Annotated in this window: 38 protein-coding genes and 1 pseudogene; 20 read left to right on the top strand and 19 right to left on the bottom strand. The window is 40.0% G+C overall.

The window, feature by feature from the left end; genetic code table 11:
* Positions 1-184: 184 nt before the first annotated feature.
* The 4 genes from ctpC to ACM0OR_RS19155 form a co-directional block, all read right to left on the bottom strand.
* Positions 185-1,486 (bottom strand): carboxyl-terminal processing protease CtpC, encoded by a 1,302-nt coding sequence (gene ctpC / locus ACM0OR_RS19170; protein ID WP_414578062.1) that lies wholly within the window; start codon positions 1,484-1,486, stop codon positions 185-187.
* 307 nt (positions 1,487-1,793) lie between these two features.
* On the bottom strand, positions 1,794-3,020 hold the full coding sequence (gene ispG, locus ACM0OR_RS19165; RefSeq protein ID WP_190703668.1) for a (E)-4-hydroxy-3-methylbut-2-enyl-diphosphate synthase: 1,227 nt from the start codon (positions 3,018-3,020) through the stop codon (positions 1,794-1,796).
* Positions 3,021-3,584: 564 nt separating this feature from the next.
* The gene (locus ACM0OR_RS19160) at positions 3,585-4,343 is read right to left on the bottom strand and encodes a sugar transferase (protein WP_190703765.1); all 759 of its coding nucleotides are present in this window, start codon (positions 4,341-4,343) and stop codon (positions 3,585-3,587) included.
* Between the two features lie 94 nt (positions 4,344-4,437).
* The gene (locus ACM0OR_RS19155) at positions 4,438-5,598 is read right to left on the bottom strand and encodes a glycosyltransferase (protein ID WP_414578060.1); all 1,161 of its coding nucleotides are present in this window, start codon (positions 5,596-5,598) and stop codon (positions 4,438-4,440) included.
* 210 nt (positions 5,599-5,808) lie between these two features.
* On the opposite strand from ACM0OR_RS19155, the gene ACM0OR_RS19150 reads away from it, so the two are divergent.
* Entirely contained in the window at positions 5,809-6,747 is a 939-nt protein-coding gene (locus tag ACM0OR_RS19150; protein ID WP_323267325.1) for an NAD-dependent epimerase/dehydratase family protein, read from the top strand.
* 197 nt (positions 6,748-6,944) lie between these two features.
* Here the strand turns inward: ACM0OR_RS19150 and ACM0OR_RS19145 are convergent, their stop codons facing one another.
* A complete protein-coding gene (locus ACM0OR_RS19145) occupies positions 6,945-7,196 on the bottom strand; it encodes a hypothetical protein (protein ID WP_323267326.1) in 252 nt (83 codons plus the stop codon).
* A gap of 29 nt (positions 7,197-7,225) precedes the next feature.
* Between ACM0OR_RS19145 and rfbB the strand changes: the two genes are divergently transcribed.
* From rfbB to ACM0OR_RS19130, 3 genes are all read left to right on the top strand, one after another.
* Positions 7,226-8,290 (top strand): dTDP-glucose 4,6-dehydratase, encoded by a 1,065-nt coding sequence (gene rfbB / locus ACM0OR_RS19140; RefSeq protein ID WP_323267327.1) that lies wholly within the window; start codon positions 7,226-7,228, stop codon positions 8,288-8,290.
* 130 nt (positions 8,291-8,420) lie between these two features.
* Complete coding sequence (gene rfbA / locus ACM0OR_RS19135) at positions 8,421-9,371, top strand: glucose-1-phosphate thymidylyltransferase RfbA (RefSeq protein ID WP_414578058.1); 951 nt, start codon at positions 8,421-8,423, stop codon at positions 9,369-9,371.
* 293 nt (positions 9,372-9,664) lie between these two features.
* Positions 9,665-10,063 (top strand): hypothetical protein, encoded by a 399-nt coding sequence (locus ACM0OR_RS19130; protein WP_414578057.1) that lies wholly within the window; start codon positions 9,665-9,667, stop codon positions 10,061-10,063.
* A gap of 26 nt (positions 10,064-10,089) precedes the next feature.
* Here ACM0OR_RS19130 and pgsA read toward each other — a convergent pair whose 3' ends face one another.
* Entirely contained in the window at positions 10,090-10,623 is a 534-nt protein-coding gene (pgsA, locus tag ACM0OR_RS19125) for a CDP-diacylglycerol--glycerol-3-phosphate 3-phosphatidyltransferase (RefSeq protein WP_414578056.1), read from the bottom strand.
* Positions 10,624-10,643: 20 nt separating this feature from the next.
* Positions 10,644-11,207: a Uma2 family endonuclease gene (locus ACM0OR_RS19120; protein WP_414578054.1), complete on the bottom strand. Its 564-nt coding sequence runs from the start codon at positions 11,205-11,207 to the stop codon at positions 10,644-10,646.
* A gap of 202 nt (positions 11,208-11,409) precedes the next feature.
* Between ACM0OR_RS19120 and ACM0OR_RS19115 the strand changes: the two genes are divergently transcribed.
* The 9 genes from ACM0OR_RS19115 (at position 11,410) to ACM0OR_RS19075 (ending at position 21,248) form a co-directional block, all read left to right on the top strand.
* Entirely contained in the window at positions 11,410-12,822 is a 1,413-nt protein-coding gene (locus ACM0OR_RS19115) for an aspartate ammonia-lyase (RefSeq protein ID WP_414578053.1), read from the top strand.
* Between the two features lie 113 nt (positions 12,823-12,935).
* On the top strand, positions 12,936-13,907 hold the full coding sequence (locus ACM0OR_RS19110) for a DUF362 domain-containing protein (RefSeq protein ID WP_414578051.1): 972 nt from the start codon (positions 12,936-12,938) through the stop codon (positions 13,905-13,907).
* Positions 13,908-14,814: 907 nt separating this feature from the next.
* Positions 14,815-15,000 carry a hypothetical protein gene (locus ACM0OR_RS19105; protein ID WP_190703695.1) on the top strand — a complete coding sequence of 62 codons (186 nt, stop codon included), beginning with the start codon at positions 14,815-14,817 and terminating at the stop codon, positions 14,998-15,000.
* 402 nt (positions 15,001-15,402) lie between these two features.
* Positions 15,403-15,915: an inorganic diphosphatase gene (locus ACM0OR_RS19100; RefSeq protein ID WP_190703697.1), complete on the top strand. Its 513-nt coding sequence runs from the start codon at positions 15,403-15,405 to the stop codon at positions 15,913-15,915.
* 236 nt (positions 15,916-16,151) lie between these two features.
* Positions 16,152-16,535: an aspartate 1-decarboxylase gene (gene panD, locus ACM0OR_RS19095; protein WP_190703700.1), complete on the top strand. Its 384-nt coding sequence runs from the start codon at positions 16,152-16,154 to the stop codon at positions 16,533-16,535.
* An 11-nt stretch (positions 16,536-16,546) separates the two neighbouring features.
* Entirely contained in the window at positions 16,547-17,446 is a 900-nt protein-coding gene (locus ACM0OR_RS19090) for an MBL fold metallo-hydrolase (protein ID WP_414578049.1), read from the top strand.
* 512 nt (positions 17,447-17,958) lie between these two features.
* Positions 17,959-18,285, top strand: a complete 327-nt coding sequence (locus ACM0OR_RS19085) for a hypothetical protein (protein WP_414578048.1) — start codon at positions 17,959-17,961, stop codon at positions 18,283-18,285.
* Positions 18,286-18,515: 230 nt separating this feature from the next.
* Entirely contained in the window at positions 18,516-19,997 is a 1,482-nt protein-coding gene (locus tag ACM0OR_RS19080; RefSeq protein WP_414578047.1) for a sensor histidine kinase, read from the top strand.
* A 240-nt stretch (positions 19,998-20,237) separates the two neighbouring features.
* A complete protein-coding gene (locus ACM0OR_RS19075) occupies positions 20,238-21,248 on the top strand; it encodes a DUF1350 family protein (RefSeq protein WP_414578046.1) in 1,011 nt (336 codons plus the stop codon).
* Between the two features lie 159 nt (positions 21,249-21,407).
* Here ACM0OR_RS19075 and ACM0OR_RS19070 read toward each other — a convergent pair whose 3' ends face one another.
* Entirely contained in the window at positions 21,408-24,005 is a 2,598-nt protein-coding gene (locus tag ACM0OR_RS19070) for a CHAT domain-containing protein (RefSeq protein WP_414578045.1), read from the bottom strand.
* A 440-nt stretch (positions 24,006-24,445) separates the two neighbouring features.
* Between ACM0OR_RS19070 and ACM0OR_RS19065 the strand changes: the two genes are divergently transcribed.
* Complete coding sequence (locus ACM0OR_RS19065) at positions 24,446-24,814, top strand: PH domain-containing protein (RefSeq protein WP_414578044.1); 369 nt, start codon at positions 24,446-24,448, stop codon at positions 24,812-24,814.
* A 99-nt stretch (positions 24,815-24,913) separates the two neighbouring features.
* A complete protein-coding gene (locus ACM0OR_RS19060) occupies positions 24,914-26,575 on the top strand; it encodes a hypothetical protein (protein ID WP_414578042.1) in 1,662 nt (553 codons plus the stop codon).
* Positions 26,576-26,629: 54 nt separating this feature from the next.
* Here the strand turns inward: ACM0OR_RS19060 and ACM0OR_RS19055 are convergent, their stop codons facing one another.
* Positions 26,630-27,715: a RuBisCO accumulation factor 1 gene (locus ACM0OR_RS19055; RefSeq protein ID WP_414578040.1), complete on the bottom strand. Its 1,086-nt coding sequence runs from the start codon at positions 27,713-27,715 to the stop codon at positions 26,630-26,632.
* Positions 27,716-27,954: 239 nt separating this feature from the next.
* On the opposite strand from ACM0OR_RS19055, the gene ACM0OR_RS19050 reads away from it, so the two are divergent.
* The gene (locus ACM0OR_RS19050; protein ID WP_414578039.1) at positions 27,955-28,911 is read left to right on the top strand and encodes a response regulator; all 957 of its coding nucleotides are present in this window, start codon (positions 27,955-27,957) and stop codon (positions 28,909-28,911) included.
* A 1-nt stretch (position 28,912) separates the two neighbouring features.
* Here ACM0OR_RS19050 and ACM0OR_RS19045 read toward each other — a convergent pair whose 3' ends face one another.
* Complete coding sequence (locus ACM0OR_RS19045; RefSeq protein WP_414578037.1) at positions 28,913-30,322, bottom strand: amidase; 1,410 nt, start codon at positions 30,320-30,322, stop codon at positions 28,913-28,915.
* 371 nt (positions 30,323-30,693) lie between these two features.
* On the opposite strand from ACM0OR_RS19045, the gene ACM0OR_RS19040 reads away from it, so the two are divergent.
* A complete protein-coding gene (locus tag ACM0OR_RS19040) occupies positions 30,694-32,172 on the top strand; it encodes a hypothetical protein (RefSeq protein ID WP_414578035.1) in 1,479 nt (492 codons plus the stop codon).
* A 28-nt stretch (positions 32,173-32,200) separates the two neighbouring features.
* On the opposite strand, the gene ACM0OR_RS19035 is transcribed toward ACM0OR_RS19040, so the two are convergent.
* Both ACM0OR_RS19035 and ubiE read right to left on the bottom strand, forming a co-directional pair.
* Positions 32,201-33,436: a DUF445 domain-containing protein gene (locus tag ACM0OR_RS19035; RefSeq protein ID WP_414578033.1), complete on the bottom strand. Its 1,236-nt coding sequence runs from the start codon at positions 33,434-33,436 to the stop codon at positions 32,201-32,203.
* Between the two features lie 123 nt (positions 33,437-33,559).
* The gene (ubiE, locus tag ACM0OR_RS19030) at positions 33,560-34,249 is read right to left on the bottom strand and encodes a bifunctional demethylmenaquinone methyltransferase/2-methoxy-6-polyprenyl-1,4-benzoquinol methylase UbiE (RefSeq protein WP_414578031.1); all 690 of its coding nucleotides are present in this window, start codon (positions 34,247-34,249) and stop codon (positions 33,560-33,562) included.
* Positions 34,250-34,341: 92 nt separating this feature from the next.
* Between ubiE and ACM0OR_RS19025 the strand changes: the two genes are divergently transcribed.
* Positions 34,342-35,052: a Crp/Fnr family transcriptional regulator gene (locus tag ACM0OR_RS19025; RefSeq protein WP_414578029.1), complete on the top strand. Its 711-nt coding sequence runs from the start codon at positions 34,342-34,344 to the stop codon at positions 35,050-35,052.
* A 105-nt stretch (positions 35,053-35,157) separates the two neighbouring features.
* On the opposite strand, the gene ACM0OR_RS19020 is transcribed toward ACM0OR_RS19025, so the two are convergent.
* The 7 genes from ACM0OR_RS19020 to ACM0OR_RS18990 all read right to left on the bottom strand — a co-directional run bounded on the left by ACM0OR_RS19020 (position 35,158) and on the right by ACM0OR_RS18990 (position 40,961).
* Positions 35,158-35,661, bottom strand: coding sequence for a hypothetical protein (locus ACM0OR_RS19020; protein ID WP_414578028.1), 504 nt, complete (start codon positions 35,659-35,661; stop codon positions 35,158-35,160).
* Between the two features lie 24 nt (positions 35,662-35,685).
* A complete protein-coding gene (locus ACM0OR_RS19015) occupies positions 35,686-36,030 on the bottom strand; it encodes a cupin domain-containing protein (protein ID WP_414578026.1) in 345 nt (114 codons plus the stop codon).
* 30 nt (positions 36,031-36,060) lie between these two features.
* Positions 36,061-36,837: a class I SAM-dependent methyltransferase gene (locus ACM0OR_RS19010; RefSeq protein ID WP_414578025.1), complete on the bottom strand. Its 777-nt coding sequence runs from the start codon at positions 36,835-36,837 to the stop codon at positions 36,061-36,063.
* A 382-nt stretch (positions 36,838-37,219) separates the two neighbouring features.
* Positions 37,220-38,035 carry an EndoU domain-containing protein gene (locus ACM0OR_RS19005; protein WP_414578024.1) on the bottom strand — a complete coding sequence of 272 codons (816 nt, stop codon included), beginning with the start codon at positions 38,033-38,035 and terminating at the stop codon, positions 37,220-37,222.
* A gap of 103 nt (positions 38,036-38,138) precedes the next feature.
* Positions 38,139-39,134 carry a ketol-acid reductoisomerase gene (gene ilvC / locus ACM0OR_RS19000; protein ID WP_190703744.1) on the bottom strand — a complete coding sequence of 332 codons (996 nt, stop codon included), beginning with the start codon at positions 39,132-39,134 and terminating at the stop codon, positions 38,139-38,141.
* 368 nt (positions 39,135-39,502) lie between these two features.
* Positions 39,503-40,369, bottom strand: a complete 867-nt coding sequence (locus ACM0OR_RS18995) for an aldo/keto reductase (protein ID WP_414578022.1) — start codon at positions 40,367-40,369, stop codon at positions 39,503-39,505.
* A 247-nt stretch (positions 40,370-40,616) separates the two neighbouring features.
* On the bottom strand, positions 40,617-40,961 hold the full coding sequence (locus ACM0OR_RS18990) for a hypothetical protein (protein WP_190703748.1): 345 nt from the start codon (positions 40,959-40,961) through the stop codon (positions 40,617-40,619).
* 296 nt (positions 40,962-41,257) lie between these two features.
* On the opposite strand from ACM0OR_RS18990, the gene metH reads away from it, so the two are divergent.
* Both metH and ACM0OR_RS18980 read left to right on the top strand, forming a co-directional pair.
* Positions 41,258-44,794, top strand: coding sequence for a methionine synthase (metH, locus tag ACM0OR_RS18985; RefSeq protein WP_414578020.1), 3,537 nt, complete (start codon positions 41,258-41,260; stop codon positions 44,792-44,794).
* Positions 44,795-44,896: 102 nt separating this feature from the next.
* A pseudogene (locus tag ACM0OR_RS18980) lies at positions 44,897-45,419 on the top strand (alpha/beta hydrolase); the annotation flags it as partial.
* Positions 45,420-45,469 lie beyond the last annotated feature (50 nt).

The following is a 45,469-nucleotide window of genomic DNA, read 5'->3' as shown; positions in this document are numbered from 1 at the left end:
GAGTTATGAGTTATGAGTTATGAGTTATGAGTTATGAGTTATGAGTTATGAGTTATGAGTTAAGTAAATATTTAGTAATATTATATACAGTTCATTGTGAACCAGTTTCCTTCTTTAAGGGACTGGAAAACATATCCCAACATTAACACTCACTACTCATTACTCACTACTCACTACTCACTACTCATAACTGAGTATTTTGAGTTTTTTCTGCCGTTGGTGTAGTTTTGCCAGCAATTTGTTTACCCAATACTTCCAAGGCTTTAGCGAATTGAGGATCTGCTAATGTGCCGATTTTGTCTCGTTCTCGCAGCCACAAGTCTTGACGCTGGGCATCTGTCAATTCGACTTTCACATCTGGGTCAATGCCATGTTTATTAATATCTTTACCACTGGCGGTATGATATTTGGCAATGGTGACTGCTAGACCTGAACCATCTTCTAAGGGACGTACAGATTGTACCAAGCCTTTACCAAAGGTTTGTGTACCAACTAAAACAGCACGCTGATTGTCCTGCAATGCACCAGAGAGAATTTCACTGGCACTGGCTGAACCTTTATCAACTATGACCACTAAAGGTTTATTCGTCAAAGCCCTACCTCTGGCTACTTCTCGCTCTTGTTCGCCTTGGCGGCCAATGGTAGAAACAATTGTGCCTTTATCTAGCCACATCCGTGCAATTTCTACACTAGAGAATAGCAAACCTCCAGGATTACCACGTAAATCCAAGATATAGCCATTTACCCGTTGTTTTTCTAAATCTCTAATGGCTTGCTGCATTTCTTTGCCAGCGTTGGCACTGAACTGATTCAGACGAATGTAGCCAACTTTACCAATAGTTGTTTGCTTTTGAGAATAGCGCACCGGATGAATTTCAATCCGCGCCCGTTTGATTTCAAATTGTTTTTGTTGACCGTTACGATCAATCGTTAAGGTGACTTGTGTGCCTGGTTCGCCTCGAATTAGAGATACTGCCTGGTTGGTATCCATACCTTTGGTACTTTTGCCATCTATCTTGAGAATGATATCCTTAGAAAGAATACCTACTTTAAAAGCAGGTGTATCCTCAATTGGCGCAATTACAACCAGCTGCTTAGTTTTTTCATCCTGACTGATGGTGATCCCAATACCGGTGAGTTCCCCAGAGGTATCCACCTGCATATTTTTAAATTCTTGTGGGGTCATAAACCGGGTATAGGGGTCTTCTAGCTTTTTCAGCATTTCCCGGATGGACTTATAAGCTTCCTCTTGACTACTATAGGACTTGCTGAGGTACTCCTTGCGTACAGCTAGCCAATCGACCTGATTAAAAGTTCCGTCTACATATTGGCGTTGGACTATTTGCCACACCTCATCTACCAATTCCTTGGGACCTGCTTTAAATAAAGCCTGACCACGCGAGTGGATGCCAAGGCTAGTAACTGCGATCGTGGAGAGTGTTACCGCCGTAGCACCCAAAACAAGCCTACTTTTTGTAATCACCATAATGACAGCTGCGTCAGAGGGAAAAATTTATAGTCAGTACGCTCAATCTAACACAGGGTAAACTGTAACGAGCGAGTATGTATTCCTAACTTCATCAAAATACTTTTTAATCCGGGGATCTAGGCGATCGCCATTTACAGAAATTTTATCAAGAAAGAAGAAGTGGGAGTATATGGGTGTAGGGATTTAATGATGATTTTTGCCTTGGTTTTATCATGTAGGGTGCGTCAGTGGGATAAGACCAGGAAATACCAAGAAATTATTTGTACTGACGCACCCTAGTAACTACTGATAACTGTTAACTGATTTAAGGCTCTACCCAACGATCATCTGCTTTGATCAGGTTAATCAATTCTTCTACACCTTTGTCTTCTGTGACTTTTTTAATTTCTTCTCGTCCACGATACAAAGAAATGTAGCCAGGGGTTTTACCTACATAACCATAGTCAGCATCAGCCATTTCTCCTGGGCCATTGACAATGCAACCCATCACAGCAATGTCTAAGCCAGTTAAGTGTTTAGTGGCTTCCCGGACTTTGTGTAGAACTTCTTCGAGATTAAACAAAGTGCGTCCACACGAAGGACAAGCCACATACTCCACCATTGTTTTCCGCAAACCCAAAGCTTGCAGAATGCTGTAGCAAACGGGAATTTCTTTTTCTGGTGCTTCTGTTAGGGACACGCGAATTGTATCACCAATGCCATCGGCAAGTAATGTGGCAATACCTGCTGTAGATTTAATTCGTCCGTATTCGCCATCACCCGCTTCTGTCACACCTAAATGCAAGGGGTAGTCCATACCTAAATCATCCATGCGCTTGGCCATTAAACGATAGGCGGCTACCATCACAGGAACTCGTGAGGCTTTCATGGAAATGACTATATTACGGAAATCTAACGATTCACAAATACGAATAAACTCTAGAGCAGATTCCACCATCCCTTCTGGAGTATCGCCGTAGGTAAAGAGCATTCTTTCAGCCAATGAACCGTGATTTACGCCGATTCGCATGGCTTTACCTTGGTCTCGGAGGGAAATTACTAGAGGTGCTAGAGTCTCGCGGATTTTTTCACCAATTTCATTAAATTCAGATTGAGTATATTCAGTCCTTTTAGTGTTGGGTTTTTCAAACACATATAACCCTGGATTAATCCGTACTTTCTCGATGTGTTTGGCAACCTCCAGGGCAATTTTCATCCCATTGTGATGCACATCAGCAACAATTGGGACATCTTGGTAAGTTTTAATGAGTTTTTGTTTAATTTCTGCCAATGCTACAGCGTGAGCAATACTTGGGACTGTAACACGGACAATTTCACAGCCGATTTCGTGCAAACGACGGATAGCCGCTACAGAACCATCAATATCAAGGGTATCTTCGTTAATCATCGACTGGACTACCACAGGATAGCCGCCGCCGATGGTGACATTACCCACCTTGACCGGACGAGTTTTACGACGCTTGATTGTAGTATCAAAGGTGGTTTGATTAGTTGTATGATTGGATGTTGCGAGATTCGGCAGAGTTTGCATAACCTTATTAGGTGAATTTGCTGTAGCTAAAATATTAGATTAAAAGGTCTCTGTTTCTCAGAGTGCCATAGTGAGAGCTTTTTTGAGCGGTGCGATCGGAAAAAAGAATATAAAAAATCTGATGTAGTTAAAATAAGTATTACTAGGGAAGATTTTGAACTTTTCATATTACCTAGTACCGTAAGGCAAAATTCAAAACTTGTACTAAGCTTGTCGTAAAGCCTGCGGCACAGCTTTTCCTAACGGAGAGGCTGCGCTAATGCTTAAGGCGTAGCCTCTCCGTTAGGAGAAGAATGTTGACATCTGGCGAAAATAATGTAGAGACGTAGCATTGCTACGTCTCTACATGGTTTGTGAATAACGCATATTTCATTTTTTGATCTACCTTAGTCTTGATAGACATCTCCAAAAATGACTTAGGCACAATTCATGTATCCGAAGGCTTCCCGTAGGGTATTGTGCCTACCAAGGATTCTGGACAACGCATAATTAAACTTGGTAGATGTTTAATAATTAGCTAAGGGGCGATAAATGCCCCTAATCATAAAACAGCAAGTTTTTGTTTCAGTATGCTCCGTTATTTTTTGGGACAACAACCACATCAACTGTTTTCAGTATTATCCATAAATCCAGCCAAAAAGTTCTAGCTTTGACGTAATGTAAATCTATTTGAACTCTGCGTGGATAGGGGATATCATTACGTCCAGATACTTGCCATAATCCGGTAATGCCTGGCCTGATTGTTAAAACTTGATCGATGTGGATACCGTATTTTGGTAGTTCTTCTGCGACTAAAGGACGCGGCCCCACCACACTCATGTCCCCCTTTAAAACGTTCCAGAATTGGGGAAATTCATCTAGACTAGTAATTCGCAAGAATCGGCCGATTGTGGTAATTCTGGGGTCTTTTTTTAACTTAAAACTGCTTTCAAATTCTTGCCGCAGATGGGGCGATGTTTCCATCATTTGGACGAGTACTTCGTCCGCATTGCTTACCATCGTGCGGAATTTAATACAATTAAAAGGCTTGTAATTTTTTCCTATTCTTTCCTGGACATAAAAAATCGGGCCTTCCGAACTGAAAGAAATCAGTAAGGCCAAGATTAAGTAAACAGGAGAAAACAGAAATAAAACTGACAAAGAAAACACGATATCGAACAGTCTTTTGGCAAACTCTCCGTTTAAAGTTGGAAAAGACAAACCTTGAGGTTTTCTTCTAGGTGTCTTTGTTTTTTGACCTCGCTTGAGTGCAGAACGCGTAGACGAGCTAGCATCTGGACTTAAGCGTCGCTTACCGGAGAGGAGTGAGCTCTGGGCAGTCATCATACTCCTTAATAATCCACACCACACATAGTCCCAATCTTAAAGCTAAAAGGAGGTGCTTCTGGGGTGAAATTGCCAAAAGCATCTAAAACAATTACAAAAAATTCTGGTTGTCACTCTCCAGAATGCCTTTTTTGTTATGCTGATGTAAAAAATCTAGGTAGCATCGAGCAAAAACTTGCGGTGAAAACTGGGCTGCGTGCGATCGCATATACTCAGGGTTAAGGTCATATTGATAAATTTCAAATTTTTCTACTGCCTCCACTAATGCTTCTGCTGTTTGTCTCTTAAATAGTATGCCCGTTCCTGTGTCTTTATATGAACGCACATCTTTTACCGTTTCTAACGCACCTCCTGCACCATAAGCAATCACTGGAGTACCGCAAGCTTGCGCCTCTACTAAGGCAATACCAAAATCTTCACAAGCAGCATAAACAAATGCCTTAGCCCTAGACATATAGTTTTTTACCACTTCATCAGGTTGCCACCCCAGTATTTGGATATTCGAGTTTGCTAGCTCGCGAATTTGTGTCATTTCCGAACCTGTCCCAATGATTACCAATGGTCGTTGCAATTGATTGAACGCTTGAACAATTAGAGATACTTGTTTATAACTCACTAACCGGGAAACGGTGAGATAAAAATCTTCTTTTTGCGGCAAAAATGGAAACGCCTCCACATTCACAGGCGGATAAATGACTGTGGCTTCTCGTCGATAGCACCGCCAAATACGCCGAGCAGTATGGTGAGAGTTGGCAATAAAATAGTCAACCCGATTTGCGCTCAATACATCCCATTGGCGCAACTGATGCAATAAGTAGCGAGTTACCCATCCAGCTACACCACTACCCAACTTACTGTGGTGTAGGTAATCAAATGTTAAGTCCCAAGCATAGCGCATCGGGGTATGGCAGTAGCAAATATGCAACTGGTCGCCAGTGGTTAAAATGCCTTTGGCAACAGCATGGGATGAAGAAAGAATTACATCATACTGGCGTAAATCCAGTTGTTCAATTGCCAGTGGCAAAAACGGCAGGTATTTTTGAATTCCATTTTTGGCAAAGGGAAAATGCTGGAGAAAGGTACTACCAATCTGACGTTGATACAAATAACTTTCAGGATTGCTGGATTCAAAGTCAATGAGAGCATATAAATCAGCATCAATGTGATGGAGAATTTCCTGAACGACTAATTCTGAACCACCGGTGGCTTTTGGTGTTAGCCACTCATGAACAAGAGCATATTTCAAGGGCACAGCTAACTTTAAAATGTAAAAAATACGTCAAGCAAGAGTGTGAGGTTAACTGCACAGTTTCCTTTGGCGATGGAGGAATGGGAAATGCCCCAGATGGCAATTAAGGACAGAATTTTGCTAGTAGATGTTCCAGAGGGATGCAGCAACCTGATAACCTCAAGGGATTGGGCATTGCACAGTCCCTACAAAAGACATAGGAGTGGGTAAATTATGCGAATTTTGATCATGGGTGGTACTAGGTTCATTGGTGTTTACCTAACTCAAATTCTTGTGGAACAAGGACATGAGGTAGTGCTGTTTAATCGTGGTAATCGCCCACTACCCAGTTTGCAGGGAGTAGGACAAATTATAGGCGATCGCACTGATCCTACACAGCTGAAGGAAAAATTATTACCAGAAAATTTTGATGTAATTTTTGATAATAATGGTCGAGAACTGACTGATACGCAACCACTAGCAGAGATTTTTGCAGGTCGGGTGCAGCATTTTGTCTATATGAGTTCTGCGGGGGTGTATCTCAAATCTGACCAATTACCCCATGTAGAAGGAGATACAGTAGACCCGAAAAGCCGTCATCGGGGTAAGCATGAAACCGAAGCCTACTTGCAGCAACAGGGATTACCCTTTACTTCGATTCGCCCTACTTATATTTACGGGCCTCGGAACTATAACGATTTAGAAAGTTGGTTCTTTGATCGAATTGTACGCGATCGCCCAATTCCTATTCCTGGTACTGGGGTACATATTACTCAACTAGGTCATGTCAAGGATTTGGCGATGGCCATGTCCCAGGTGATTGGCAACAAACAGGCGATCGCTCAAGTGTATAATATTTCAGGCGATCGCTTCGTCACTTTTGATGGTTTAGCCCGTGCTTGCGCTCAAGCTGCTGGTAAATCACCCGATGACATCAAACTTGTGCATTACGACCCGAAAAAATTTGATTTTGGTAAACGTAAAGCTTTCCCAATGCGGGTACAGCATTTCTTTGCTTCCGTGCATAAAGCACAAACAGAACTGAATTGGCAACCTCAATATGATTTAATTTCCGGTCTAACAGACTCTTTTGCAAATGATTATTTAGCCACTGGACGAGATAAAGCCGAAGTAGACTTTTCCACTGATGAGGAAATTTTACAAGCTTGTTAAGGAGTGCTGAGTTATGAGTCTTGAGTTATGAGTGCTGAAGGCGGAGTAAACAATTTTTGAATTTTGTTAGCGCAGCGTAAAGCCTTCGGCATAGCTTCGCTTAGAGCGAGTCCGCGTTCACGCAGCGTCTGTCTACGACACGCTCCGCGAACGTAGAGAGCGTCATTTTGAATTTTGAATTGATTAGTCCCTATTGCCTAAACCTGATTTGGGTCAATACCTAACTGTTGTAACTTAGCAGCTAATCTTTCTGCTCGTTGGCTTTCTTGTTCTACTGGAGTCGGAATCCAATTACCCTCTGCATCATACCAGCGTAGCCACAAGCGTTCAATTCCTTGGTAATTACCTTGCCAAAGTCCTAATCCAAGTTGCAGACTAGGCATCCAAATTTGGGGTGTACTCAAGTTAATTTTGCTATAACGGTCTGCAACCAATTTGTTATAACTCAAAATATATTAAATCTGATTTATTAAGCAATATGCAAACAATATTAGTAACAGGAGGTGCAGGCTTTATCGGTGCTAATTTTATCCTTTTAGCGAGACAATCACAATGGGCAAATATAGTTAATTTAGATAAACTAACTTATGCAGGTAATTTAGGTAATTTAGCTAAATTACAAAGCGATAAAAACTATCATTTTGTACAAGGAGATATTGGTAATTTAGAGTTAGTTAGTTATATTTTGAAAACATATAAACCAGATGCAATTATTAATTTTGCAGCAGAAAGTCATGTAGATCGTTCGATTTTTAGCCCACAAGAATTTATTCATACTAATGTATTGGGTACGTTCCAATTACTAGAAGCAAGTAAATTTTACTGGCAGAAATTATCTTCTAATAAACAAAAACAATTTCGTTTTTTACATATATCTACAGATGAAGTATATGGTTCACTAAATTTACAAGATCCAGCATTTAGAGAAGATAGTCCTTATACACCTAATAGCCCTTATGCAGCATCTAAGGCTGCATCTGACCATTTTGTAAGAGCTTATCATCACACCTATGGGTTGCCAACTTTAACAACCAATTGCTCAAACAATTATGGCCCACTGCAATTTCCTGAAAAACTTATTCCTTTAACTATTATTAATTCGCTAGATGGTAAACCGTTACCTCTATATGGAGATGGTCAAAATATTCGCGATTGGCTATATGTCATTGACCACTGTCAAGCTATATATCTAGTTTTACAACAGGGAAAAGTTGGGGAAACATATAATATTGGTGGTCTGAATGAACAAAATAATTTAACTGTTGTAGAAAAAATTTGTGCAATTCTTGATGAACTAGTTCATCAAGATAATTTCTCTTATTCTTCTTTAATTACTTTTGTTAAAGACCGTCCTGGACATGACCGTAGGTATGCAATTGACTGCCATAAAATCAGTCATGAATTAGGCTGGAAACCTGAAGAAAATTTTGATAGTGGTTTACTAAAAACTGTGCGATGGTATTTGAGTAATTCATCTTGGGTAAATCAAGTACGTTCAGAAAATCATCAAAATTGGTTACGAAAAAATTATGATAATAGGTAATATCGTCACTCAATATGGTTCGGTTAAGGTTAGTTTAGAAATACAGAACTCCGGTTTATTTAAGAAATCGGAGTTATGGATTTGTGCATAAATAATTTAATACATAAAAACTATTTTATCAGGATAAAAAATGAAAGGTATTATTTTGGCTGGTGGTTTTGCCACACGCCTTTATCCTATAACTCACGTTGTCAGTAAACAGCTTTTACCTATTTATGATAAGCCAATGATTTACTATCCTTTATCTGTTTTAATGTTGGCAGGTATTCGGGAAATTTTAATTATTACTACTCCTACTGATTTAGAAGTATTTCAAAGATTATTAAAAGATGGAAGTCAGTGGGGTTTACAGTTTAGTTATATTGTCCAAGCAAAGCCAGAGGGTTTGGCACAAGCCTTTATTTTAGGCAAAGATTTCATATTTGATGAGCCAGTATGTTTAATTTTAGGGGACAATATTTTTTATGGTGATAGATTAACAGAAATTTTAGTAAAAGCTGCCACTCTCAAAGTAGGTGGATTAATCTTTGGCTATCAAGTTAAAAATCCTCAACAATATGGAGTGATTGAATTTGATGCTAATGGTAGGGCAATCAATATTGAAGAAAAACCTTTAATTCCCAAATCCAATTATGCTGTACCTGGTATCTATTTCTATGATGCACAAGTAGTAGAAATTGCTGCTAATTTAAAGCCTTCTGTTCGCAATGAGTTAGAAATTACTGATATTAATTTAGCGTATTTACAACGGAGTCAACTGCAAGTAGAATTATTAGGCAGAGGATATGCTTGGTTAGACACAGGAACTCATGAATCTTTATATCAAGCAACTAACTTTATTCAAACCCTTGAAGAAAGACAAGGTTTAAAAATAGCCTGTATTGAAGAAATCGCCTATCTCAAGGGATATATAGATTTATCTCAACTGCTTCAGTTAGCTGCACCTATGGCTAAGAGCAGCTATGGTGATTATTTAATAAAAATTGTTGAAAATGAACAAAATGCAAATTCCAGTAAACATATGAAACTGATCACAAAAAAAATGTTTAGAAATAGTGGATATAGCAGAATATTTCCTTGAAGCTAATCATTTCTATGATACTAAAAATGTGTTGTTACGCTACCAAATTTAGCGATAGCCAGGCACACTAGTGAGTGTCTATATCTAACGCTCCTCAGTTAGCGATCGCCTGGACAATTTCAGAAACCCCCATACTTGCTGCTTAAACACTCATAAATACTTATTTAACAAATATTAAATATTAATATTACTCAATAAAATATATGAATATTAATTAAATAACTCAATATAATGATACTCAGTATATAAAAAGATGTGACATATTTAACTATATAGTTATTTTAGGCTTTGCGATGCTTCACGTTTCACCCAAAAGAAATAAAAATCACCTACTGGATTTTTTAGGTGTACTGAGAAAAAAAGCAGTCAATAAAGAATCCCTACTACTGCTAACAACTGTATTCATTTCTTTTGTGCCATCAATAGCTCAAGCTAGCTGTTTAATCTGGACTTCTTGGCAACCGACTAGGTTAACCCAACAGCAATGCCTTAACAGAGCCGAATTAGCCCTGAGAAATACGGGATTTACTAAAGGTTTTGCAGCATTGGAATCGGGAGTCTATGGAGAAACCGGACAATATAGCGGTACAATCCGATGTATTAGTTCCAAAGGTCTTGCATTCTTTATTGTTGCTGGCCCATCAGCTAGAACAGCACAAAATCTACTAACACGTTTAGAAAACAACTATTAATATACAAAAAACTTAACTTGGGGATTTCAGTTCTTCTCTGGTGGTTGGTTGCTTGTGGTACTTTGTGGCCATAAATAAATCCCGCCAGAGATTAACGTCAAAGTTACAGAAATCCAAAAGGCGATGAGAGATGGGATTTGCCACTCTACTGATAAGGGTGCGATGAGTAAGGCGATCGCAATAATCTGACTGACCGTTTTGAGTTTACCCCAAACATTTGCCCCGGTAATAGTCGTTTGATTAACTCGCCAACCTGCGATCGCTAATTCCCGCGCTAAGATCAAAAACACTCCCCAAGCTGGGATTCTTCCCAACTCCACTAAAACCAGCAACGGTGCTAATACCAAAAATTTATCGACTAAGGGATCAAGAAATTTACCCAAATCACTAATTTGGTTCAATTTTCTTGCTAAATAGCCATCTAACCAATCTGTGAGTGCAGCGACTAAAAAAATTGCCAAACATATCCATCTAGCTTGCTCTGTAGGGTTGTACAAGCCATAAATTAGAAATGGGACACCCAGAAGGCGAGAAAAAGTTATCCAGTTGGGTAAAGTCATGATTTTGGTTGAGAAATTTTCTATAATTTCAACCAACCAAATAATTGCCCTAATGTCAAATGTAAATCACTAACTAAATCGGGGACTGGTAATATATCTTGTTCGTTTTCTAAATATATTGGTTGCTGATGAGGAGGATAAACTAAAATGCCGGATTCCTCTGGATCAATTAACCAACCTAAGCTAGTACCATGATTTAAGCAATATAAAATATTTTTGGTGACTTTGGTTGTACTTTGTTCAGGAGATAAAATTTCAATAGTCCAGTCTGGATATGTATTAAACGCATTAGCAATATTGCCCTTTTCATCTACAGGAATCCTTTGCCAAGCAAATACTGCGACATCGGAAACAGTGGAACGTCCACCAAATGTACAGCGTAATTCTGGAAAAGCTAGCGCAATTTTTTCAGGTTTAACTACACCATTAATTGTAGTTACCAATTCACCTTGTAGTCTACTGTGTTTACCTTGGGGCATAGGTTTTTGGATAATTTCACCATCAATATATTCACTCGCTGGTTTCGTTTCTGGTAATTGTAAAAATTCTTCTAAAGATATACGGCGAGTTGGTGTTTTAATCATAATATTTTTCCTGCTCGTATTTAATACCAAGTTTAGCTTAAATCAGTTTAGTTGACAGACTTAAGAGATGGTCACTAGTCATTAATCAACAGTCAATAGTCATTAGTTTGCCATGCTTTGTTAGTCATTTTTGATGGAACAATCAAGTTTTTTGTGTATTTGCATGGCATGATCTGTATTTTGAGATCATCCCAACAATAATATGACTGACAATACAGATTTTCGTATCGAACGCGATTCAATGGGCGAGCGCCAAATTCCGAGTGATGCTTATTACGGTATTCAAACTCTGCGAGCTATCGAAAACTTCCCGATTAGCGGCATTAAACCATTATCTACTTACGTAGATGCTTGTTTATTCATTAAAAAAGCTACAGCAATTGTTAACGGTGAACTAGGCTGCATTCCCCAAGATATTAGCCAAGTCATTGTAGAAGCAGCTGATGAAATCCTCGCGGGCAAATTTCGTGATCAGTTTGTGGTAGATGTTTATCAAGCCGGTGCAGGGACTTCGCACCACATGAATGTCAATGAAGTCTTATCAAACCGGGCTTTAGAAATTCTTGGTGAAGAGAAAGGCAATTACAAAAGAGTTAGTCCTAACGATCATGTCAACTATGGACAGTCTACTAACGATGTGATTCCGACAGCCATCAGGATTGGGGGCTTGTTAGCACTGGAGAGGACATTACACCCTGCTTTAGAAAAAGCGATCGCCACTTTAGAAAACAAAGCTGTAGAATTCCAGGATATCGTTAAATCTGGCAGAACTCACTTACAAGACGCTGTACCTGTGCGTTTGGGTGAAAATTTTCGGGCTTGGGCGCAAATCCTTTCAGAACACCAAAACCGCCTTTATACCGCCTCTGGGGATTTAATGGTGCTGGGTTTGGGTGGTAGTGCGGCTGGAACTGGATTAAATACCCATCCCCAATATCGTGTCCGTGTGGTAGAAGTTCTCTCAGAATTACTCAACTTTCCTCTGCAACCTGCACCCCATCTCATGGCTGCAATGCAAAGTATGGGGGCATTTGTCAATGTTTCTGGCGCATTACGTAACTTAGCCCAAGATTTAGCCAAAATTTCCCACGACTTGCGCCTGATGGATTCCGGCCCAAAAACTGGTTTGAAAGAAATACAATTACCGCCAGTGCAACCTGGTTCATCGATTATGCCAGGGAAATATAACCCCGTGATGGCAGAGATGACATCGATGGTATGTTTTCAAGTGATGGGTTACGACAATGCGATCGCGATCGCCGCCCAAGCTGGACAATTAGAATTGAACGTGATGATGCCGTTAATAGCCTATAACCTGATTCACAGTACAGAAATTCTCGGTAATACTATCGCCGCCCTCACGGAACGTTGTATAGAGGGAATTACCGCTAATAAAGAACGTTGTTTAGCCTACGCTGAAGGTAGTCTAGCTTTAGTTACTGCACTTAACACCCATATCGGTTATCTAAACGCCGCCACCGTCGCCAAAGAATCCCTAGAAACAGGCAAATCCCTACGACAGATTGTTTTAGAAAAAGGTCTAATGAGTGAAGCAGAATTAGCTGCTGTGTTAAATCTAGAACAGATGAGCAGTATTTTAGTGAGTGGAGAGTAAGGGACTGGGGACTGGGATTTTTACTCAGCACTCAGCACTCAGCACTCATAACTCATAACTCAGCACCGGCTAAACGCCGCGCTACCGCTAACAGCACTCAGCACTCATAACTTATGCAGAATTCAAAGCCATCTGTTAGCCTTATCCGGGCTACTTCTTACGAAAAAGATACTTTAAGAGAATCTTTAGTCACCTTACTAGAACCTCTGGGGGGAATGGCGGCCTTTGTTAAACCAGGGCAACGTGTCTTACTCAAACCGAATTTGCTCACAGGTGCGCGTCCTCAAAAAGAGTGTACTACTCGCGCTGAACTAGTTTATGCCGTTGCTCAGATGGTTATTGCCGTAGGTGGCAAACCATTCTTAGGGGATAGTCCAGCATTTGGTAGTGCCAAAGGTGTAGCTATAGCCAATGGTTATCAGCCAATCATTCAAGAATTAAATCTGCCTATCATTGAATTTCACGGACAGCGTTACCAAACCGTGAGCGAAAATTTTAATCACCTACTAATCAGTAAAGAAGCGATAGAAGCAGATGTGGTGATTAATCTACCGAAAGTCAAATCCCATACCCAGTTAACCTTAACGTTGGGAGTCAAAAACCTCTTTGGTTGCGTTCCCGGCAAAATGAAAGCATGGTGGCACATGGAAGCAGGTAAAGATGCGAACCGATTTGGGGAAATGTTAGTCGAAACTGCCAAGGCAATTAATCCAGACTTAACTATTTTAGATGGGATCATTGGACATGAAGGTAATGGACCTAGTGGCGGCGAACCCCGTTCCTTGGGAATATTAGCCGCAGCATCCAATGTCTTTGCCCTAGATAGGGCAATGGTAGAAATTCTCGATGTTCCACCCCATGAAGTCCCCACTGTTGCAGCTTCTCAAAGGCTAGGAGTTTGCCCTGAACTGGCTGACATTAATTTTCCCAACTTACATCCAGACTTACTCAAAATTACAGATTGGCAACTTCCAGATCAATTAATGCCAATTGATTTTGCAATGCCCAGGGTCATCAAGTCTACGTTTAAACATTTTTATATTCGCTTTATTAAAGAACCAATGAGTGCCTATGGTAGACAGTAGTTTATCTTGAGCATTCACCCAAAAGTAAGTGCAAACTCTGCTACAACAATCTTCAAATTAGGAGGGTAGTCTAGAAATTACCCTCCGATTGCTTAACTAGACCGCCCTATAGTGGCGGTTTTTCCCAATTAGTCTTAGTCACCAGCGATGCAATGCCATGTTCTAAGCTTGTCGTTCTCTACGTTGGGATGCTGCCCTTAACCTTCAAAGAAGTATCCCCAGCCCCCAATCTAAAAGCAAAAAGTATTTTTACTCTACCTATATATAGATTGACAAAGTTCAAGTAATATTACCCAAATGGATAAATTTAGATTATGGGAAAGATTGATAGTGTGATTACCGAATAGTCACTAGCAAATGCTGATAATTTATCTGTATTTCTTCGGGATGATTTTCTGCTAAAAAAAATCTGCTAGCCTACTTATCCTTACTTTTTCATGTATTTAGTTGTGACATTTTTTAATAGTAAAAAAAAACTTCCATGTCTCAGCAAGATTTCGGATTTTCATAGTTATTGTGAACAAGCTAAATCGCTAGAAATAGCTTAGGCAAAGGATTTAAATATGATAGAATCTTATTAAGATAAAATCAATTCAGATAGATCATTAAGTTGCTCAAAAATAAAAATAACAAGCAATTGTCCTGTGGACTTAATCTATGCTTAACCTAAAAATAATAATTTACTGCCATAAACTGTAACATATTATGCACTCGGTCAAGTTAGGAATGTTCATTTGCAACCATGTATCAAGATTGCCAAGTACAAAGCCTACAACTATGAAATTCACCAAATTGGTTGATGTTTTGATCGGCTACACATTTGACAATGAAAAATAGCTAAAATAGTATTGAAACTCTCTACCTAGAGAGTCAACCTACAATTAATTGTGATTAACTCCAATTCTGTATGAATTCAGATAGCCAGTCTGCCAACCCTCCCGCCACGTATTCCCATCGTTTGGCAGACATTGTGGGAACATTAATAGCTGTAGTCACTCTAACACTACCTGTGTTTGTCATTGCCCACTATTCCACCAATGTTCCAGAAAGTCAGCAACCTATGACCTATGAACTAAAAACAGGTGGGCGATAGACAAAATTATCAACAGTGAGATGTCACCAGCCGAAAGTTCCAAACACAAACAACGGAGAAAAAATTTTGAGCTAGCATTTTTGTATTTAATTCATCAACATACGAGCTAAATCTGCGTTCTTAGCTAAGAGGTTTAGCTTAATTGGGCATAAGCCCGACACTTACAAACTCTGGTAGCGTTATACTCGTAGTAATATTCCGTAGTAAAAGGAAACGAAGTGTCGGGATCAATGTCCGCGTGATCTGAGCGTGTCCGCCGACTAACATCAATCGGTGGATACAGGTGATAATTAAGGGAAGTTCAGAATAATACTTTGGCAGAAGTCCATCTTGGCCATAAAATTTTACACGGGGAGATATGTCCCCGATAAATTTTAAGTGAAACAGAGAGAGGAATTTTTTGTGGACTTATCCCTTATTCCAGCCCAGCCAAAACTCGGTGTAATTAATGTTCTGATTGAAATCGCAGGTGGTAGCAAAAACAAATACGAATTTGATAAAGAGCTGCAAGCCTTTGCCCTAGATCGGGTACTGTATTCTTCAGTAAAATATCCCTACGACTATGGTTTCATACCCAACACCTTGGCAGATGATGGCGATCCCTTGGATGGTATGGTAATTATGGATGAGCCAACTTTTCCAGGTTGTATCATTCCTGCCAGACCAATTGGCTTTTTGGAAATGATTGATGGTGGCGATCGCGATGAAAAAATTCTGTGTGTACCAGACAAAGATCCACGTTACACACACGTAAAATCCTTGAGAGATGTAGCTCCACATCGCTTAGATGAAATTGCTGAATTTTTCCGCAGTTACAAAAATTTAGAAAAGAAAGTTACTGAAATCCTCGGTTGGCAAGACGTTGACAAGGTAGCACCCCTGGTAGAACAGTCTATAAAAGCCTATAAGGGATAGTAGGCGATCGGTAATCCGTAAGACTAACGTAAAGAGTGCTGAGTAGTGTTAGCGGTAGCGGGGCGTTGAGCCGCGTACTGAGTTCCGAGTAGTATTATATTATTATGCGTAGCCGGGTTTAAGCCCATGTTGAGTGAGGATAACCACTCATAACTCATTACTCAGAACTCTTTACTCATTACTCAGAACTCTTTACTCTGCCAAATATATAAATTGCCACATAACATTGAAACGAAATGCAGCGTACCCTCCTTTTAGCAAAAATTCACAATTGCACCCTCACGGGAGCAAACATCAATTATGTGGGTAGTATTAGCATTGATAAAATCTTGTTAGAAAAAGCCGGAATTATACCATACGAACAAGTCCAAGTAGTGAATAATGCTAATGGTGAACGTTTCATTACTTATACGATACCTGCTCCAGCCCATTCGGGAATTATTGAACTAAATGGGGCTGCCGCCCGTCTAGGCATGATCGGCGATCGCGTGATTATAATGGCTTACGGGCAGTTCACTCCAGAAGAGTTAAAAAGTTATACTCCTACGGTAGTCATTGTGGACGAACAAAACCGAATTTTGGAAGTGCGGCACTACGATGACCTGCTCAGTAAGGTCTAAATGCAAAAAAAATGTCAAATATTGAGCTGTCAGGTTCTCCGGTCTACCTAACTGAAAAGTCAGCCAACTCACCAAGTGGCCTTATGGGTGATTTCGTTTTGAAATTTTGGGGTGTCAGGGGTTTAATTGCCACACCCGACGATAACACCAGTCGCTATGGTGGTAATACTGCTTGTGTAGAAATGCGCGTAGGCGGTAAAAACCTAATTTTTGATGGTGGTACTGGTTTACGCATACTAGGCAAAACTTGGCAGCACTTACAACAGCCATTAGAAGCCCATTTATTTTTTACTAATTCCCAATCCAATCGAATTCAGGGGTTTCCCTTTTTCGCACCCGCATTTATTCCACACAATTGTTTCCATATCTACGGTGCTGCTGCTTCCAATGGGGCTTCCATTAAACAAAGTCTATGTGACCAAATGCTGCAACCACACTTTCCCTATCCCCTACAGGTTATGCAGTCTGAGTTGCAGTTTAAAAATATCACCCCCAATAGTGAAGTCAAAATAGACGATATTGTCATTAAAACTGCACTGATCAACCAAACTCAGCGATCAATTGGTTATCGGGTAAGCTGGCAAGACTATAGTGTTGCTTATGTTACTGATTTAAGTTACCGTGCAGAGCAAGTAGAACGAGACGACATTATACAAATTATTCAAGGTGTCGATTTATTAATTGCTAATGCCACTTATACACCCCCGACATCCCACGATCATGAGTGTGCCGACTCCCTTTGGCAAGCATCTGTGGAAATAGCTCAGACAGCAAATGTACGACAGCTAGTGATTTCTCATCATCACCCAGATGACCATGATGATTTTCTTGACAAAGTTCAAACTGAAGTTAAGTCTGCTTTTCCTAAAGCACTGCTAGCTTGTGAAGGTTTGATATTATCTGTTGCGTAGGTTTTGTTCTCTGATTACTCAGCCCAAAAGCATTTTTGAAATATTCTCAAAGATAGAGGTTATTTTTCTTCGGGCATATCTTTTTTTTGTAAATTTTTTCAAAAAAACTGTGTTGGCTGTTACAATATTGTTAAGAAAAGTTTCTGGTTGCGTTTTGGGAACTCGCAACTGGGTTTTAACTCTATTGAGAAGACAACGCGAATGAATATTTTGAGACCAGCTGTGGGAGGCTGGTTTTTTTATCGAACGCGGCGGGAAACTCTATGCACAAGAGGATGGAGTTTTTTAGTTGAGATAGATAGTTCTAAAGCAATTACATCTTAGTATGTTAAGTTTTATAACCAATTACGTAATTACAATGAAGCAAGCTGTAGCAATAATTAAGTGAAGTTGAGGAAAATTTAGCAGTCCAACGTTTTCAGATTCCTCGAAATATCTGGACTAACAAAATTCATTCATCGAAATCACATTAAATAGTACATCTACATAACTTGCAAGGATTAACCATCGTTATGAGTTCCGAAAATTTACAAACAATAGTTCTAGATCCTCAAACCTTAGAGCAATTAGAAAACGAGATTAAACACGAACTAATAGAAGTCTTGAATAAATCTCAATTAAACAAGGTATTGAAAAAATACGGTATATCAGAGTCAGAAGTGCTGAAAATACAATACACACTCGACTTAAATAAAATTCAATCTAGCGATGCTAGTGAGGATAAGGTAGCCATAGAATCTTTTTCAATGATGATGCGGCCACCTATAGGAACAAACTTAGCATTGCTTAAGCCTTGCCCAATAGAAGGCTATCCTGACGGGTGTTGGGTAGATTTATGAATAGTCATAAAAAAGTTGGTAATGAAAAGGCTTTGAGAGTGGGTGGTCTTTCAATTCAGCACTTTTTGTCTTTGAGCGATTGACCATGCCATATTATTAGGGGAAATCGCGCCTATTTTGTTCGGTTATACGACTGTTGTTAGAGTGTAAATAACTATAACCTCTAATTATGTAGTGAAGCTTGAAATCTTGAAGCTGCTAGTCGCTCTTGAACAAAGAGGTGAAAGTCTGTGTACGAATGGATCTTGCCAAGTCTGAGTGAAGTGTTAGCCGAAAGTGAATGTATTGTGACTGAAGGCTCACCAACCAAAGCAGAGCGGCAATGGCGGATGAGTCTAGCAGCAATAGAACATTTGTTAATCAACACTTTAGGTAAAACTGCGCCTGATGTAAACCTAGGACTGGTTTTGGCTGCACCTGCACCTTTATTTAGTCAGCCAATACTTACCCAAAGGTTGCAGACGGTAACTTTTACAGCCAAGCCGTTTAACCCTTTGGCATTGATGCCATTTCATATGCCAGGTGCGATCGCTGAAGATCCCTCTTCACCTGACAAAGATGCTGCGCGAACAGCGATCGCTATTTCTCCAGAAGAAATTACTCTCGATGAGTCAGTTTTGCCTCTACTACTAGCTGATCCCCTCGCAGCAGAGCAGTTTTGTCTAGTCTTTACAGAAAAATTTAGATTAGTTCTAGTTTTAGCCACCCGCAAAGACGGTACAAAATCATTTTCATTTTCCTTTGAGCCAGAAGTAGTACAGCAAGCATGGCGATCGCTTGGTGCGAGGGTCATGCTAAGTAATCCCGATTTCTTCGCGGAGTTGGACACATTAGTCCAAAACTATCCCCTAGTACCACCCGATTACCGCACTATTCTTCAGTTTAGCCAATTTCTACTCCAAGAATTACCAGAAGAAGGGACTAGAGAAGAGTTCCCCCAATGCCCTATCCCAAAAATCCCATCCCCCAGCCCTAATGTTCCAGCACCAAACCCCGATGTAGAACTACTCCAAGCTTTCGCCCATGAAGTCCGTACCCCACTCACTACTATTCGGACTATGACTCGTCTGCTGTTGAAGCGGCGGGATTTGCCTGCAACTGTGATTAATCGCTTGGAAATAATCGATCATGAGTGTACTGAGCAAATTGATCGCATGGAGTTGTTATTTAAAGCCGCAGAACTAGAAACCTGTGCGGCGGCGAAGTTTGCTATAACTCACCTGACTCCCATGTCTCTCGATCAAGTCTTGCATCAAAGTATTCCTCGTTGGGAGCAAGCAGCACAGCGTCGCAATTTAACATTAGATGTAGTTTTACCGCAGCAATTACCCACAGTAGTAAGTAATCCTGCCATGTTGGATCGGGTACTAACCGGGTTAATAGAAAATTTTACCCGCAGTTTACCGCCTGGTAGTCATATCCAAGTCCAGGTGATTCCCGCCGGCGATCAACTAAAGTTACAATTATCGCCTCAAACTCTCTGCCAAGATACAAATAAAGTCGCCACACCTCCAACACCACCAATCCGTAAAGCCCTTGGTCAGTTACTCATGTTCCAACCAGAGACAGGTACTATTAGTTTGAATATTGCTGCTACTAAACACCTGTTTCAAGCGATCGGTGGTAAGTTAATTGTCCGTCAGCGTCCACAATACGGCGAAGTTTTGACTATTTTCTTGCCGTTAGAAGTGAGTCATCATAAAAACGTCTAGAAACTAAGTACACAAAGTTATTAGTCATTAGTCAACAGACTGTCAAATAAAAAAATATTCATTATGTAGGGTACGTCAGTACGAAAACTTTTTGGTATTTCCAAGTTTTCTTTAACTGACGCACCCTAATGTCACCTATCACCTGTTCCCTATCCCCTGTATTTCTCCAGGATGAAAATTTCTGGAACTGTCAAGTTGTGTGCTGTATCACAATTTGTTCAGACATAGGGATAAGAAATTATGAATCCAAAACTGAAATTTCAACCTGTTTCTCATAGCTGGGTTGCTTTACATCCACAACCTAAAGGGGTAATTCAATTTATTGGCGGGGCTTTCTTTGGTACTTTTGCACCCATGTTTTTTTATCGCTATTTGCTCCAATATTTATTTAACAATGGATATACAATCATTCTGTTGCCATTTAATTTTACTTTTAACCATTACGTAGAAGCTGGATTTCTGATCAAAGAACAATACGAAATCACACCAGAGCTTGTCAGAATGGCAAAATTAGCTAACTATGACTATCAAGTTTATCTAAAAGATACAAATTTCTCTTGGGTAGGTCATAGCATTGGTTGTAAATATATTGCTCTTTTAGAAGGCTTTACTGCCTTGCCACAAGACCATAAAGAACTAGAACAATTTATTCGTAATCTGGTGTTAGAAACAAGTAAGACATCAGATCCAGCCAAAAATGAGCGCAAAAGTCAGCGCATTGTTACAGATATTGAAACACTCATTCATGAATTAAGGCAAGAACAAAACAAAGCTAATAAATTAAGTAGTTACTATGTGGGAGAAGAAAAATATATCTTCTCTAACCTGTTCATCAAAGGTCAAACTTCTGTTCTTTTAGCACCTGTTAATAGTGGCACTGACAGCGCAATCCCTAAATTTTTGGCGAAAATTATTGATAAATTGGGATGGGGTGTTAACCCAAGCCCTGATGAAACTTATGCTTTAATCAAAGCTACAAATCTATTTAATTTACTTGGATTAGTACAGTTTAAATCAGATAAAATCGCTCAAAAAACCGCCGATTGGTTTGTTAATATTTTTCACAAGCCCCCAGTTGATTTTCAAAATACTTTAGCAGGAGGCCATTTAAAACCTCTGGGTTGTAAAGTTGGTAATTATGTGATTAATTTCCCCGATAGTCTGCCAATTATTGAATCTACGCAAAGAAGAAGTAGCCAATTTGAATTTTATGTGGGTAAATTGCTTCAGGCACTAGATCAGAAGAGATAGGTTGAGAGTAGTGTATGCACACAAACATATCTATTTTGACCAATTAAGGAAATACCAAAACATAAATTATCTGATATTCGTAGGGTGCTAACGCACCCTTATATCTTAGAAGAGGTGGTAGATCTGTTACTACCTAGCTCTTTATTCCCATTCTCATTTCTAATTCCATTCACCCTGTAAAGTGAAAGCTGCCCAATAATAAGGTGCAGCATATTTTTGTTTACGCCAGATTTCTATTTGTGCATTCCGCAACGCTGCTGCCGGTTTTAATCTTGCTTGTAGCATTTGTTGATAAAATCTCTGCATAAGTTCTGATGTGGCTTGGTCATCTACACTCCACAAACTCACTACCACTCGCGGACTACCTGCATACATAAATCCCCTAGTTAAACCTACTAGTCCCTCACCTTTAATTTCTTCTCCTAGTCCGGTTTGACAAGCACTGAGGACTACCAGTTCGGATTGCAGGTTGAGGTTAAAGATATCACGCAAGCGCAAAAAACCATTTTGTGGCATCCCCTTGTCATCAAATAATGATAATACCACTCCTGATAATTCTGGATGTTTGCTGTTAAAAATGCCATGAGTAGCAAAATGGATAATGCGATATTGACTCAATTCTTCGCTGGTAGCTGTTTGACGACTGGCGGTAAAGTCCAAAGCTGGCTTACCTTTATGATGAGGGACAAGAGCCAAAATCGCTTCAGCTTCTTGACGTGTAAAGCGGAGACGCTCAAAGTTGATACCGGAATCACTGACGGATCTGCTTAAAGCGAGGTTATCTAAATTACTGACTAGTGGTGGGCGAGATAATTTACCTTGGAGACGCTCATCATTACTTCTAAAGACAGGATCTGCCAACACAGCTAAGGTTTTAGGTGCAAGTTTACGTCCTTTTTGTTCTTGCCGCAGGATGTCTAATGTAGATGCCGAGGGTAAGGTAATAATTTCGTGCTTTAGTAATAATGGCTCATATTTGCTACTTGGTTGAGAATTAGGTGTTATGAGAGCCGCAAATGGTACATACTGCAAAGCCCCATCACTCACTACTACTAAGCGTTTTCCTTCTAGCTGCTGGGCTACAGGGGCAAGTATTAGCTGAGACAATTTATTTATTGATGGGCTATGCTTCAGGTATGGGCTAGTAATGTCTTGACGAAACTTTTGAACAGCTGCTTCAATGTCTGCGCGTTTAGGCAATTCGTAACTGACAATATTTTTATTGGTAACAGCCCAAAGATAACTACGCTTTTCTCCCAAAGAATATTCTAGTAAGAGGGTGTTGTCGTCAAGGACTTGCTGTTGAATTTGTCGCAATGTCAGGGGTTGTGGTTGAGTCAAGGCTGCATAACGCGGACTGATAGCACGGATTTGTGCTTGAATTTGTTTGTATTGTTCCAGCAGTGTGGCAATTTGTGTTTCTAAAGCTTGTGCTTCTGATTCTGTATTTTTACGGCTGAGTAGTTCTACTTGTTGTGTTTCTAAAACATCAAGTTTTTGCTGTAACAAACGTTCTTGAGAGAGTAACTTCGGCTCTACTCCTTGGCGGATATCAGCATTAGCTTCACTGAGTAGTTCCAAAAGGCTACGGGCGCGGGCGCGTTCACTGGCTTGCAATGCCTGTTTGTCGTAGCCTTGATCTGGCTGTTGTTTGTGTAACTGCATCAGTAAGTCAATATATAGCTGATAATAATCCTGCACTGTAGCGAAATAAGATGTGCGGAGTTCTTGAGACAGCAGTTGGCTACGTAGATTTTCTACAATTTTGAGAGATGTTTCAATTCGACTTTGGGCTGTTTTGAGGTTGCCTTGATCCCGTTCCAAAGAGGCAATGTCATAGAGATTTTGAGCTTCTCTAGGCTTGCTCCCTAACTGTTGGAATAAGTTTAGAGATTGGATGTAATAATCTAGGGCTGTTTGCTGTTTTCCTAATTTGGCGTAAACTTTACCCAGGTTATTTAAGGCGATCGCTGTTCCTGATTTATCTTCTGCGATCGCAAATAAAGGCAGTGATTGCTGGAAATAATCCAGGGCTTTTTGTTGGTTTCCTAGATTTGAGTGGACAATGCCTATATTGTTTAAGGCAATGGCTTCATTGGTTTTATTTTTGCCTTGTTGGGATAAAAGTAGAGACTGGTTGAAGTAATCTAAGGCTTTCTGCTCATCGCCCAAATCTAGATAGACTTTGCCAATACCGTTGATGGTATTAGCCCAACTGGCTTTATCACCTACTTGTATTTTGAGGGGTAGGGATTGATGATAGTAGTCTAAAGCTTTTTGCTGTTCTCCCAGAAAAGCGTAAATAGCCCCTATATTATTCAGGGTGATAGCTTCTCCTCTTTTATCTTTTATCTGTCGTCTGAGAGGGAGGGCTTGGTGATAATAATCAAGTGCCTTTTGTTTTTCTCCTAACTCTGAGTAGATTTTGCCGATGTTGTTCAGGGTTGTTGCTTGCCCTGACTTATCTTTTAAGTGCTGATATATGGATAGGGCTTGTTTATAATAATCTTGTGCTGTTTGCTTTTCTCCAAAATCTGAGTGAGTTTTGCCCATGTATATCAGAATGGGAGCTTGTGAAGTGCGATCGCCCGCAGTCTGATACAATGCCAATGCTTCCTCAAATTTTTTCATTGCCTGGACTCTAGCTGCTGCTGTTCCTTGCTCATATAGTTGCTTGGCTTGCTGATAGGCTTGTTGTGCAGTTAAATTTTTCTTACTTGTCTGGGCAACGTTAACTGAATATTGCTGTCTAGTCATTAGCGGACTAGCAAAACTTGATTTTGAAAACAACAAAACACCGCTCAATAAAATTAGAGTCCGACCTGCTACCAATGTAAGCAATTGCCATTTGATCATAAAAATACCTGAATTTTCTGATGACTCACAGTTTGCTGAACCTAATACTGCCAATATCGAAGTCAATTTTAAATTTTTTAAGCGGTTGATAGCTTTCGCTCCCTTTATAATTCCCCATATCTAGGAAAAAATTGCAGATTAATTTTTGCTGATCTGCTTGTATTCTTACTAAAATTTGTTGGCTAATGTATTCTTTATAACTGCACATAACAACCACAATTACAAATGCAGCATTTTTACAATTTTGGGATATCTAATCACCTGATTGGGTGATACCCCTATAGTTGAAAATATGTAAATATTGCTGGTGTATTAACTTACTAAATACAGGATGTCACACAATGCAGCTAAGTATATTTAATGGAAACTTACAAATCTCCTGGGAATGGTACGAGCAATTTCTGACTTTAAATCTCAATCAAACTTTTTTAATTTCTTTCAATCATATAGAATCTGTTTCAACAACTGAACCTGTAAGTAGTTGGACAGAAATTCGTAGTCCTGGTACTAGTATTCCAGGCATTATTAAAGCTGGAACATACTACAGTAATAGAGGTAAAGAGTTTTGGTATGTAACACAAGATAAAAATTATTTAACACTGGAACTCAAGAATGAGCCTTTCCGACGTATAATTTTAACCATTGACAATCATCAAGATTGGGCAGAACGAATTAACCAGTCTATACAAGCTTCCGAAACGTCAATCTAAGCGAAAACTATAATTTCTGCAAAGTTCTGGGATTGGTGACTTGTAAGTTTTAGCGATCGCTCTCTTGTGGAAACACAGAACAAGCACTTATTGGCAATCATGACAAATCGCAAAGTTTATTTGAATCATCTTGGTTTCTTGGGAGCGATCGCACTTGGTGCTTTTTTACGTTTTTGGCATTTGGACTTAAAACCTCTGTGGATGGATGAGGTGATTACTGCCATATTTAGTTTAGGGAAAAATTATCATAATTTACCTTTGGATGTAGTTTTTCCCTTGAACCATATCCCAGATATTTTTACTTTTCAGCCTGGGGTTAGCTGTGTCCAAATCGCTAACAACATCGCTACTCAATCTACCCATCCCCCACTATTTTTTTGTGGGATGTATCGGTGGATGGAGTGGATGACACTATTAGGAAATGACTGGGTAACAAAATTGCGATCGCTACCAGCTTTATTTGGTGTAGCTGCGATCGCCGCTATTTATTGCGTGAATTGTATCGCTTTTTCAAGAACATCAGGAATTATTGCCGCATTACTAATGGCAGTATCTCCCTTTGCCGTATACCTTTCTCAAGAAGCACGACATTATACCTTCCCGATGTTTCTCATCACCTTATCATTGTTGTTAACTATGCAGATACAACGAGATATTGTACAGAATAAGATGAGATTCTGGCATTGGTTTTTATGGGTACTTATTAGTATTATTGGTTTTTATACCCACTACTTTTTTATTCTGGCTTTTATTGCTGAAATTGCCACTTTATCACTATTAATATACTGGAATAAAATTCAAAAAAATCTAACTTTATTATATTTAATAATATCTTCTACTAGTGTTTTTATTTGTTTTATACCTTGGGTATTAACAACTCTGTATCATGCTCAACGTTCAGAAACTAATTGGCTACCAACTACAGGATTTATTGCCCCTTTTTATCAAACTTTAATTAATTTGGTATTAATGATCATATCTTTACCTGTAGAAAACCAATCATTAATGATTATGGTTATTTGTGGATTATTAATGTTGATTTTTGCTATTTGGGCAGGATTAATCACCTTTAAGGGCTTAAAACATCTGTGGTTGCAAGATACAACTCACTTCGCTACATTCACACTAATCAGTTTTACTAGTTTTATATTGTTACAGTGCTTCGCCATAGCTTATTTATCAGGTAAAGATATTACTGCTATTCCCCGTTATAGTTTTGTTTACTACCCTGGTATTTGCTCTCTCCTGGCAGCCAGCATTTGTCACGGTCAAAAGACAAAAATAAACAGTGAAAAACAGACATTATTTTTTATCTTTGTTGGTGTATTAAGTAGTATTTTTGTTGTTTATAATTTAGGTTTTCAAAAGCCATTTATGCCGGAAAAAGTAGCTCTAAATATGAATTTAGAGCCATCTTTACCTCTGATGTTGGTGGTGACATATGAAAACTATCAAGATGTCGCATTAGGAATCAGTTTTGCTTTGGCATTAGAAAAAACAAGAAGTCAAACATCTGCATCAGATAGTTTTGTGGCTTTACAAAAGTCTCCTAGTTTATCTGCTGTCTGGATCAAGCTTTCACAACTGTCAGTAACCATAAAATCACAGTTAAATCTATGGATAGTCGCCCCTGGAATCAGACGGAGAGATTATCCTCAAAAGTTAATGTTATCTGGAAATAATTGTACAATCGATCCCAAAAACTATTACCGCATCGGTATTCCCTATCAACTTTACCGATGCAGTAATGGGACTCAATAGCGAAGAAACTATTGCCTATTTTTATCTTTAGAACCGAGTTTCTTGGCTTTGGGTTTATTCGTCAATTTGCCAGGAATCTTTAGTTACTTCTTCATCAAGAATTTTTCGTGGGCGGACGATGATGATAACTTTGCCTAGTATGGCGAGTTCTGGTTCTGTTTCAAACCATTGAAAATCCAACTCATCACCGTTATCAACAACAAAGTAACTCAAATCATTCCATTCTCTTTGGTTGCGATCTACAACTACTAACACAGAGCTAGCTTGAGCTAGAGTTGGGTTAGGAAAGCGATCGCTAGTTGCTAAAATTACTACTGGGTCTTCTGCACTCAATAGCACTTGCCAACCAGGTAAGGCTACCCAAGCTTGTTCACCAGCAAACTTCACTAGGCGGAATGGCTCAATTTCTTCTACTAGGGGAACTGCTTGCAGGTTTTGGGGTGTTAAAGGTAACTCACCCACGACAGGGACAATCCGGGGTAATTCGTCCTCGGAATCAAAGCGATAAAAGGGAGGAATGGGGGCGGGACGCTGGGAAACCACGGTAAAATCGACTAATAACTGTTCGATTTGTTTTCTGGCTGTTTGAGTATGAGCAAAGCGTAAACCTTTACCAATTAAACGCGATCGCTCTTGCAAATCTGTGTTTTGGCGTGCTAATTTCCAAGCTTGATAGGCTACCGCATCACCGGGATGCTCGGAAAACCCTTGTGGTAGAGTGCGGAAGCGAGCGAAATCTTTAATGGCTTTGGCTACTTCCCGCGCTTCGTCTAAATCAAGTTTATGCTGAAAAGTCAATTCAGCCGCCGCCGCCCGTTGTTCGTGGGTGAGCAACCGCAGTTCATACAAAACATCACTACCACGAGTCGCATAATGCGCTCGTGTTGCTTCTGATGTGCCGGCTTTTTCCATAGAACTATACACTTGTGAGCCAACCACTACCTGATTTTGTTGAACTGGCTCAAATCCCGTGGCTTCAAAAATGTCTTGGGGATTGTAACCAGATTTTTGCAGTGTGGCGATCGCTAATCCCCATTCCACCCAATTACCTTGTTTTTGTCTTAATTTTCGCAGTAACTCTTGAGATGAATCGTTAGCAGCATTTTCAGGATTGGGAGTGTTGGGTGGTAAGTCAGTCATAATCTAAAATTTCAGCTTCTACTTGAGAGGCTAAGTTGATACCGCATTAGTGAATCTTATTGTAATCTTTATCAGCTAGCCCTGATACACTCTACCGTTAGATAAAATTTTGCGTTACAAATAATACACATCAGCACTCACAAAAACTATCTCCGTAGTTTTCCGCAAGGCTTGATAGAAATAATCTACTAAGCTTGGTAAAAATGTAGGGCTATAAATAATTTTTACAGGTAATATCTATGGCTGACATCATTTCCGATATCCAGACAAATCATCGACAAATGGCAACTTTAGAAAGACCTAAAAAGCTCAAAATCTTAGTAGTTGATGACGAACCAGATAACTTAGATTTGCTTTATCGTACCTTTCGCCGAGATTTTAATGTCCTCAAAGCTGACAGTGGCATCAATGCCTTAGAAGTATTGGCTCTAGAAGGAGAAGTGGCGGTAATTATCTCCGACCAACGGATGCCAGAAATGAAGGGTACGGAGTTTCTCAGTAAAACTGTACCACAATTTCCCGATACAGTGCGGATAATTCTCACGGGATTTACTGATATTGAAGACTTGGTAGAAGCCATTAATGCCGGACAGGTATATAAATATATTACTAAGCCTTGGGATCCTGGTGAACTCAAAGCCGTTGTGCAAAGGGCAGCAGAAACCTATGACTTGCTCAAGCAACGCACAGAAGAACTACGCCGTGCTAATGCTCAAATGTCACTGCTAACTGTTTTGGTACAGGTAACTCAAGCCGCCCAAAATTTAGAAGCGATTCTCACACCTATCGCTACAGCTTTTTGTGATAGTTTTGCAGCTGATGCCTGTATTTTACAACTGCTAGAAAATCAAATATTGACAGCCACCCAAGGACTTTACTTTGCCGATGGTAGTATCCCAAATTGGTTGGGGCAAGACCCATTGGCAAGTGAAGCGATCGCCACTGGTAAAGTCCAAGTTTCCTTGAATGTTGCCAAAGACTCAAAACTGAAGGGTGTGACTCATTACCAAGAAAGCGGTATTCAAGCTCATTTAGTCATCCCCGTTACCTACCGAAATGAAATGTTGGGGGTGTTATCCCTCCAGTGGAAACAACCAAGCTTTTTAAGAGAAGATGAACTCAACCTGATTCATCTATCAGCTGAACTAGTAGCGATCGCCCTAACTAGCACTCACTGCCATCAAGCAAAAATTTAAACTACGAACTCAATTGTGTAGCCAAAGTTGGACGGTGCTGAATCCAAGGGTTAGCAGCTTCTAGTTGGGCTGCGAGGCTAATGATGGTAGCTTCGTCTGCCGGTTTGCCAACAAGCTGCACACTCATAGGTAAACCATGACTATCAAACCCTACAGGTAAAGCGATCGCTGGTTGTCCGGTAGCATTAGCCGGTGGACAAGGGGCAACCCAATTGACAATTTGTTGAAATGTATCTTCAGGACTCAAAGCTGCCCATTCCCCCACCCTGATAGGAGAGTGCAAATAAACAGGCAATAGTAATACATCTATAGTGTCAAAAAAGGATACAATTTGCCGCGCTACGATCTGCATGGCATAAACTGCTTGGATATATTCCCCAACAGTTCCCGTTCTTGCCAATAGCCAACGGTTCACAGGCTGCAATACCTCAGCAGGTAATCCTGCACCGGCAATTCCCGATTGCCAGACAACTTTAAACGGTTCAACTAAGGCACTGAAATCGGGAAATTTTTGCTCAACTTGATGACCGAGTTGTTCTAATAATTTTACTGTCTGCAACACAGCCTGTTGACAATTAGCATCAGCTTCACCTAAGGGAGGAATACCAGTAGCAAAGCCAATTCGCTTCCTCCCTGGATTAGTTTGGGCAGCAGTCAAAAATGATGGTTCTGGATCGGGTAGCCAGTAAGGATCACCTGTGACGTAGCCAGACATAGTATCTAACATAGCTGCCGCATCCGCCACAGTTCGGGCGAGAGGGCCATTGGCAGAAATGCCTGCTAGGCGATCGCCTACTGGTGCTTTACTAACTCTACCTCGTGCCGGTTTGATCCCTACTAAGCCACAACAAGCCGCAGGCCCACGAATTGAACCACCACCGTCAGAACCTTGGGCGATCGCACATAATCCGGCGGCGACTGCGGCAGCTGCCCCACCACTAGAACCGCCGGGAGTATATTCTAAATTCCAAGGGTTTCTAGCGGGGGCAAATCCTGTAGGTTCAGTATAAGGAAACGAACCTAGTTCCGAAGTGGCTGTTTTGCCGAGGATAATAAAGCCACCTTGTTTAATGCGTGTGACAACCCCATCATCAAATGCGGGGATGTTATTCAGTAATGCTGGACTCCCATAGGTACAAGGTACACCCGCCACGGCGTTGAGGTCTTTAATGGAAATTGGTACACCAAAAAATGGTGGTAGTGCTGTAGTTTTGGTTAATAATTCTGTCTTAGCTTTAGCATCAGCGATCGCTAAATCTGCCGTCACTGTAAAATAACTGCCCAACTGAGGGTTCAACTGCTGAATCCGGTTTAAATATATTTCTACTAACTCTAAGGGTGATACTTCCCGCCGTCGGATTAATTTTGCTAACTCTAGTGCTGGAGTAAAGGCTAAATCAGTCTCATTCATAATGTTGGGGACTGGAGATTGGGGACTGGGAACTGGGAATTGGGGAGTAACTAATGACTAATAACTATTGACCCATTTCCCTAACGGAGTTGTTACTTTAGCAGAATTTCTGGGAACTATAAATCTATCGTTTTTGTGATTTAACAAATTATTACTGGTACTTGCTTATAACTACGACAGGCAAAAATACTCATCTCACAAAAAGTCTATGGATTTATCAAGGTCTTCTGGAATTTGCTGCCAGATTACCATGAGCAGAGTTCGCAGTAAAGGATAAATCAGGAGTCAGAATTGAGAATCCATAATCCAGAAGGCTGCGCCTATATGCTGAATTCTTCTTAATAAATTTTGTAAATCCCCAAGAGATATTTATGACTGATATAGAAGCACTTATTAATGAATTGCCACAAATCGTTTATAAACTGAAACTGACTATTGGTAATTCTCAGGATATGATGCAACAGGTTGTCCTGATTAATCATGCTCAGGAACAACTCCGCAATATTCAACAAGCGATCGCTCAAGAATTATGCTCTGTCATAAGTAAAGGTCATAGTAATACTATCAATACACTATCTCTTGCTGTTAAAAGTCTGGCGATACCAACTGTTTTACAAGTCAATCCTGCGATTACTGGCAACTCAGGATTAATTACAGAAAAGTTTGGCAATCCAGAAACGGAGATATCTTTAATTAGTTTACAGTCAAAAATTAATTGCTGGCTAGAATGGGGTGATTTATTGCAGTCGATCGCCGCAGATATTTTAGGCGATGCTAGCTTAGTCAATCAAATAAATTTAAATATTAATTATCCCAGCTTGCCCATTCAAATTATAGAAATTGAAAATAGATTAAATATTGAGAAATTAAATAATCATAAACTTTCACACAGGCAAATGCTCAATATTGAAGAGGATTTGTCAAATTTACAAAATAGATTAAATTTAGTCAAAAATACTATTCAAAATACCCAAAGTCTCTTAACAATAATGATAGCCTTATCATCATTCTGTGGTAAATCTGGATTCGCTATAGAATGGTTAGATGATGCTCACGAATTAATTATTTCTAGTAATGATAATTTTCAGGAATTGACAGAAATCCTGAATGAATGTGATATATATGAAGATAAAATTAATGGTTTTAAAATTAAAATCGAAGAAATTAAACACAAAAAAAATCAATCAATAAATAATAAAAATCACGCAACAAAGCAGAAATATAATTTATCATCCTCTAAAGTTATACGCAAGAGTTTATTAATTTTCTCTGGCTTAACTATTTTAGGTTTTGGTGGATGGCTTGCGAAAGGTCAGCTCATCCAAATTCACGAAATTGGTTTGAATTTATATCAAGAGAATATTGCTGCAAGCAATTTTAAAGCAGCTTTAAAACTGGGAATTGAGGCTTCTGCTATCGCTCAAAAACCTCCTCATGCACTTACAGTATGGCAACAAGCAGCATCTAAATGGCAAGAGGCAATTAATTTGTTACAAAGTATTCCTGAAGGAACATCTGTATCTGTTATAGCGCAGGAAAAACTGGTTCGTTATCGGCTTAATTATATTGCTATAACTAAAAGAGCTATCACAGAAAAGAAAGCTGTATCTAACTTAGAATTAGCAGAAAAACTAGCGACAGAAGCTAAGTTTTTTATGGAAACTTCACCTAATTCATTAACAGCTTGGCAACAAGCAAAAGACAAATGGCAAAAGTCAATTAAAATCTTAGAATCTATTCCCAAAAGTAGTTCTGTTTATGGACAGGCTCAATCAATACTACCTCATTATAAAACCAATTATGCTGCGATTAATGCCATCATGCAAAATAGAATTCAATCTGTGAATTAAATTGGGAATCGTTAAAAATTACGAATTATTACCGTTGATTAAATAGTAAAAATACTGTTTGCAATGACCCAACGACAAAACCTAAAATTCCCCCTAAAGTGACAATTGCCTGCAACTCATTTTTGACAATTCCTTCAATGGCATTTTCTAAATCAGCAGGTGATGTTGATTTTACCCGGTCAACAATTACTTGATCTATTGATAAAATAGGGATTATTTGGGCTACAATTTTTTCTAAATCTTTTTCTAAATATCTTTCTAAAATCAATGCCAATTCTTGACTGACCACTTCTAACGAATTTATAACTACAGGTGAGTTACTCAGGCGATTTAATAGTAATTTAGCAATATTTTCCCAATTTACAGACTCAGTTAATCCTTGCAGTAATTCACTACCACTTGTTTGAACGTACTGGCGGACTGTTTCTCGTGTGGTTTTTCGCAGTTGGCGGACTGTACCAATGGGTAAGTTTTGCAATGACAGATTTTGCAGAGTTTTTTTGAGGCGATCTCGCATCTGTAAATCTTGAATTAATTCCTGTAACCTAGCATTAGTGGCTTCTTTTTCATCTAAGCAGAAAGTCCGTAGCCGCGTGAGAGTGTTCCGCAAACCAAATAGATTCGCTACTACCCAATAAGTACCACTGGTTTTTTCTCGAAAGCTTTCATCAATAATTTGAATTGTGCGATCGGTTAAAAAATCTATAATTGCCTGCCTCAACATATCTGGTGGCAAAACTACTTCCAAAAACCAATCAGCCAATCGAGTAGCCTGTTCTTCACTCAGTTGTAATTCTAGTAATATTTGGTCAAAAATTTGATTAATTTGTGCTTCTAAAAAGTCTTCCTGTCTTGCTAGCACCTTCAAAAGACGCGGTAAAGATTCTCCTAACAAATCACGCAGAATCCCCGCGACAATTTTAGTAGTTTTCTGATTTTTATCGGCTTTAATTTGATCTATAGCCAGTCGCAATAGCCAAAGAATTGCTGACTCTACTCGTTCTGTTTCTAATAACCTACGTGCCAGTTTTTGTAACTCATCGGGTGTCAGCAGCGACCCCATGATTGTATCAGAAATATTTTTTGCCAACCGTTCTTGATTCGCAGGAATCAATCCAGGGGTAAATGGTATTCTCCGTCCGGCAATATAAATTGCTCTGTAGGGACGAAATAACATTTTGATGGCTATGTCATTTGTGAAATAGCCAATAATTGCACCCAATACAGGGGGAGATACATAAAGTAAAAGATGAGACCAATCCACAGTTTTTTGGATGAATAATGAGGAATGGGGACTGGGAATTTTAGATTTTGGATTTTGGATTTTGGATTTTAGATTAAACCCCAATCCAAAATCCACTCATTGAGTCGCCCAATGCCCAATTACCTATTTAATAATTACCAATATTCCCATCATACCGTTCGCGATGGGGTAGTGTGTGGCTGAGGTAAAACCAACTTGGTAGGCTAACTCTACTTGCTCACTCCCTTGGGGAAAGCGATCTAAACTGGGGCTGATGTAGGCATATTCTTCTTTCATACCCATATGCTCGGCCATCGGCACAACTATATGATCTAAATACCATTGCTGAAAGGTACGGAATTGGTGATTTGTAGGGCGATGAAAGTCTAAAATGGCTGCCCGCGTGCTAGGTTTGAGGACACGGTGTAATTCTTGCAGACTACGACGAATATCAGTTACATTTCTTAAACCATAGCCCATTGTTGCGGCATCAAACTGATTGTCATCAAAGGGTAAATTCAGTACATCTGCTTCTATCCAAGAGAGGGCAAATTGGGGGTAATGTATTTGAGAGCGTTCTTTTGCAGTTGTTAACAGGTTGCAGGAAAAGTCTACTCCGTAAATTTTCCCCGTTGTTCCTGCACGCCTGGCTAAACTTAAGGCTAAATCACCACTCCCACAACATAAGTCGAGGCAAGTATCTCCAGGTTTAGCCGCACTCCATTTGATAGCCATTTCTTTCCATATGCGGTGTTGTCCCAGGCTTAACCAATCATTAAACTGGTCGTACACTGGGGCAATACGGTCAAAAATAGCCCGGATTTCGTTACTCATTAGTCATTCGTCAATGGTCATTAGTTATTTTATATCTTGTGCCTAAGCCTGGCGATTAATCACGTCAATACTTCCCATATCCCCATTTTCTCATGCAAGCCTCCCTAGAACAAGTTGCCCAAATTAATGTGCTTGCTGGTTTACCACTCGCAGATCAGGTAAGTTTACAACGCCATACCCTAGTGCAAAGCTACAGCAAAGGGGAGATTATTCTCCATGAGGGCGATCGCCTACCTGCAAAATTGTATGCTGTGGTCAGTGGTACAATTCAAATCACCAAAACTGCGACCACAGGTAAAGAAACCATTCTACGGAATTTAGCAGATGGAGAAATTTTTGCTGCGCCAGCTTTGTTAGGAAATGGTACTTCTCCAGCCACTGTTATGGCTGAGTCTGATTGTGAAATACTCACTGTTGAAAGGGATGCCTTATTAAAGGCAATTCAACAGCAGCCTGATATTGCTATCAGAATGTTGGTAGTTTTGAATAATCGAATTCAGCTACTTCATGAAACCGTTCATGGTTTGGTTTCAGAACAGGCAACCATTCGCCTGGTGAGGCTAATTTTATATTTTGCGGATAAATCTGGGACTGTATCCACCCCTCAAGGTGAATCTTTAAAAACAGAATTATCTTACTATCGTATGGCGCGGAGTGTTGGTATTGCCTATGAAGAGTGTCTGCGGTTAATTAAAAGTCTCAAGTCTGTAATTACTTACAGTCGAGGGGGGAAAATTATAATTATTGATCGTCAGAAATTAGAGGCGATCGCTTCTGGTGCAGTGTCATTTGAAAATATTTAAATTTTATAAAATAAATTTGTCTTTTTAAAAATTTGGGCTATATTTATCATGCTAAAAATTTACTAGCACCTAATTTTTACGTTGTCGCCATTGCCCACAGTAGAATTATTGAGAATGGTGCAAGATATGAACATATCTATCTCGTTCACGAGCCGCGACAACTAAAACTAAGCATAGAGCTGCGATCGCTTTTTGCCATTGTTGTTTTACCTGCACATCTTCTACACCATCAAACAACCCCACTAAGCGAGGGATAGCAGCCTCTAAAGCCAGACGAGGTACTGGACGATGTAAATCAACTAAGTTCATCAAACTTTCCTGGCGATTTACAAAACCAATCACCCATGTAGTCGTGTGATTTGGACTATCAGGAACACGTTTTACTCCCAACTCATTTTTGAGCCAGTTGTAAAAAGATGGTAGTTCCTGCGCTAAAACTGCTCCTGCTGTGGGTAAGGTTTGTTTGAGTAAATTGATGTCTAAACTTTCTAGTTCTCGTTCCAATTCAGGAGATACCAGCACTTCAGTTAATGGTTTAGCCATAATCACATCTAACTGAGTTGAGGAAAGGTCTAAATGTTGGGCAAAAGTCGTCAGTAGTGATTGCATTTTGCAAAACTCCCAAAATAATTATTAGCTATCGGCTGCTTTCTCAGAAAGAGTAAGTAGAAATGTGAGATTTTCTTCAGCTTTTAAAGCATGAGGCGCATTAGCAGGCATCAAAATAAAAACGCCAGGTTCTAAAGCAATTTTTTCTCCTGATAATGTGATTAACCCTCTGCCATCAAGCACATTTATAGTTGCATTGCGAGTTGATGTATGTTCAGATATTTCAGCATTAGCAGCTAGACAAAATAGAGTATATTGACAAGCTTTGTCTTGAAAGATAACTTTGCTGAGAATTCCCGCACTGGGATATTCAATCTGTTGTTGTAGTTGAGTTACAAAAGATTGATGAGTGATAATTTGAGAAGTCATAATTTTGAGAATGGGTAATGACGAGAAATTTCAATTAGCAACAGCAGACAAAATTATGTAGCCTAATTCATCATGATATTGATGAAATATCCGGTGCATTTCTAAAACTCTTTTACGGATAGATATTTGCCTCAAAACATTCCAAAAAATCCGTAATGTATTGAAAAAGCCTTCATCTTGAACAATCTGCTTTAAGTTCAATAAATTCATCGAACCTGTTTGATGTTTCGCTATTTTTAATCCAGAAGTGGCAAAAACATCCATCCAGTTATTTTCTGAAAGTGGTGTAGAATTAACTTTAATAACTCTGGCTAAATCCGTGTGTATTTCTGCTTCTTTACCACGAGCTAATAATTCATGGGAGAGAAATTTACCCCCCGGTTTTAATCTTTTATGAATTTCTGTTAATAGCTTGATCTTTCCTATAGGAGATTGCATGGTAAGAATAGCTTCTGCTAAAACATAGTCAAATTCTCCCAAGGTGTCATTTAAATGAAAAATATCGCCTTGAATAATTTTGATTTGATTTTCTAAACCAGCAGCCCGGATATTAGCACAAGCTGTAGCTACACTCTCAGGATTTTGTTCTATTCCTAATACTTTAACATTGTAATGTTGAACCAGATAAATTGCACTATAACCAAAGCTAGAAGCTAATTCTAAAACTGTTGCGCCTGGTTGAAAATTAGCCCACTGCAATAATGTTTCTGTAGCTATTCTGCCACCGGGACGCAGATATTTTTTACCTGCGGCTGCTAGAACTTGGTGTCCGCTAGCTGTTTGCAAATTTAGGGTAGTATTGGTCATTTATTTGACCCCTGAAACTTATCTATCCCTAATATGCCAGGAATTTATTATCTCGTCTTTGAGCTACCTCAAAGAAGGAAGATTAAATTGCTTTTAAGAAATACAGGTGATAGGTGACAGGTGACAGGTGACAGTGAAGAGGGAAGTAATTTTAGGGTGGGCAATGCTAACGAGGGGAAATAAGTGCTTCAGCTAATTTTCAGGATTGCCCACCTGACAAAACTTACAAGAAAAAACCCGGATTTCTCACCAATTATTGTCACCTCAGTCCAGAGTCCGTAGGGGCGGGTTGAGCGAAATATTCGTGAATGATTCGAGCATATCTGTGAACCCGCCCCTACTGTTTGTGAGAAATGCGGGAAAACTGGTACAAGATTTCAGATTACTTACATTTTGACCCTTGCGGAGTCGCATCAGGGTAGAAAGTAACAATCGCCTGATTTTTTCTTACAAAAACACTAGGAAAAGTTTTGCCTGTGTCCTCGTCACGCACGTTGTAAATACAAGCCCCTTCTGTATTTTTTTGTCTTTTAAATGCGAGGGTTGCATCGACAAGCATTTCTTCAGCGTTGCTGAGGTAGCTGTAACCTTTGATGACATCTTTTATTGTCTGATTACCTTGCTTAATAACTACACCCATTGTATAAATTACCCCAGGAACAACTTCTTCTCTCTGCCGATTATTTGGTAATCTACCGCCAATTCCTTGATTTTGAAGTTGCAAATATCTGCCGTAAAAATGCAAGCCACCAATGTCATTGGCGTTATATATTTCCCCACAAAAGATGTGTTCAAAGCCTCGACGCTTAAACCAAATATTAGTTAAGTCTTCGAGAAATTGTGTTTTACTTTTGCGTCCTGGGAATATTTCACCACCGCTAACTGTTTGCAGTTTTTGTAATACCTCTGGGTAAGAAGATAATAACTGTTGAAATTTATTCTGGCTCACTCTTGTGCCAATAGCACCACAGGTATTAAGTACAGCTTTGTCAAAAGCATTTAACTTTGGTGCTGGCGGTGTAATATCTACCTGTTGTCCTCTGGGAAAATTTACAGGAACTGGGTTATCTAAGTCATCAAAAAATGGCAATAGTTTTTGTCCTGGCTGTGCTGCAACTGGATTTTGCCAATAAAGTGGGCTAGTCAGCAATAAAACAGTAAACATCCTCAGAATTTTTTGGACTCTCAGGTTTGACATAGATTGAAATGTAGTGTTTTGCTGACAATCTAACACCAAAAAACAAAGACGCAAAGCACTTTTTAGTACATTTGCGTCTTTTTGAAGGATTTAAAAGGATTTTTTAAACTTTCTTTAACCAGCTAAACATAGCCCGTAAATCTTTACCAACTTCTTCAATGGGGTGTTCGGCTTCTTGACGACGCATGGAGGTAAATCCAGGTTTACCGGCTTGGTTTTCTAATACGAATTCCCGTGCAAATTGTCCAGATTGAATTTCGCTGAGAATCTTCTTCATTTCAGCTTTGGTTTGGGCGGTTACAATCCGTGGTCCACGAGTATAATCGCCGTATTCAGCAGTGTTAGAAATGCTATCGCGCATTGTGGCTAAACCGCCTTCAACAACCAAGTCAACAATTAGCTTAACTTCGTGTAGACATTCAAAATAAGCTAATTCTGGTTGATAACCGGCTTCTACTAAAGTTTCAAAGCCAGCTTTAATTAAGGCACTCAAACCACCGCATAATACGGCTTGTTCGCCGAACAAATCGGTTTCCGTTTCTTCGCGGAAAGTGGTTTCGAGAATGCCGGCGCGAGTCCCACCGATACCTCTAGCGTATGCCATTGCGCGATCGCGTGCTTTACCTGTGGCATCTTGATAAACTGCAAACAACGCTGGTACACCTTGACCTTGTTCATAAGTGCGTCGTACCAAATGCCCAGGGCCTTTGGGTGCAACCATCACTACGTCTACATTAGCAGGGGGTACGACCTGTCCAAAGTGAATATTAAAGCCGTGGGCAAAGGCTAAGACATCGCCTTCTTTGAGATTTGGTTCAATTTCATTTTTGTAAACCGTTTTTTGGACTTCATCGGGTAATAAAATCATGATGAAGTCAGCAGCATTGGCAGCATCTGCCACATTTTTTACAGTTAACCCAGCTGCTGTGGCTTTTTGTTCCGACTTACTACCCGGATATAGCCCCACAATTACATTCAAACCACTATCTTTCAAATTCAGGGCGTGGGCATGACCTTGAGAACCATAGCCGATAATTGCGATGGTTTTTCCAGCCAAAAGGTCTAAATTGGCATCTGAGTCATAGTACATCCGGGCCATATGAAGTCTCTCCTGTCAGCAAGCTTTGTCATGTATTGGCAGGTTTTTGATTGTACCTCAAATCATGTCACTACGGATTAACAATTAATTTTGGGGACTAATCAATTCAAAATTCAAAATTCAAAATTCAAAATTAAATAACTAGAGACTGGGGATTGGAGACTGAGGAAAAGAAAGCAGGGGAAGCAGGGGGAGAAAAATACAATGGCCACTCAGCACTCACTACTCATCACTCATCACTCATCACTCATTACTCAGCACTCATCACTCATTACTCAGCACTCATTACTCATTACTCAGCACTCATTACTCATTACTCAGCACTCATCACTCATTACTCAGCACTCACCACTCATTACTCAGCACTCTTACGTTTGCTGATCAATTTTTCTAACTTCTGCTTCAGATAGTTTCACATCTACAGCACGTATAGAGTCTTCAATGCTGTAAATCTTGCTTGCGCCGGGGATTGGTAAAATACAGGAGGACTTGGAACGCAACCAAGCCAACACAATACAGTATACTGATACGCCCTTTTGCTTGGCTAATTGTGCGATCGCTGGAATATCTTCTAAGTTTTTATGGCGACGACTACCACCAAAGGGACTCCAAGGTAAAAAAGTTAATTCTTCCTGTTCGCAATACTGCAACACGCCGTCTCTTTCTGGCTGACGTTCCCACGGGTTGTATTGATTTTGGACTGAGACAATATCTACCACCTCCCGCGCCTGTTTAATTTGTTCTACAGAAAAGTTAGAAACTCCCACAAACCGAATTAAACCATTCTGCACAGCTTCTTTAACTGGTGCGAGAGATTCTGCAACGGTGTATTGTGGGTCTGGTGAGTGATATTGCCACAAATCAATCGGTTCTTCGCCCCCCAAAGCCTCAAAACTGACGCGAATGGTTTGGCGCAGGTGTTCTGGATTCCCGTTACGTACCCAAGTCTGATTCGGACGCATTAAACCGCCTTTAGTCGCCACAATCACTTGGCTAACGTCACCTTGGTAACTGCTAAGTGCTTTGTGAATGAGTCGTTCATTGTGGTGTTTGTCTGATTCATCTTTGCAATAGGAGTCAGCAGTGTCAACGAACGTGATACCCAAATCTAAAGCCCGATGAATAACTTGAACTGATTGCGATTCAGGAGGACGGTCATATATTGACATCGGCATAGCACCCAAACCAATCGCACTGACAAAGATACCTGTTTTTCCTAGTTGTTGAGTTTCCATGCTTCTCGCTTGACTCTATAGCACCATTAACTATTTATTAGCGAGTTTAAGCTATGTTGACAATTCATCTAGAGAAGTAGGGACTGGGAAAGAGGTATTTTCTTGAGAGTAGCCACTCTAGCAGCGCACCACCCGCTAAGAATCAATTCAAAATTCAAAATTCAAAATAAAACACACACCTCCTTCCCTTCTATCCTGTCACCTGTCACCTGTCACCTGTCCCCTGTCCCCTGTCCCCTGTCACCTATCATTCTGTAGACTCAATTAACTTGAAACCCCAAGGCTTCAAAGCAGCGATCGCTATTTCTGGATTTATACCTTCATAAGCCTCCCATTCATATGGGTGTTCTTTGGGGTGTCCGTCGCCAACGTTACCTGCAACTTTGATCACCGGAAAATTCGCCACGCGATCGCGTTCCATTCCTTTGGGTACGACTAGCCGGATTTTATGACCGACGAACTTCGACACACCTGAATTAGCTACAGATTCACGGACTAAACAGATGTCACCAGCAGTCCCCCAAGTAGTTTGATAGATGTAGAGGAATGATATATAGGTATCTGGTTTGATGGATCTTTTTAGAACTTGCATTATCTGTAATCCTTACACTAAGAGAGAAAAATCATAGGAGTATCTTCTATGATTGGCTACAACTAATTTAATTTTGCAACCCCGACAAAATAAAGTTTATGGCGTTTTTATAGCAATCGTGCGGAAACTTCCCGAAGACAAAAGTATTCCCCACTCGTGATCAGCAAAGCGATCGCTGAGTTTCCTCTTACCTAGTTTACTCAAACTCTCACGAAACTCTCCCAATTGTGGAAAATAATAGATTAAGTGGAGTAACACAAAACTCACTTAGTTTGCTCATTTTCTCTTTTGAAAATATGACCCATCCTTTTCTTAAACACTTGCGTAGTCCAGATAGACCAGTGATCGTCTTCGACGGTGCAATGGGGACTAACCTCCAAACCCAAAACCTCACGGCTGAAGACTTTGGTGGGGCGGAGTATGAAGGCTGTAACGAATACCTAGTCCACACAAAACCGGAAGCCGTTGCTAAGGTTCACCGCGACTTTCTCGCTGTGGGTGCAGATGTCATCGAAACTGATACTTTCGGTGCTACATCGATTGTGTTAGCAGAATATGACTTAGCAGACCAGACTTACTACCTCAACAAAAAAGCCGCCGAATTAGCGAAAAGTGTGGCGGCGGAATTTTCCACCCCAGAGAAACCCAGGTTTGTGGCTGGTTCTATTGGCCCGACAACCAAACTACCAACCTTGGGACACATTGACTTTGATACTTTAAAAACATCTGTTGCGGAACAAGCTGAAGCCTTGTTTGATGGTGGAGTTGATTTATTTATTATCGAAACTTGCCAAGATGTGCTACAAATCAAAGCGGCGTTGAATGGAATAGAAGAAGTCTTTGCCAAAAAAGGGGAACGAATACCCCTGATGGTTTCTGTGACAATGGAAAGCATGGGGACAATGCTGGTAGGTTCAGAAATCAGTGCTGTGCTGACGATTTTAGAACCTTTCCCAATAGATATTCTGGGGCTTAACTGTGCCACTGGGCCAGATTTGATGAAACCACACATCAAATATTTATCTGAACATTCACCATTTGTGGTTTCTTGCGTTCCCAATGCGGGTTTACCGGAAAATGTTGGTGGACAAGCACACTACCGCTTAACACCAATAGAATTACGCATGGCGTTGATGCACTTTGTTGAAGATTTGGGTGTCCAAGTGATTGGGGGTTGCTGTGGGACACGTCCAGAACACATTCAACAATTGGCTCAAATTGCTCAGGAACTAAAACCAAAGGTTAGACAACCAAGTTTAGAACCAGCTGCCGCATCAATTTATTCTACTCAACCCTATGACCAAGATAATTCTTTCTTGATTGTCGGCGAACGTCTTAACGCCAGTGGTTCTAAAAAGTGCCGCGATTTGTTAAATGCGGAAGACTGGGACGGACTGGTATCAATGGCGAGGGCGCAAGTTAAGGAAGGCGCACACATCCTAGATGTCAACGTTGATTATGTAGGAAGGGACGGCGTGCGGGATATGCACGAGTTGGTTTCGCGCATTGTCAATAATGTCACACTACCTTTAATGCTTGACTCCACCGAATGGGAAAAAATGGAGGCGGGTTTAAAGGTGGCTGGAGGTAAGTGTTTGCTGAACTCCACCAACTACGAAGACGGCGAACCGCGCTTTTTAAAGGTGCTGGAAATAGCGAAGAAATACGGTGCAGGTGTCGTCATCGGCACAATTGACGAAGAAGGCATGGCGCGGACAGCCGAGAGGAAATTTCAAATTGCCCAACGTGCTTACCGCCAAGCTGTAGAGTATGGTATACCTCCCACGGAAATATTCTTTGATACTCTAGCTCTACCTATTTCTACGGGGATTGAAGAAGACCGAGAAAACGGCAAGGCTACTATTGAATCGATTCGCCGCATTCGCCAAGAATTGCCGGGATGTCACGTTATTTTAGGGGTATCGAATATATCCTTTGGTTTGAATCCAGCTTCACGAATGGTGCTAAATTCAACATTCTTGCATGAAGCCATGTTAGCAGGCATGGATGCTGCGATCGTTAGTGCTAGCAAGATTTTACCACTATCTAAAATTGAAGCCCGCCATCAAGAAGTTTGTCGTCATTTAATCTATGATGAGCGTAAATTTGAAGGTAATGTTTGTGTTTACGACCCCTTGGGAGAACTGACCAAATTATTTGAGGGTGTCAAAACCAAACGCAACGCAGGTGTTGATGAAAGCTTACCCATCGAAGAACGCCTCAAACAACATATCATCGACGGTGAACGCATCGGCTTAGAAACACAGTTAACTAAAGCCTTAGAACAATATCCCCCCTTAGAAATTATCAACACCTTCCTGCTAGATGGGATGAAAGTTGTGGGTGAGTTGTTTGGTTCGGGACAAATGCAACTACCATTTGTATTACAGTCTGCGGAAACCATGAAAGCTGCTGTAGCTTATCTTGAACCATTCATGGAAAAGTCAGAATCAGGGAATAACGCCAAAGGAACTTTTCTCATTGCTACCGTCAAAGGTGACGTTCATGATATCGGTAAAAACCTTGTAGATATCATCTTGTCTAACAACGGTTACAAGGTGATTAATCTGGGAATTAAACAACCAGTGGAAAACATTATCGAAGCTTACAACCAACACAAAGCTGATTGTATTGCTATGAGTGGCTTGTTGGTAAAATCCACCGCCTTCATGAAAGAGAACTTGCAGGTATTCAATGAAAAAGGTATTACTGTACCTGTAATTTTAGGTGGTGCGGCACTAACTCCCAAATTTGTGCATCAAGATTGTCAAAACACCTACAAAGGTAAGGTTGTTTACGGCAAAGATGCTTTCTCAGACTTGCATTTTATGGATAAATTAATGCCAGCAAAGGCATCTGGTAATTGGGATAACTTACAAGGATTCCTAGATGAAGTAGCGACTGAAGAAGCAAAAATTACTTCTGAACAACCAGAAACTAAAAAGACTTCACTCAGAACTCGGAATTTAGAACTCAGCACTGAAGTAGATACCCAACGTTCCAAAGCTGTAGCAGTAGACATAGAACGTCCCACACCACCGTTCTGGGGAACGCAACTTTTACAACCTAATGATATTCCCATCGAGGAAATATTCTGGCATTTAGACTTACAAGCCTTAATTGCTGGACAGTGGCAATTCCGCAAGCCAAAGGAACAATCTAAGGAAGAATATCAGGCTTTCTTGCATCAGAAAGTATATCCCATTTTAGAAACTTGGAAGCAGCTAATTATTGACGAAAATCTGTTGCATCCCCAGGTAATTTACGGGTATTTCCCTTGTCAGTCTGAGGGGAATACTTTGTATATCTATGAAAACAATAGCCCACAAGGGAAGGAAGTAGCTAAGTTTGAGTTTCCCCGCCAAAGGTCATCTAGAAGACTCTGCATTGCAGATTTTTTTGTCCCGAAGGAGTCAGGAATCATTGATGTTTTCCCCATGCAGGCGGTGACTGTGGGGGAAATCGCCACAGAGTACGCTCAAAAATTGTTTGCCAATAATCAATACACTGATTACCTGTATTTCCACGGTTTGGCGGTGCAAGTAGCGGAAGCAGTGGCTGAATGGACACACGCTAGAATTCGCCGTGAATTAGGATTGGGTGCATCAGAACCCGATAACATTCGGGATATATTGGCACAGCGTTATTGTGGTTCGCGGTATAGTTTTGGCTATCCGGCTTGTCCAAATATTCAAGACCAATACAAGCAATTGGAATTATTGCAGACTGACAGAATTAAATTATATATGGATGAAAGTGAGCAACTTTATCCAGAACAGTCTACAACGGCGATTATTACCTATCACCCAGTAGCGAAGTATTTCACTGCTTAATTTTGCCAATAGTTCAGTGTTAGGTAACAGCAAAAATGGGGAAAGCTTTAAATAGCTTTCCCCATTTCTTTTGACTAAAAATATAGATAAAGTACAAATTTTATGGATAAACATCGGCTCAAAAAAATTTTAATTGGTGATTTTACCTGGAAAAGATTGTTAAAATCTCTGACCTTTATATATCTATTTTTTGCTGTGTATGTTTATTTTCGGGCAGATAGTATGATTTTTTTACCTCAACCATCCAGCTATCAAGATACTAAAGATATATTGAAGCTGAAGAGTGGGGGACAAACGAAAATTTCAGCAGTGCATTTACTCAACCCTACGGCTAAATATACGATCCTTTATGCTCACGGTAATGCGGAAGATTTAGGTGATATTCAACAAGTTCTAGAAAAATTACGTAATTTGGGTTTCAATGTCTTGGCTTACGATTCGCGGTTATGGTACAAGCTCAGGAACATCCACTGAAAACCACGCTTATCAAGATATTGATACTGCTTACAATTATTTGACCCAAGATTTAAAGATACTACCACAGCACATTATTGTTTTTGGTCGTTCAGTTGGAGGTGGATCAGCAGTAGATTTGGCGGTACGGAAACCAGTTGCAGGTCTAATTAGGGCTTGCAGAATAAACAAAAAACCTAGATAAATCAAGAGATTTGGGGG

Source organism: Anabaena sp. CCY 9402-a, from assembly GCF_963920945.1.
Taxonomy (GTDB): Bacteria; Cyanobacteriota; Cyanobacteriia; order Cyanobacteriales; family Nostocaceae; genus Trichormus; species Trichormus minutissimus.
The sequence above is the reverse complement of the archived record's forward strand: the minus strand, read 5'-3'. Positions and strand labels throughout refer to the sequence as shown.

Excerpts from the sequence above, each read along its gene's own strand:
- ctpC (WP_414578062.1), bottom strand. The coding sequence starts at position 1,486 with ATGGTGATTACAAAAAGTAGGCTTGTTTTGGGTGCTACGGCGGTAACA.
- ispG (WP_190703668.1), bottom strand. The coding sequence starts at position 3,020 with ATGCAAACTCTGCCGAATCTCGCAACATCCAATCATACAACTAATCAA.
- ACM0OR_RS19160 (WP_190703765.1), bottom strand. The coding sequence starts at position 4,343 with ATGACTGCCCAGAGCTCACTCCTCTCCGGTAAGCGACGCTTAAGTCCA.
- ACM0OR_RS19150 (WP_323267325.1), top strand. The coding sequence starts at position 5,809 with ATGCGAATTTTGATCATGGGTGGTACTAGGTTCATTGGTGTTTACCTA.
- rfbB (WP_323267327.1), top strand. The coding sequence starts at position 7,226 with ATGCAAACAATATTAGTAACAGGAGGTGCAGGCTTTATCGGTGCTAAT.
- rfbA (WP_414578058.1), top strand. The coding sequence starts at position 8,421 with ATGAAAGGTATTATTTTGGCTGGTGGTTTTGCCACACGCCTTTATCCT.
- ACM0OR_RS19130 (WP_414578057.1), top strand. The coding sequence starts at position 9,665 with ATGCTTCACGTTTCACCCAAAAGAAATAAAAATCACCTACTGGATTTT.
- pgsA (WP_414578056.1), bottom strand. The coding sequence starts at position 10,623 with ATGACTTTACCCAACTGGATAACTTTTTCTCGCCTTCTGGGTGTCCCA.
- ACM0OR_RS19120 (WP_414578054.1), bottom strand. The coding sequence starts at position 11,207 with ATGATTAAAACACCAACTCGCCGTATATCTTTAGAAGAATTTTTACAA.
- ACM0OR_RS19115 (WP_414578053.1), top strand. The coding sequence starts at position 11,410 with ATGACTGACAATACAGATTTTCGTATCGAACGCGATTCAATGGGCGAG.
- ACM0OR_RS19110 (WP_414578051.1), top strand. The coding sequence starts at position 12,936 with ATGCAGAATTCAAAGCCATCTGTTAGCCTTATCCGGGCTACTTCTTAC.
- ACM0OR_RS19105 (WP_190703695.1), top strand. The coding sequence starts at position 14,815 with ATGAATTCAGATAGCCAGTCTGCCAACCCTCCCGCCACGTATTCCCAT.
- panD (WP_190703700.1), top strand. The coding sequence starts at position 16,152 with ATGCAGCGTACCCTCCTTTTAGCAAAAATTCACAATTGCACCCTCACG.
- ACM0OR_RS19090 (WP_414578049.1), top strand. The coding sequence starts at position 16,547 with ATGTCAAATATTGAGCTGTCAGGTTCTCCGGTCTACCTAACTGAAAAG.
- ACM0OR_RS19085 (WP_414578048.1), top strand. The coding sequence starts at position 17,959 with ATGAGTTCCGAAAATTTACAAACAATAGTTCTAGATCCTCAAACCTTA.
- ACM0OR_RS19075 (WP_414578046.1), top strand. The coding sequence starts at position 20,238 with ATGAATCCAAAACTGAAATTTCAACCTGTTTCTCATAGCTGGGTTGCT.
- ACM0OR_RS19070 (WP_414578045.1), bottom strand. The coding sequence starts at position 24,005 with ATGACTAGACAGCAATATTCAGTTAACGTTGCCCAGACAAGTAAGAAA.
- ACM0OR_RS19065 (WP_414578044.1), top strand. The coding sequence starts at position 24,446 with ATGCAGCTAAGTATATTTAATGGAAACTTACAAATCTCCTGGGAATGG.
- ACM0OR_RS19060 (WP_414578042.1), top strand. The coding sequence starts at position 24,914 with ATGACAAATCGCAAAGTTTATTTGAATCATCTTGGTTTCTTGGGAGCG.
- ACM0OR_RS19055 (WP_414578040.1), bottom strand. The coding sequence starts at position 27,715 with ATGACTGACTTACCACCCAACACTCCCAATCCTGAAAATGCTGCTAAC.
- ACM0OR_RS19050 (WP_414578039.1), top strand. The coding sequence starts at position 27,955 with ATGGCTGACATCATTTCCGATATCCAGACAAATCATCGACAAATGGCA.
- ACM0OR_RS19045 (WP_414578037.1), bottom strand. The coding sequence starts at position 30,322 with ATGAATGAGACTGATTTAGCCTTTACTCCAGCACTAGAGTTAGCAAAA.
- ACM0OR_RS19040 (WP_414578035.1), top strand. The coding sequence starts at position 30,694 with ATGACTGATATAGAAGCACTTATTAATGAATTGCCACAAATCGTTTAT.
- ubiE (WP_414578031.1), bottom strand. The coding sequence starts at position 34,249 with ATGAGTAACGAAATCCGGGCTATTTTTGACCGTATTGCCCCAGTGTAC.
- ACM0OR_RS19025 (WP_414578029.1), top strand. The coding sequence starts at position 34,342 with ATGCAAGCCTCCCTAGAACAAGTTGCCCAAATTAATGTGCTTGCTGGT.
- ACM0OR_RS19020 (WP_414578028.1), bottom strand. The coding sequence starts at position 35,661 with ATGCAATCACTACTGACGACTTTTGCCCAACATTTAGACCTTTCCTCA.
- ACM0OR_RS19015 (WP_414578026.1), bottom strand. The coding sequence starts at position 36,030 with ATGACTTCTCAAATTATCACTCATCAATCTTTTGTAACTCAACTACAA.
- ACM0OR_RS19010 (WP_414578025.1), bottom strand. The coding sequence starts at position 36,837 with ATGACCAATACTACCCTAAATTTGCAAACAGCTAGCGGACACCAAGTT.
- ACM0OR_RS19005 (WP_414578024.1), bottom strand. The coding sequence starts at position 38,035 with ATGTCAAACCTGAGAGTCCAAAAAATTCTGAGGATGTTTACTGTTTTA.
- ilvC (WP_190703744.1), bottom strand. The coding sequence starts at position 39,134 with ATGGCCCGGATGTACTATGACTCAGATGCCAATTTAGACCTTTTGGCT.
- ACM0OR_RS18995 (WP_414578022.1), bottom strand. The coding sequence starts at position 40,369 with ATGGAAACTCAACAACTAGGAAAAACAGGTATCTTTGTCAGTGCGATT.
- ACM0OR_RS18990 (WP_190703748.1), bottom strand. The coding sequence starts at position 40,961 with ATGCAAGTTCTAAAAAGATCCATCAAACCAGATACCTATATATCATTC.
- metH (WP_414578020.1), top strand. The coding sequence starts at position 41,258 with ATGACCCATCCTTTTCTTAAACACTTGCGTAGTCCAGATAGACCAGTG.